Source organism: Acinetobacter sp. YH12041, assembly GCF_013419975.1.
Lineage (GTDB): Bacteria > Pseudomonadota > Gammaproteobacteria > Pseudomonadales > Moraxellaceae > Acinetobacter.
The window spans coordinates 173,014-229,235 of record NZ_VOZC01000004.1; the positions used below are offsets into that span (position 1 = coordinate 173,014).

The window sequence follows — 56,222 nt, forward strand, 5'->3', positions numbered from 1 at the left end:
GAAATCTCCCCCGGCCCCTCTTTTTCAAAGAGGGGAGAAAAAAGTCTCCCTTAACAAAGGGAGATTTAGAGGGATTAAAAGAAACCGATTTCAATGTATTTGTGGAGCTATGAGCGATGTCTCACCAATCAGAACTTATTAGCCAAGACATTTTGGCTTATTTGAAACAGCACGAAAATAAAGACTTATTGCGTTTCCTGACTTGCGGTAATGTGGATGATGGTAAATCAACCCTGATCGGCCGTCTGCTTTATGATTCAAAACTGATTTATGAAGATCAGCTGCAAGCGGTTACCCGTGACTCTAAAAAAGTAGGTACCACAGGCGATGCACCTGACTTGGCGCTGCTTGTCGATGGTCTGCAAGCTGAACGTGAGCAAGGTATTACCATTGACGTAGCTTACCGTTATTTCTCTACTGAAAAACGTAAGTTCATCATTGCCGACACCCCAGGGCACGAACAGTACACTCGTAACATGGCCACTGGTGCGTCTACTGCGGATCTTGCAATTATCCTGATCGATGCGCGTTACGGTGTTCAGACTCAAACACGTCGTCACTCATTTATTGCGAGCCTTCTAGGTATTCGTAATATTGTGGTTGCAGTGAACAAAATGGACTTGGTTGAATTCTCTGAAGCACGCTTCAATGAAATTCAGGCTGAGTACAACAAGTTCGTGGATCAGCTGAGCGATCGTAAACCTGAAAATATTGTATTCACGCCAATTTCTGCATTGAACGGTGATAATGTTGTAAACAAATCACCAAATACGCCGTGGTACCAAGGTCAGACCTTAATGGAGACTTTGGAAACTGTAGAAATTACACGTAATACCAGCAAAGACGAATTCCGGTTCCCAGTTCAGTACGTTAACCGTCCTAACCTCGACTTCCGTGGTTTCTGCGGAACGATCGCACTGGGTGAAGTGAAAGTTGGCGATGAAATTGTTGCGCTGCCATCTGGCAAGAAATCAACAGTAAAAGAAATTGTCACTTTTGACGGTAATCTGGATCATGCTGTTGCAGGTCAGGCGATTACATTAACACTGAACGATGAAATTGATATTTCACGCGGTAACGTGTTGGTGAAAGCAGGCGAACAACCACTGATTTCACGTTCTGCTCGTGCATCTGTGGTATGGATGAACGATCAGCCATTAGTGGTTGGCAAACTTTATAACGTGAAGCTTGGTACTCAAACCATCCCAGCGAAAGTTGCGAAAATTAACTATCGTACCAATGTCAATACATTGGAAAAACTACAAGTAGAGCAGCTTGATCTGAATGCGATTGCTGACGTCACTATCGAATTTGATGCGCCAGTGGTATTCGACCGTTATCAAGACAGCCGTTATACAGGTTCATTCATCTTCATCGACCGTTTAAGCAACGTGACTGTTGGTGCTGGTATGGTTGAAGCTGCAGTAGAATGGACTGCACACAACGAGCCTGTGACTGCTGAAGCGCGTGCTGCACGTTTAGGTCAAAAACCTGCTGCGGTCACTATAACTGCAAAAGCACTGGAAAATGCTCAAGCACTTGAAAGCCTGTTGATCCAACAAGGTGTAGTTGCGATTGCGAAAGCGGGTCTGACTGCTGAACAGGTTGCACTTGTTCGTGAAACTGGTGTGGTGGTGATTACTGACCTTGCAGAAGGTACAGATGTGACTTACACAGCCGATGCAGTTGAAGAACTGGCTGAGAAAATTGTGGAATTGGTTCGCCTATAAGACTGGACTGATTTTAAGAAAAACCCGCTGTAAGGCGGGTTTTTTATTGCCTGAATTTTGAATGTTTGAAAATCATTCGGTTATTCAAAATGTGATCTTTCAATTTATATGTAGCTTTATACAATGCTCCGTAGATGGGGGGAATGTATGAAAAAATTATTATTACTAGTTGGACTATGTGTAGCTTTTGGAGCAGAAGCCAAGCAGAGCAGCCAAAGTACGGAAGCAATTAAACAGAAGATTATTCAACAGTCGATTGAAAGCTATCCGGGAAATTGTCCTTGTCCATACAATACAGCGCGTAATGGTAGTCGTTGCGGCAAGCGTAGTGCTTATAACCGTGCTGGTGGTTATGCACCGTTTTGCTATCCGGAAGATGTCAGTGATCGGATGGTAAGGGAATATAGAAGGTGAATTTAAAGTAAAATTTTTTATTTATACATAAATCAAGTGAACTATTTTTGTTAAATAAATGATAAATTAATCAATATTATAGGTGAAAAAAATAGTATTTTAAAATGAAAACTAATTTCGAAAATATTCATATTGCTGCTAAGATTTTAATTGATTTTCATTCATCATATTTTAATGCAAAAGATGTTTTATCTAGTGAGGCGAAAGAAAATAGATTTCATAATCTTGTTGTATTATTTCAGTATTTTGAGAATGAAGTAAATCTTAATGTAGCAAATATAAATATTTTTTTGCGGAATAATGCGAGAGCAAAAGATAAGTCTCAAAATGTTAAAGCTAGAGAGTTACGACATAGTTTAATTGCTTTAAAACATTTAATCACTTTCTTAATAGCTAAATGTAGCCTAGCTGAGGATTTAAATTATTCTAAAGTTTTACTAAGTGGTATACCTGCCGATTGGGAGAGGGCATATGCAGCAAAGCTGCTTTCTTTTATAGTCGATAATAGTGTCTATATTTTTTGTAGAAATAATAATATTGATAAGTTGCTAACTGATGAATGTACAAAAGTTATTGAAAAATTCACTAACTGTTTTAATGATTTCAACTTAATAAAATTAATTAGTAAGCAAAAGTCTAAAAACTTACAGTGTTTATTATATTTACTGGTCCGAACAGTAGATAATATTCTTTCACTATTGCAAGTTGACTTTAATGAAGATGAGAGAAAAGTAGCACATTACACATCATTATTTGGCTTTAATAAAATTATATGTGAAAAAAGTCCTCTAAGATTGGCTTCGGGTGATTTAATGAATGATCCGAGTGAAGGGAAGCTTTTATATGAATACTTTAATATTCAGAATGAATTAAGTGATGATACATTTTTAACTTCATTTACTTTTAATCATAATTCTTTAAACCAATTCAGATTATATGGTTGTACTGATAATAAAGAGGGAACAGGAATTAGTTTAGTTGTTGATGGCAATTTCTTTTCTTCTGAAAGGAATGGTTTTATATCAAGTGAAATTGTTGGAGACTTAGATATTTTTAAAGTATCTATTGATAAGAATAGTGAACTTTTACCTTTGTTTAGATGTGTATATTTTGATAAAAATACTGGGTTTATTCAGGTTGCTAAAAGAAGTCGTGCTTCTTTTTATCAAGAATATTATAGCGAGCTAAATTTGGATGAAATCCATAGTAAGTATGAACAATATGAATCTAACATATTGAACTTAGAGAGCAATTTGTATAAGCAAATTCAAAATTTAAAAGATCTAATTTCTTTGACTAGAAAATATTTTAGCAAAAATAAGGATAATGAAGAGTTAATAAAAGCAACTCTAAGACCATTATGTTTTCTATTTAAGCACATTGCATTTCAAGAAGAACAAGAATGTAGAATTTTTTATATTACTGAAATTAGTAATCCTATTCTTCAAGAAGATCAAAGTTCTATGATGGTATTTTTCCCATATAAAACAGATATTAAGGCTTCATTAAAAAATGTGTATTTAGGACCTGCTTTACAAAATAAATTTACTTTTGTACGTAAGTCCGTTGCATTTAATAAGGGTGTAAAGGTAAAAGTTTGTGATAGCCCATTTGTGCCTAAATAATTTTTTCAGAATGTGTAATAAAAAAACCTTAGTAAGTACTACAATATAGATGATAAGATATATCTTAATTAAATTTAAGATATATCTTTTGTATGTCTAGAACTTCTGATTCTGCATTAAAAGAAGAACGAGAAAGCTCTCCAAAACCTCGTAGACGGCTCTTTGAAGCAGGTGAAATGAAACTGCTCGTGCTGCATTTTATTGCTCAAGCGCCCAAGTTTAGCTATGACATTATTAAAGATGTAGCTGCGCTGGTTGGAGGTAACTATAAGCCGAGTACAGGTACGATCTGCCCAACAATTAACTATCTTGAAGAACAGCAATATACCCAAGTGATCATGAGTGTGGATGAACGTAAGCAATATCACATTACTGATAAAGGTCGTGAGCATCTGAAAGATAATCAGGAAACTCTACAAAGAGTTCTTAGCCGTTTTGAAACCCGTCGCCGCATTCAAGAAGATGAGCGCTATATCGATATCCATAATTCAATGGAAAGCCTGAAAGCTTCACTACGATTCAAACTGCAAAATGAACTTCGTCCAGAGCAGATCAGTGATATTGCTGCCCAGATTGAACAGGCTGCAATTAATATCCGTCAACTGTAGGAGCAGGACATGAAACAACATCTCTATGAAGTGACTGTTCAACATCTGGCTGATGCCCAAGGTAATCCATCAACCTATACTGAGGAGCTACAGTTTCAGGTGGGTAATCACGATGACATCTTTAAAATACTGGAAAAACTTCAAGCCAGTCAGTTGCTAGATGAGGAAAGTACCAAAGCATTTGTTATCGGCTTAAAACTGTTTAGTGAAGTCATGCTGGAAAATAAAGAGTTGCCACTCTTCAAGGAATTCATGCCGCAATTTGCCCAGTTTATGAAATCCTTAAAACAGACAGTGAAAGCCCAAAGTGAAGAACAGTAAGTACTCTAAAGGTCATTTATGAAAAAGAATCTCCCCAAATTTCACCCAAAACATCTGAACTGGTTAATGCCCTTAATCCTTTCCGGCATTATGAGCGGTGCGATTTCCTGCTTTAATATGCTGCTGAATAAAGGCTGGAGCGATGCGTTTATCTCGCTATGGTTACATGCCTGGAGCATGTCATGGCTGATGGCATTTCCACTGATTCTGCTTGTATTGCCGCTGGTACGCAAATTCCTGATGCAGTTTGTGCAGATGTCAGATCAATCTGCTAAATAAGAAATTGCTTATTCGAATCAGTCGGAATCGGATGATTCATTTAGAACTTGAAACAAAATAGATTTCATTTCAGTTAGGCTTTTCACACCAGCAATGCGTTGAATGATCTGCCCATTTTTAAAGATGAGGGTAGAGGGCAAGCCATAGACGTTATAGCGTAAGGTCAGAATCGGTGATTGATCGACATTGATTTTACCGAACTTAATTTCTGGGTTATGCCCAGCATATTGTGCTGCCAGTTCCTCAAAAACCGGAAAATTCTGTACACAGGGCTTGCACCAGTCAGCATAGAACCGGATCACAGCAAGGCCTTCAAACCATTCGAAGTCACTGTAATTATCTTCATTGTAGGTGATGACTGCTGACATGAATTTGCTCTCATCATTTCAAAATTAAGATTTAAACCAGCTCATAGTGAGTTCAGCCTGACCGGTATTCTCATCGATTCCTTGATTGATCATCTTAAAACCCTGCTTTTGGTAAAAATGAACTGCTGATGTATTTGCAGCATAGACATTTAAATGCAGCTGATTACATTGCTGTTTTAAGAAGTCAACTAAACGGCGACCATAGCCAGCACCTTGCTGCTCAGGATCAATGAAAAGTGCAGCTAATACATTTTCTGATTTTAATAATGAAACAAAGCCAAGTACCGTATGATTTTCTTTAAGGACATAGTTTTCTGCTAAGGGTAAATATACATCTCGCATTGGAAGTAGCTGATTTTCCCAATAACTAGCAGGAATAAAATCATGCGCCTTTAAAGAAGCCTGGAACCAGATTTCAAGAATAGCGTCGATATCCTCGGTTTTCGCTTTTGTAATTATTGTCATCAGTGGTCTTATATCAATTTACTAAATAGGCAGCTGATTATACATAAGTCCATGCTGCTTCAATCCATAGCATTTCTATGTTCAAATAAGTTCGAAAAATATGAAACGTGAATATTAGGGAAAGAATCCATGACGCAACAAAGCATGCAACAAGTCATCATTACAGAACCGGGTGGTGTAGAGAAACTCGCTTATGAAACGGTTGCCATCCCTGAACCTAAAGCAGACGAAGTGCTGGTTAAGGTACATGCTTTCGGGATTAACCGTCCGGATATCTTGCAGCGTCAGGGCTTGTATCCAATGCCTAAGGGCGTGACTCCTGTACCGGGTCTGGAAGTTGCCGGTGAAGTTGTTGCAGTCGGGAGTGAAGTAAGCCAGTTTAAAGTAGGTGACAAAGTCTGTGGTCTGACCAATGGCGGTGGTTATGCAGAATATTGCGTCATGCCTGAAAGCCAGACTTTAAACATTCCTGAAGGTGTGAGTTTTGTACAGGCTGCGGCGATTCCTGAAACTTTTTTCACTGTCTGGGCAAATGTGTTCCAGATGGGTAAGGCTAAGGCAGGAGAGACTGTACTGATTCATGGCGGTACCAGTGGGATTGGGACCACGGCCTTAATGCTATGTAAATCTCTAGGCATCAAAACCTTTGCGACAGCAGGTAGTGATGAAAAAATCCAGGCGATTTCACATCTGACCACAGGAATCAATTACAAGACCCAAGACTTTGAGCAGGTCATCAATGAAGCCACGGATAATGCTGGTGTAGATGTGATCTTGGATATGGTAGGTGCACCGTACCTGGAGAAAAACCTGAATCTGCTGCGTCGTGATGGTCGTCTGGTGTATATCGCATTCCTGGGCGGTGCTAAGGCTAAGGAGGTAAAATTGGGTCAAATTATGATGAAACGTTTGACCATTACTGGTTCTACCATGCGGGCACGCAATACGGCTGAGAAAGCTGAAATTGCCCAAGGCCTGAAAGAGCATGTGGCGCCACTCTGGGCAAAAGGTGAATGTTTACCGATGATTTATAAAACCTTCAAGTTTGACCAGATTCAGGATGCGCATGCAGCGATGGATACAGGTGAACATATCGGTAAGATTGTGGTGGAAATCATCTAATTATTCTTGTGATAGAAATACTAAAAGCCAACTTTTGTTGGCTTTTATTTTGCATAAAAAACGATAAATAATTTAAATTAATTGCTTGAAATAGGAGTATAAATTTTAAAAAACGGTAAAAAGTGTCGATTATTCGACACAACCTGTCAAAACTGAGGAGTAAATTAGCGCTTAAATATAATCTGACTAAATTGTTTGGTATTTGATGAAATGTCACGTATTAAAAGGAAGTATATTATGAAGATAGTGTCGGCCCCTTATACGCATGAACATGGCTTTCGTGCATTGAAGCGTTTGCATAAAGCGATTATCCGTAATCAGTTACTTCGTTCCGATTTACACAAGCTGTATCAAGCCATGTTGCATCTGGAACGCTATATGGAACGGCTGAGCCACTCAGCACCAAAACCTCACTACAAACGTCGTAAAAAATCTTAAAAAACATCTTGCCTATTAGCCTTAAGTTGAAGTGAATAACTCTAATCTTGTTTTTATTTGGCTGTATAATTTTCCCATAATTTAAAAATTCTAAGCAAATGATTCATTGTGCTGCACAAGCGGCACGAAGAGGGTATTTATGAAGGGCAATGCGTCAACGCATGAGCGCCTCGCAGACCGTTTGGCAAATATTTTAACCAAACTTAATATAGGGCATCAGTTAAGTGTACAGGAGCTGGCACGAGAATTTCAGGTCAGCACCCGTACCATTGAGCGTGATTTTGTTCGTCTGAATGCGTATTTACCGCTCATACAGGATCAAAATACCAAACGCTATTATCTTGAGCCTTCATATTTAGGGCGTTTCAAGTTACAGGATATCCAGAATTTTGCACAGTTGTCTGGAATCAGTGACTTGTATCCGGCACTGGATATGTCTTTTATTCGTGAATTGCTGGATGAGCGGGCAAATCAGGTATTTTCGGCAAAAGGTTATTATTTTGAAGATGCCAAACAGTTTGCCGAGCATTTCAAGCTGCTTGCAGGGGCGATCTATAAACGGCAGCAGATTGAGCTGCAATATTCCGAACAAACACGGATCATCCAGCCATACCGGTTGATTCATCATCATGGCATCTGGTATCTGGCCGGTGTCACTGAAGCTGAGCTCAAAACCTATCGTTTAAGTCAGTTGCAGGAAGTCAAACTGGTTTTTGAAAATGAAAGCTTTGAGCATGATCCTGAAGTTTTGAAAATGCTGGCAGATGAAGACAGCATCTGGTTTGGCCAGCAAAAACAGCAGGTTTTGATGAAGGTGCAACCTGAAGTCACGGTGTTTTTTAAAGAGCGCCATTTATTTCCGGAACAGCAGATCGAACAGGAATCAGAGTCTGGAGAATTGTTAATTAGTTGTCAGATTCGTCATGAAATGCAGTTATTGCCACTGGTACGTTACTGGCTACCGTATGTAAAGATCATTGAGCCGATTCATTTTCAGGAAAAACTGGAACAGGATCTGGAAGGTTATTTACGCTCTGCTGGATAATATTTTGAAAGCAGAGCAGGTTGGCGAATGCTTATAGAATTCTATTGAGAATTAGATTTAGCAAATTACAGGCATAAAAAAACCAGCTTTCGCTGGGTTCTTTATTTGCACCATCTTCAGTAGTAGAAAAATGGTGCCCGAGGCCAGACTCGAACTGGCACGCTTTGTGGGCGGGGGATTTTAAATCCCCTGTGTCTACCGATTTCACCACTCGGGCTTTAACAAGATTGGAGGCGGAGGTCGGAATCGAACCGGCGTCCACGGAGTTGCAGTCCGCTGCATGACCACTCTGCCACCCCGCCGCGTCTTGTTGATGCGTATATTATCAAGCTCTGAAAAAAAAACAATAGGATATTCATTTGTATGCGCATAAAAACAGCATATGGCGGAAAATATTCAGAATTATCATGTAGAATGTGCAAAATTGATTCATATCAACACTTGGGAGAAGTGCCGTGGCATTAGTTCTAGACGGTCGTGCATTAGCGAAGCAAATTGAAGCTGACTTGTTAACTCGCGTAGAAGCGCTGAAAGCAAAGTCAGGTCGTACTCCAATTCTTGCGACTATTTTGGTGGGTGACGATGGCGCATCTGCAACTTATGTACGTATGAAAGGTAATGCTTGCCGCCGTGTTGGTATGGATTCACTAAAAGTTGAGCTTCCAAAAGAAACGACTACTGAAGAATTGCTTGCTGAAATTGAAAAACTGAATGCAAATCCGGATGTTCACGGTATTCTTTTACAACACCCAGTACCTGCGCAAATTGATGAACGTGCTTGTTTTGATGCTATCTCGCTTGAAAAAGACGTAGATGGTGTGACTTGTCTGGGCTACGGTCGTATGGCGATGGGTGAAGCAGCTTACGGTTCTGCTACTCCTGCAGGTATCATGACCATCCTGAAAGAAAACGATATTGAAATCGCAGGTAAACATGCGGTAGTGGTTGGTCGTTCTGCGATTCTAGGTAAACCAATGGCAGCAATGTTGCTTGAAGCGAATGCTACAGTGACTATTTGCCATTCACGTACTCAAAACCTTCCAGAATTTGTAAAACAAGCTGACATTATCGTGGGTGCGGTGGGTAAAGCTGAACTGATCCAGAAAGACTGGATTAAACCAGGTGCAGTGGTTGTTGATGCTGGCTTCCACCCACGTGATGGCGGTGGTGTGGGTGATATTCAATTAGTCGGTATCGAAGAAATCGCTTCTGCTTATACCCCAGTTCCGGGTGGTGTAGGTCCTATGACAATCACTACGCTGATTCGTCAAACTGTAGAAGCTGCTGAGAAGGCTTTGGGTTAATTGAAATTTTAATTAGTTACGGCGGAGTTGTATCGTTGTGACTATAGATGTAAGAAGCTCATTCGTTACTTTTGTTTCGGCAAAAGTAACCAAAACCATTTGTCATTCGCAGAACTCGTCATATTTCTTTTGCGTGGTTGATGTGTCGCAAAAACAGGACGAATTAGATTTCAGTCTGCCTCGAACAGCTGCGAATGACGTGGTCATGTATCCGATTAATGTATAAATTCCAATAAAGATATTTTCGCATCAAGGCTTTCTTCATGAGCTGTACTTTCCAATTTCCTAAAGCCCCTGAGCATTTACTTCAAGCCTTACACCAAGTTATTCCTAATTGTGAACTGATGGCACAGCAGCTACCAGAAACACCGATTTCACTCTGGCTGATTCCACCAGTCTTTCCGACAGACAAACTAGATGATGAAGTGATTCGTCGTATCTGGAATGATACGCCGTACTGGATCTTCTGCTGGGCATCAGGATTGGCCATGGCACAGTGGTTGCTGGCTGAACCGCATCATGTCAAAGACAAAGTGGTACTAGATTTTGGTGCAGGATCAGGTGTTGTTGCTATTGCAGCGAAAATGGCAGGAGCCAAACGTGTGATCTGTTGTGATATCGATCAGGTCAGTCTGAATGCCTGTCGTGCCAATGCTGAGTTAAATGATGTTGAGCTGGAATATCTGGATGATCTCTATAAAGCAGAACAGGTGGATATACTGCTAGCGGCAGATGTGCTTTATGATCAGTGTAACCGTTTCTTCCTGGATGAATTCCTGAAATTTGCACCCGAGGTCTGGGTTGCAGACAGCCGGGTTAAAAACTTTAGTCATCCACAATATCTTAAACTGGATGAACGCAGTGCGACCACCTGGCCAGATCTGGATGAATCACCAGAATTCCGCAATGTCAGCTTCTATCGAACTAAATAACATCCAAGAATTGAAAAAGAAAAAGGGCATTATGCCCTTTTTTTATGCTCTGTTTTTATGAGCAGGTATAACGAATCACACGTACAGTGGTAGGACGAGCTTCTAATGCCTCTCGGGCACCCGGATTTTCACTGTTATATAAATCAGGTGTATTACTCAGGCTGATCTGGGTGCGGCTATCCCCGAGTTGACGGCCATACTGAACCTGTTCTGGAGTTGGGTTAACTATTTCCTGACTATTGATAATCTGGATATTATAGTTTTTAGAGGTTCCAAGAACTTGTCTACAAGCAGCCTGTAACCTGTTTTCATCCTGACTTGGTCGTCCTGCTAATGTATAGCTTAAGGTCGCAGTATTTTCTGAACGTTCCAGAATTTCATAACCGGTCTGACCGTTAAATTGTTGAGGTGCCGTCTGACATGCTGTCAGGCCTAAAGTGCCGATAGTTAAGCCGAGTAAAAAAACTGTTTTTTTCATCATGATGATTTCCCGTATTTTTATCAGACAAGTATGCCATAGCAACGAAATAGCGGAATGGCAGTAAACATAAAATTCCAATAAAAAAGCTTTCCGAATGTTTCCATCCGGAAAGCTCCTAAAGCAATACAGTTACTTAGTCATCAGTAATCATGCTGTGCTTTTTAGTGTCTTTCATAAAGACATAAGTGAGCAGCGACAGGCCAATCATAAAAGTAATGTAATAGAAGAAGTAGTTTTCATGGCCGGCATTTTTAAAGCTTAAAGCCACCAGTTCTGCTGTACCCCCAAATAGTGTATTGGCAATCGCATAAGGCAAAGCTACGCCTAAGGCACGGATATGGGCAGGGAATAGCTCAGCTTTCACTACGGCATTAATCGCTGTGTAACCAGTCACAATCACCATACCACTCATACACAGCATGAATGCTGTAGTTGGGTTGGTAGTTGAGCCTAAGCCATTAAAGATAGGAATGGTAAATAGTACACCAAGCACACCAAAAGCAATCATGATTGGCTTACGGCCGATCTTGTCAGAAAGTGCACCAATCACAGGTTGCAAGAGCATGAATACAAAGATCGCAAGAGTCGTGATTTCAGTCGCTGTGGTTTTTTCAAATCCTGAGGTGTTCACCAGATATTTCTGCAAATAAGTAGTGAAAGTATTGAAAGCTAAAGTACCACCTGCAGTTAGCATGATCACGGTAAATGCCTGTTTAGGATATTTAGTGAATAAAGCTAAGGCACCGGATTTAGGGCCACCTTTTTTCGCCTGTTCAACAGCCTGTTTTGAAGATTGTGTTTCTACCAGACCGCGACGGATCCAGAACACCACAATCGCTAAGAATGCACCAATCAGGAAGGGAATACGCCAGCCCCATTCAGTGAGTTGTGCTTCAGTCAAAGTGCGTTGTAGGAAGATCAAGACACAGAGTGCCAATAGTTGACCTGAGATCAGGGTCACATACTGGAAGCTTGAGTAGAAACCACGATGATTTTTACCTGCCATTTCAGTCAAGTAAGTGGCACTTGAACCGTATTCACCACCTACACTCAAACCTTGTAATAAACGAGCAAATAACAGCAGCGCAGGGGCGAGCATGCCCACTGAATCATAGGTGGGTGCACAGGCAATAATCAAGGAACCTACACACATTAGAGAAACGGATAGGGTCAAACCTGCTTTACGACCTTTGCGGTCAGCGTAAATTCCCATAATCCATGCGCCAATCGGACGCATCAAGAAACCAAGTGCGAATACAGCAGCAGCCTGAAGAAGTTTGACGGTATTGTCGCCATCAGGGAAGAACTGTGAAGCGAAATATAAGGTAAAGGCTGCATAAACATACCAGTCGTACCATTCGACCAGGTTACCTGCAGAACCACCGAGAATAGATTTAACCCGTGTTTTACGATCAAGCTGCGGTGTAGCAGCTTCAGGAAGTGGCTGATTCACAACATTGCTCCAAAGGAATGCTGTAAAACACATCTTTTTTAAATTTTCATTGCTATAAAATCTAAAAAGTTATGTTTTAGTGAGAGAGAAAGTGAGGAGATTTCATATACTTATACGCCTCCAAGTTTTCTCTTTTTATAGGACTTTAGTCTTAATAAATAATGTAGTTTTCAAATATTTTTATAAAACATAAATTTACCATTTGTTTAGAGTAATTGCTTGATTTTTATATTGGATTAACTGGTTAAATGCTGTTCTTTAAGGGGATTAATGAATGGTAAAGGTAGTTTTTATTTAGATGTAAAATAGATTAAAAAATTGGCTTTAACCTTATCTTAAGATAATAAAAAAGGCCGCTTACGCGACCTTTTTAAAATTAAATCAGCAATTAAGCAGATTTAACCGCTTCAAGAAGTTCAGCTTGGCGTTTTTTCAACGCTTCTGGCAGACGATCACCTAATTTGTTGAACAATTCAGTGTGGCTTTCAAGTTCTTTGATCCATTGATCTTTGTCTTGAGAAGTTACCAGGTCAAATTGTTCTTTAGTGAAATCAGAACCAGTCCAGTTTAGCTGTTCGTAAGTAGGTACACGGCCGATTGGAGTTTCAACAGCATCAGCACGACCTTCACAACGATCGATGATCCACTCAAGAACACGCATGTTTTGACCGAAACCAGGCCATACGAAGTTACCTTCAGCATCACGACGGAACCAGTTCACGTTGTAGATACCAGGAAGCTTGTTACCAGCAGCAGCAGCTTTCTCGCCAACTTTCTCACCCATTTCTAACCAGTGAGTGAAGTAGTCAGCCATGTTGTAGCCAGCAAATGGAAGCATCGCAAATGGGTCGCGACGAACGATACCTTGTTGACCAACAGCAGCAGCAGTTGTTTCAGAACCCATGGTTGCAGCTTTATAAACACCATCAACCCAGTCAAATGCTTCTGAAATCAGAGGCACTGTGTCTGCACGGCGACCACCGAAGATGAACGCAGAAATTGGAACACCTGCTGGATTTTCCCAATCCGCATCGATAGAAGGGCATTGACCAGCAGAAACTGTGAAACGAGCGTTCGGATGAGCCGCTTTTTCTTCGCCAGTGTGTGGTTGACCTTTCCAGTTAGTCAGATTCGCAGGTGCTTCTTTAGTCAGACCTTCCCACCAAACTTCACCGTTGTCAGTCACAGCAACGTTTGTATAGATTACGTCTTTATGAAGAGTTGCCATACAGTTCGGGTTAGTTTTGGTATTTGTACCAGGAGCTACACCGAAGAAACCAGCTTCAGGGTTGATTGCATATAAGCGACCATCTTCACCTGGTTTGATCCAGGCAATATCGTCACCTACAGTTTCAATTTTCCAACCTTCATAACCTGCTGGTGGAATCAGCATCGCGAAGTTTGTTTTACCACAAGCAGATGGGAATGCAGCTGCGATGTAGTGTTTTTCGCCTTTAGGGCTAGTCACGCCAAGGATTAGCATATGTTCAGCTAACCAGCCTTGTTGACGACCCATATAAGATGCAATACGTAAAGCCAGGCATTTTTTACCTAACAATGCGTTACCGCCGTAACCAGAACCAAATGACCAGATTTCACGAGTTTCTGGGTAGTGCACGATGTATTTTTCTTTGTTGCAAGGCCAAGCAACATCTTTTTGACCTTCTTCAAGTGGTGCACCCACAGTGTGTACGCAAGGGACAAATTCGCCATCTGTACCTAGAACGTCATAAACAGCTTTACCCATACGAGCCATTTTAGACATGCTGACTGCCACATAAGGAGAGTCAGTTAATTCGATACCGATGTGCGCAATGTGTGAACCCAAAGGACCCATAGAGAATGGAACCACATACAGGGTACGACCTTTCATTGAACCGTCAAACAGACCATTCAATTTTTCGCGCATAACTGCTGGATCTTCCCAGTTATTGGTCGCGCCAGCATCTTCTTTATTTGCAGAACAGATAAAAGTACGGTCTTCAACACGAGCAACGTCAGAAGGATCAGAATTTGCAAGATAAGAACCAGGATGTTTCTCTTGGTTAAGCGCTTGCATTGTGCCGTTAGCGATCATCAAGTCGATATAACGTTGATATTCTTCTGCGCTACCGTCACACCATTCAATTTTTGCTGGTTTTGTTAATTTAGCAATTTCTTCCACCCATGCAATAAGCTTAGGGTGACGAACGAATTCTGGTGCGTTCACTTGGGTCATGGTGAGGCCTATCTCAAATGTGTACAAAATTTTGTACAAAGTACAATCTGGTCAATAAAATACTGGCCAGATGAAATATGAAAAAAAGTGGCTGTATTAAAGCATAAAATCATCAAAAAAATAAGACTAAAGAAGTGCTGGATTTTATTTGGAATATTATGCTATTTTCTGTTTAAATTTATATAAAACAATAAGATATAAATAAATTCAAAATCTTAAATATATATTTATTAACTTTATGTGTGGTATTTATTTTAATTATTTTTATTTAAATCAAGTACTTAATTAAAATTGTTCAGTTATATTTGTTATTGATTAAATAAATGGTCGCCATTCGAATTTTACATAAAGCAACTATTAATTGTTTATGAATTGGACAAAATGCCAATAGGTGTGCATCAATCTGTGTAAAAAATGTCTAATCAATCTAAACCCTTATCCATTATTTATAATCATAATTCTGGTTTCCGTCTATTCGACCAACAAGAAAAATATGAGCAATTACTAGATATTTTTGCAGCGCATGATTTTGAGACTAAAGCCTTTGAAATCAACGATCCAGAACAGTTCAAAAAAGTCATTGCTGAAGTGCTGCAACGGCATCAACAATCGCCGGATCATGGTGTGGTCGTGGCAGCAGGAGGAGATGGAACGCTCAATTCAGTCGCCAAACACCTGCTTGAAACTGATATTCCAGTCGGAATATTGCCTCTAGGTACTTTTAACTATGCGGCAAGATTGCTGGATATTCCCTTAGATTTGGTTGAAGCCGCACAAGTCATTGCAACGGGTCAAACCAAACGTATCCATGTGGCACGCATCAATCAGGAAATCTACCTGAACAATGCTAGTCTGGGCTTATATCCCTTATTTATTAAAAAACGTGAAGACTATAATCGCATATTTGGCCGTTTCCCTTTACATGCCTATACCTCAGCACTCGATGTTTTGATTCGTGACCGTAAAGAATTAAAACTGGAAATTTGGGTAGGTCAGAAGAAATATCCGGTCAAAACTCCACTGATTTTCTTTGGTAATAATCCACTTCAACTGGCAGACATGAAAATGCGGATTGCCCAAGCTGCTGAGCAAGGGAAGGTGGCTGGGGTTGTGGTCTCCAAAAGTGACAAGCTGACGTTATTCAAGCTGGTATATCAGTTAATTCGGGGCAAGATTGATCAAGCCTCTGATGTCTATAGTTTTGCTGCAGAACAGGTGCGAATTGAGTCTAAACGTAAGAAATTAATGGTGGCTATAGATGGAGAAACGGTAGAAATGATACCACCTTTAAATATTTCAGTTTTAAAAAATAGTTTAAGTGTAATGGTGCCGCATGATTCTACATCTCTCTGATCTGCATTTTGGTACAGAAAGACCTGAATGTTTAGAGGCTATTCAGCAATTTTGTAAGGATCATCCATTGGAAGCGGTGGTAGTCAGCGGTGATCTGACCCAGCGAGCACGTTTGGGACAGTTCTTTGCCTGTAAACGGTTTTTAGATCAGTTGAATACGCCTTATATGGTGATACCAGGGAATCATGACATTCCGCTTTATCATTTATGGAATCGGCTATTTACTCCATTTACCCGTTATCAATTATTTTTCGGTGAACTCGAGCCTGTTTTAGAAACTGAACATTTTTATCTGATCGGGGTAAATTCGATTAGACGTCGATATCATACCAAAGGCCATTTATCCCTTGAGCAGATTCAAAGGATTGACCTAAAACTACAGCAGGCACCTGCTTCCAAAATTAAGATTATTGTCAGTCATCAACCTTTTTATGTGCCATTTCAGAATAGGCGGGGGTTTAAGGATATTCCCCTGATGGCCAAAATTGCATTGGAGTCTTGGTCGCAACATGGTCTGTTTGCTGTATTGCATGGGCATTTGCATCGTATCGCAGTCTATGATTTGAACCGTATATTCGAATTGGGAGGAGATCATCCAGTTTATGATGTACATGCTGGGACTTCTGCGTCGCATCGACTCCATAAGAATCAGCCGAATAGCTTTAATGCAATTGATGCAACAGGAAAAATTACGCAATATTGTTTTGATGAACAGTTAAAAACCTTTGTTCAACAGCCTGATCCCGTAAATAAATAGACAAAAAATACGCAATCCACCAAAAAATTAAAAAAAAACCAATTTTTTTTCATTTTTGCCCTTGAAGCGTTTTATTCCATCTCCATAAAAAGGACATCAAAAAATTTTGATGATGACCAATGGAATAAATAAGTCGTCATCGGTGATCTAAAAAAGACTTAGTCTGATGGAGTTATTTATGAGCAACATTCGTCCATTACATGACCGCGTTGTTATTCGTCGTGTTGAAGAAGAAACAAAAACAGCTGGGGGCATCTTACTTCCAGGTTCTGCTGCTGAAAAACCTGCACAAGGTGAAATCATTGCAGTTGGTAATGGTCAAATCACTGACAATGGCGTACGCGCGTTAGACGTAAAAGTTGGCGACAAAGTATTGTTCGGTACTTATGCAGGTACAACTGTAAAAGTAAACGGCGAAGAACTTTTAATCATGAAAGAGTCTGACATTCTGGCAGTATTAGAAGCTTAATCTGCGCCAGATCGTTTTACTCATTCCAATTCAGATTTTGTAAAGATATAACAATATTCGGAGTCAAATATGTCAGCTAAAGACGTAAAATTTGGTGATTCAGCTCGTTCAAAAATGATCGCTGGTGTGAACATCCTTGCAGATGCGGTGAAAGTGACTTTAGGTCCTAAAGGCCGTAACGTTGTAATCGACCGTTCTTTCGGTGCACCGCACATCACTAAAGATGGTGTATCTGTTGCGAAAGAAATCACCCTAAAAGACAAATTCGAAAACATGGGTGCGCAACTGGTTCGTGAAGTTTCTTCAAAAACCAATGATATCGCAGGTGACGGTACAACAACTGCAACTGTATTGGCTCAAGCAATACTGAACGAAGGTATTAAGTCAGTAACTGCGGGTATGAACCCAATGGATCTGAAACGTGGTATCGACCTTGCAGTTAAAACTGTTGTTGAAAATATTAAACAAACTGCAAAACCAGCTTCTGATTCTAAAGCGATTGAGCAAGTCGGTTCGATTTCTGCAAACTCTGACACCACTGTTGGTTCTCTGATTGCACAAGCAATGGAGAAAGTGGGCAAAGAAGGCGTAATCACTGTTGAAGAAGGTTCAGGCTTCGAAGATTCGCTTGATGTTGTAGAAGGTATGCAGTTTGACCGTGGTTATATCTCTCCATACTTCGCAAACAAACAAGATACGTTGACTGCTGAACTTGAAAACCCATACATCTTGTTGGTTGACAAGAAAATCAGCAACATCCGTGAATTGATCACTGTTCTAGAAGCTGTTGCGAAAACTGGTAAGCCTCTTCTTATCATTGCTGAAGATGTTGAAGGCGAAGCGTTGGCTACACTTGTAGTAAACAACATGCGCGGCATTATCAAAGTATGTGCTGTTAAAGCACCTGGTTTTGGTGATCGTCGTAAAGCAATGCTTCAAGATATCGCGATCCTGACTGGCGGTACTGTAATTTCTGAAGAAATCGGTATGCAGTTAGATCAAACTTCACTAGAACATTTAGGTACTGCCCACAAAGTAACTGTATCTAAAGAAAATACAGTGATTGTTGATGGTGCTGGTGATGCAAATCAGATTTCTGAACGTGTACAACAAATCCGTGCACAAATCGAAGAATCTACTTCTGAATATGACAAAGAAAAACTTCAAGAACGCGTTGCTAAACTAGCAGGCGGTGTAGCAGTGATTAAAATCGGTGCTGCAACTGAAGTTGAAATGAAAGAGAAGAAAGACCGTGTGGATGATGCGCTTCACGCAACTCGTGCTGCGGTTGAAGAAGGTGTTGTTGCGGGTGGTGGTGTTGCACTGGTACGTGCTGCATCTGCACTTGATGGTCTGACTGGTGCTAACGATGACCAAAACGTAGGTATCAACATTCTTCGTCGTGCAATCGAAGCTCCTCTTCGTCAAATCGTAGCCAATGCTGGTGATGAGCCATCTGTAGTGATCAATGCTGTGAAGAACGGTGAAGGTAACTATGGCTATAACGCTGCGACAGGCGAATACGGTGACATGCTGGAAATGGGTATTCTTGACCCTGCTAAAGTAACCCGTTCTGCACTTGAGCATGCAGCTTCTGTTGCTGGCTTGATGTTAACAACAGAATGTATGATTACTGAAATTCCAGAAGAAAAACCAGCTATGCCTGATATGGGCGGCATGGGTGGTATGGGCGGTATGATGTAATTCATCGTTCGATCATATGATGTAAAAAATCCCCGCATTTGCGGGGATTTTTTATTAAGTTAGAAAATAATTAAGGTGATTTTTTAACTAATTTATAATTCAGATTACTCTGTATTTCCCTACCTGTTTCTATATCACGAGCTTCAACGAAATTATCACCTACATAAAACTTCCGGTTTTCAGCTTTTCCATCTAGGACGATAATAGAAGGTTGTTGAGGATCGAAAGTGAAGCTACCTTTGGTTTCAGTTTCATTATTTCCAGTTTTACCTAAATATTCCTCACTCAATTCATAAGTTTTGTCAGGATTAAGATCTAGTTCAACTTTAATGCCTTCGCAGTCAGCACACGGGAAAACACCTTCATATTCACCTGCCCAGTTTGAGTTGGCAGTGGCATTACTGCTCATCTCAGTACTCATATTGCTTTGACTATTTGTAGTCTCTGTAGTAACAGGAGCATTTGTGGTATTAGATTGAGTATCTGCACTGGCCATATCGCGGTCATTCTGTTTAGAACATGCACTTAAACTAGTAACTGTTACTACCAATAAAGCAGGCCATAATATTTTTTTCATTGAAGATCATCCTCTTGTTCTTCTGTATTAGGATTTACATTAAAAGTATGAGCTATCAATATACAGAGAGATCTTGTTAAAAATTGATTCGTTAAGTGAAACGGATTAAATATATGTAGATGAGAAACTAAGATAATTAAAATACAAAATAAGCGATAGGTTTTCTTTAGTTTTATTTTATAAACCTTAAGGTTATGATTTGATAGAAATAATTATTAATAAGAGCGGTCATGAAAGCAGAACAGGAAAATAATATCATCGCGAAAATATATGATGCTGCTTTATTGCCTGCTTTATGGCTAGAAGTCATTCAGGATATTGTGCAATATACCCAGAGTCATAGTGCAATTTTTACCGGCCTTGATCAATTCAATCCAGCCTATGACTTTGTTTATACTTACAATATCCCGGAAGAAAGTCTGGCTGCTTATCAGGAGGAACGGATTCGGGTCATTGACATGAAGCTGCATATGTCTTTATGGAATAAAATTGATATGGGGGAGGCACTTAATCAGGACTGCCGTCATTATGCAGATCAACCTGGAACAGAGCAGTATATCTTTTATGAAAAATGCCTTAAGCCTACAGGGATAGGATATATGGCGGGAGTATTACTGGACAGAGGAAATTATCGCTGGGCAGTCATGGGACTACATCGTGCTCCGCACACTCAAGGTTTTGAAGTAGCTGAACTGAATTTTCTCAAACGGATCGGCATACATTTACGTCGCTCTTTACAGATTCATCGGCAAATCAGTTTAGTACAACAAGACAATATCAGCTTATATACCGTATTAGACTGTTTAAAAATCGGTATTATTTTGTTGGATCAGGATCTCAAGTTATCTTATTCAAATCCACTAGCACAAAGCATGATTGAAGCTTCAACATGTCTGGAAATGGATATGCATAACCGGCTGAAAACACCGGTAGGTGATCAGGAACGTCTGGAAAGATTGCTATCGAGTGCTTTGCTGGAAGATACCAGTATGTCGAGTGAAATAGGCGGGGTCTTGGCTTTGCAGGATTCTAAAGGACAGCAATTGATGCTCACTGTTGTGCCTTTTAAAAGGTTGAGAAAAATGCAGCAATTTTCTGAAGCTCAGCATCAGATTGCTGTATTTATGACAGACAAAAACCGGCATTATTCATTATCTAGAGCTTATTTACAGCAAGCATATCAACTGTCAAAACGTGAATTTGATTTGTGTGAACTTTTAATCAATGGCTATAAATTAGAAGAAATTGCAGTGAAATGTGGGATCACTTTAAGTTCAGTACGCACTTATTTTAAGAATATTTATGAAAAAACTGACTGCACTTCACAAATTGAGCTGATGCACTTATTGATGGGATGTACGATTCATTTTGAACATATTAATTAAACCTACCTAAAGATAATTCTTTAGGTAGGCAGTGCTCATTATCTAACGCGCTGTAATGTTACAGGACCTTCACCTTGTGGATGCAAAATCAGAGTTTCAGCCGATACATTGATGTTTGCAATGGTCTTGCTGCCATCGGAACTGTCTTGTAATCCGCCACATTCATTAGTATCGAATAAAACTTTAGTGGTCGTAAGTGTATTACCTGAGAGGATAAATTTGCCATATTCAATACCAGGCCAGCCACAATCATCTCCGCCTTCAGTGTCCAGGAAGAAATAATAGTTTGTGTCAAAGAAGGCAAATAAATGGGTGTCACTAAATCTCCATGCACCTACCAGACCATTAGCAGACTGTTTGACGCGGCTTAAACGGTATTCGGTATTGATCCCCGGTTCTGTCAGAATTAAGGTCGTTCCATCATAGTTTAACGTATAAGGTTTGCCTCCTGCAGGATGTGAGAGTCCCCATTCACCATTACTGTCTTGAATAATACGCGGTGAAATTACACTGGTAGTTGCATTCCAGTTTAACTCTCCAGTTTCAATGCCAGGCGTTCCATCACCATCAGCAGCTTCTGCTTGACCTAAGGCATAACGGCCATCTTCTAAAATATGGATTAGAACAGCGCTGTTTGCATTACGGCCAATTTCCCAAGTACCGGCAATATCTTTATAGAAAGTTGACTGGAAGTTTTCTGCAGCTTTTTCAGGTGTAATCAATTTTTCTGTGGTAACTACGCCTGTTGATACCACGTCTGTAGCAAATGCTGTAGGGGCCTTAGAAAAATCTAAACTTTTATTAAGAAGGGCATTAGCAGCTTCAGTACTGATGCTAATCCCATTGTCATGATTACTATCTGTATCTAAAGACTGTAAAAGCACCATCAGATTGGTACGTGCATTTTCAGTTTGTGCTAAATCTAACGGAGTAACACGTTCTTTCGCTTCAATTTCTTGACCTAGTTGTACGTCACCAATCAGGAATTTAACCTTTTCTCCATCATTAAATTTAAATTCACCTTTTTCATTAGTAACCCCTTCCGCACCGCTGCTGGTGATATATGTTACCCCTGAGATAATTCCATCTGTCAGTACACCAGTTTCGGTCCCGACCGGAGCTGTAGGTGGAACAGGTGATGAACCCTCTGTACGATCATTATCTGAACCGCCACATGCTGTAAGTAACCCCGCTAAGGCAAGACAAATTAAAGTCTTTTTCATGAAAATCTTCCTGAAATTTATTATGTCAGCGAAGTATAGAAAGAAAGCTAAAATCGACATATCCTAAAATTAGGATGGAAAAATATATAAATCAGTAAAATAAATTGAACTCACTATTTGCTTAAAAGAGTGAGCTTGCAATAGGTAGTGAAAGAAGAAATATTAAAATAACAATAAATTGAAAATTCTTCCTAAAATTTAAAAATACAAATATATATTAATTGGTGCTTTATTGATCAGGATGCACTATCTATATTCTGCTGCATTGTTAGACTGTGGCGAAATTTTGATAATGATTGTGATGTAGCTGTGTTTGAAAATTTAGCTGAGAAAACTTTAAATTTAATGGGCTGGAAAACCGATGACCAATGGCCCGAAGACCTTGATCAATGTGTGATGATTGCAGCGCCACATACCAGTAACTGGGATGCACTATATGCACGTTTGGCCTTAAAGGCATTAAAAGTGAATGTGCGTCTGACCATTAAAGACAGCTATATGAAATTTCCATTTGGGCCTTTTGTACGTGCGATGGGTGGAATTGGTATTGACCGTCGTCCTAAACAACCGGGTGAGCCACGTCCAAGCATGGTTCAGGTCATGACAGATCTATTTAAAGAGCATCCTAAACTAGTCATGCTGGTTACGCCGGAAGGTACACGTGCCCGTCAGGAACAATGGAAAACTGGTTTTTATCATGTGGCGATCAATGCGGGTGTGCCAATTGCGCTGGCTTATATGGATTATGCAAAAAAAGAAGCGGGCGTAGGTAAAATCATTTATCCAACAGGAAATTATGAACAGGATATGGCTGAGATCATGACGTTCTATGCCAATATTGAACCTAAATTTCCTGAAAAATTCAGTATTGATCAACGCTATTTTTAATTTCAGGAAAAATAAAAGCAGAGGGATGGACTCTGCTTTTCTGTACGATATATAAATACCGAATTTAATTTTGATTCTCTTCAGATAAAATTCCCCCCAGATTCTGGCAGGCATCTTTATAAAGATTGTATTGCTGTTCTACCACTTCATATAAAGGCAGGTCAAAAAGCTCTTCTCCTTGATGATATTGCTCAATATAAGATTCGACCTTGGTTTTGCTGTTGTATAGCATGTGTTGATAATAATCCGTCATACTACTGTGTGGCATTTGCGCTGTATCAATCTTGGCACAATTGAAGTTTCGCAGAAGCTGTTCTGACTTTTTAAGATCATTGGACATACAACCTGCCAGTAACATGCTACTGAGCAATGCCGTTAGGAGTTTCATAGAAAATAGATGAACTTTGATGGGGAGCGCACTATTGTAGAAGTAAATGCGCTATGCAAAAGTAGTTTTATTCAACAACTGGTCAAAAAATAGAAGAATAAAATTCAGAATCTCATTCTTCCTTGGCGATCTTTAACCTTTAACTAGTCCGCCATCGACAATCAGGTTTTGACCTGTCACTGCACGTGAATAAGGTGACAGGAACATCAGAATAGCAGACGCAAATTCTTCAGGTGTAATCACGCGACGTAAAGGAGTGGATTGAGCAATCAGGTCAAAGACAAAGTCAGGCGTTGCTTTACTTGCATCTGTAGTTTGCAGTAATCCGCCTGAAAGCATGTTCACGTTAATCCCATACTGACCCAGGTCTTGCGCAGTAGTTCGGGTAAAGGCCAATAGCGCCGCTTTCCCAGTCGTATAATCATGATAAGGAACGACAGGGTTTTGAACCAGGTTAGTCCCAATATTCACGATACGACCAAAATGTGCCTGTTTCATATCTTCTAATGCAGCTTGTGTTGTATTTAAACAGGCCTGAACTGCTCCACTAAACTGACGGGACATACTTTCCCAGGTCAGATCTTCAACTTTAGGTCGCTCATCACCATTAAACTCAAACTGCACCAGCGCATTATTAACGACGGAATGGATGGCTTCTCCAAAATGGGCCTTGCTGGCAGTGAATAAAGCTTTTACTTGATCAGCTTGTGTTACATCTGCCTGACAGGCAAAGATCTGATCAGGATACTGATTTTGCAAAGCTTCAGCTTGGGTTTTGCTGCTATGGTAATTTACTACCACACGTGCACCTTCCTGAATCAGGAGCTGGGTAATGGCTAGTCCCAATCCACGAGCACCACCAGTCACAAGGATAATTTGATCACGAATTTGCATTGCTTATATCCGCCTGAGAATCATTCGGGCTAACATAACAGCAATAGGGCTGAAAGCAAAGTGATGTAAGGTTTTAGAGCTGCTCTATCGCGCAAATGAGTCAATGCCTTCCTTGATCAGGAGAAAGCAGCCTGAGCTGAAGAGCAAGCCTAAGACAATCTGTTTAAAACGTAATTCTGAAATTTGATGAAACAGACGTGCGCCTAAAATAGCGGGAATACTTACAGCCAGAATGAGTACCGCCATATAGGGGAGGTGAGTCTGATTTAAGGTCCCTTGCAGTAAATAGGCGGCTAAGGTAAACACCTGTATGGCAAAATTAAAATGACGCAATATATAGCGCTGCTGTTCTTTCGGCAGCTGCTTCAGCACTAACCACGCAGAGGGTACAGAACCACAGAATCCCCCTAAACCTCCTAAGATGCCGCCAACCAAACCAATGCCTACGTCCGCAGTTTTACCTGAATGCTGAATCAATTTAATCTGTGGATTAAGCAACATCAGTGGACACCAGATCACGAGAAATATACCAAGCAAAATACGAAAAGTACTCGCTTCAACGATATTCAGTAACCAGGTGCCGAGTGGGACACCGATCAGACCAGCGATTAAATAAGGTAGATATAAGGTTCGGTGCAGATGAGGAAGTCTAGGTTCATTGGATAATGAAATGAGGTGACTCCACACCGAGGCAAAAACTACTAAGGGCGCAGCAAGTTGAGGACTTAATCCCCATACCCAGAATGACATGGCAATTAATGCAAAAGCAAAACCGGTAAGTCCCTGTACAAATCCTGCGATAATTGCACCAAGAATAAAGAGTAGCCAGGTCATAAAAATCAGGATATTGGAAAAGTTTGTAGTATTCAAAATATGGCTAGAAAAACCAAGCAGATCCTTAGCTGTATTTATGCGGATCTAAGTGTAAATATGCATAAATGATTTTTATTAAATCCGAGACAAATCCTTTAATTAAGTATGGAAAATGAACAAAATCATACAAGAGTGCAACAATGGCTCCGCGTACTCTTCATGAAATCACTTGATACTAATTGAGTGCGGTATAGAGGTGATGAACATGAAAAAAATGATATTACTGTCATCTGTATTGGCAGTAGCGCTAACAGGCTGTGTGGTTGATCCTTGGGATGAAGGTTATCGCGGTCATCATGATCGTAATGGACATTATGATCGGGATCGTGGTGATAAGGACTGGAAAAAACATAAAGATCATCGTGACTGGAAACGTGACAGAGGCGATCGGGACTGGCGTCGTAATCGTTAACCGTTACCTTCCATTTATAAAAAAGGATTCCTTTAAGGATTCCTTTTTTATTTAAGTATTTAATATAAGTAGGTCTTAAGCTGCTTTTTTTGATACAGCCCTGCGCGTACTGTACCGGCTTTGGTATTTTTAACTAAACGCCATGAACTTGGTAACTTCAATGTACTCAGTTCACGATCGGCTTCTACATAAATAAAACCATCTTCTTTAATCAGTGGATCAGCCTGAGTAGCCAGAGTTTCCCATAGATCCAAACTATAAGGCGGGTCTAGAAAGACCAGATCAAACTGCTGTTTCAGGCTGGTTAATGCTTGTTGTGCTGTCGCAACTTTAAGTTGCGCACGTGCTTTGGTGACTTTGAGTAATTCCAGATTTTGGGTGAGGAATTGTGCCTGAGTACGATCCGGCTCAATCATCACCACTGAAGCTGCACCACGTGATAATGCCTCAAAAGATAAAGCACCTGAACCGGTACACAGATCCAAGACACAGGCATTCTGGACATCCCACATTAGCCAGTTAAATAAAGTTTCACGCACACGGTCAGGTGTAGGACGTAATCCTTCGATATTGGCAAAAGCCAATTGACGGCGTTTCCAGTCACCACCAATAATTCTAAGTTGGTTTTTCATGAATTATTCCTGATCGTCATTGGCTGCAGGAGCAGAGCGAGAAGTTGCAGGTTGCGGATTGTTTGGCTGTGCATGGGTCGCCTGACTGCCTTCTTGAGTTGGGGTAGCATTCGGGTCTGCACTTAACAGATTCGGTCCACTTGGCAATTCGCCCGGTTTAATACCTGCTGTCATGAGACCGCCACTAATTTGATGGCCGGCAGGGTGAATCGGATTTTTATCGCGAGACAGTAACCAGTAGTCAAATAACGGTTTAGCCAGTTGCGCAGCAGAACCCCCATGTCGGCCATTTTCCCAGACAACGACTACTGCAATTTCAGGGGCTTCAGCAGGTGCAAAACCAACAAACAGACCATGATCCAGCTGGCGTTCAGTCAGCAGGGCTTCATTATAGCGCTTACCTTGGGCAATACTTTTTACCTGTGCCGTACCGGTTTTACCTGCGATTTGATACATCGGCGTGCGGATTCCGCGACCTGTCCCTGACTGAACCACATCGATCATCGCATCACGCATTTTGATCCAGTCATCTGGTTGACCATTAAAGTCGATTTTACCATTAGGGGCATTATGTACGGTGAAAGGTTTGGCACCTTTACTTTCACGCAGTACGTGAGGCGTAACATGTGAGCCTTGATTTGCTGTAATAGCAGTTGCCATGGCGAGCTGTAATGGTGTGGCGGTAAAGGCACCCTGACCAATACTCACCGAGATGGTTTCACCACGTGACCATTTGGATTTACGGGTACGCATTTTCCATTCCGGACTTGGGTAAAGTCCTGAGCTTTCACTTGGTAAATCCACACCAGTTTTTTCGCCAAAGCCGAACTGGCGCATCCAGCTATTCATTTTTTCAATGCCCATGCGGTAGGACATGACATAGAAATAAGTATCGCAGGATACCACTTGCGCCTTATGCAGGTTCACAGCACCATGACCTGTTTTTTTATGGTCACGGAAGCGGTGACTATCGCCCGGTAAGGTAAAGTAGCCCGGGTCAGAAATCGCTGTACTCCAGTCGACCAGTCCATAATGCAGACCGCCCATACCAAACATCGGTTTGATCGTTGAACCTGGAGGATAAGCCCCTTGAACCGCACGGTTATAAAGTGGCTGATCCAAACTGTCACGAAGGCCTGAATAGTCTTTGCTACTAATCCCGGTGACAAATAAATTAGGGTTAAAACTTGGACTGGAAACCAGCGCCAGAATTTCACCTGTACGTGGGTCAATCGCGACAATAGCACCACGACGACCGGCCAGTTGTTCAGTGGCAATGGTTTGTAGACCATAATCCAGTGATAAATACAGATCATTACCGCGTACCGGCTCTTTACGGCCTAAGTGACGCAGAACATTACCGAAAGCATCAGCCTCAACAGATTCATTACCCGGCACACCATGTAAGAGATCTTCATAGTATTTTTCTACCCCGATTTTCCCAATCAGGTTAGATCCGGCATAGAGGTCCTTATCAATTTCTTTGAGTTCTTTGTCATTAATACGGCCAACATAACCAATCACATGCGCGAAGAGTTCACCATGCGGATAATAACGGGTCATCTGCGTTTCAATATTGACGCCCGGAAATAGATATTTCACCTCACTAAAACGGGCAATATCATTTTCATTCAGATTCAGCTTGATTGATACCCGCTCAGTTTTACGCGCCGTCTTGATTCGTGCCTGAAAACGTTCAATATCTTCTTCGGTTAATTCCAGAATCGGTGTAAGACGTTTCAGCGTATCATCAATATCCTGCACATCGGCGCGGCTTAAGGTAGCTGTGAAAACAGGATAATTATCGGCAAGTAAAATACCGTTACGATCGTAAATATAACCGCGTGCTGGCGCTAAAGGCTGCAGACGAATACGGTTCTGGTCAGAAGCCGTAGAGAAGGTTTCAAAATTAAAAATTTGCAAATAGGCATAGCGGCTGACCAGCAGCAGCATAAAGAAAACCACAATACCGACAGAGATCCAGACCCGACTGCTATAGATGCGCTTTTCTTGTTGTGCATTTTTTAAAGGAAAGTGCTGCTTCATACGCGATCGACTTAAGACCAGAGGGAAAGGAATCAAAGTGGAGTATTCTAGCGCAACTGTACGGGATTTGATAATGGAAAACTGGCTGTAGCAATTCCTGTGTTTAAACTTTGACTTTGCAGACATGAAAATTGTAAAGTGCTGTGTACAAGAGTTTTAATAATTCTGATAAAGTCAAAATTAAATAAAAATAGGACTCTACCAAAAACTATAATTAAGGAAGATGGTGAAGGAATGAACAAAGTTTACCCTTTGTTGGCATTTGCATTCTTTGCAAATGGGGTATATGCACATGATCAAGTGAATAATACGACAAACAGAACTGAGGATCGTGAGCCTAAAGCATTTAATGTTGGGGTCGGTTTTACCCAGAAACTTATCCATCTAAACACTGAATGGGTGAATCCTTATGGGATTGCTTATGTGAAAGGCGGTGCTTTTCTCAACGATGATCGTACAGTTGGAGCACAAGTCGGCTTTCGTTATCCCGCACACCTCACCGGCAAGGACAAAAATGGTTATTATGTAGGGGCTTATGCCGGTCATATCGATAGCAAACAGGTTGATGGCAAATACGAAAGCCGTTTAGGTGGGGGCATTGATCTGGCGTATGTTTTGCTTAGTTCAGAACGGATCAGCAGTTTTAGTATCGGTATTGGGGCGGGGGAGAAATTACAGGACAGTAATGGTCGCGTTGTAGCCAAAACTGAACCCAGACTACAATTCTCCTATACTTTAAGTATCGGTTTATAGACAAAATATTCAACTTTATTAATACCTGTATTCTGTGAACAAAAAATTAAATATGGAATTTATGCATGCTTGAGTACGTCAATGAATTGTGGCAAGCCTTCTTGAATCGCCCAGATTTTTGGGCAGTGCTCAGCATTATCCCGGTGACCGCATTCGTAACATGGGCTCACGTGTGGATGGCGCTAAAAATGGTGTTTTATCCAATTAATTTTTGGGGTTTTCATGTCGGGCCTGTTCCTGTTGGCTGGCAAGGTATTGTGCCGCGTAAAGCTGGAAGAATCTCAGGAATTATCACGGATAATACCTTGTCTAAATTGGGTTCTATCCAAGAGTTCTTGCAGGCAATGGATCCGGATGATATGGCACGTATTATCGGGGAACAGGTCGGTTTTGAACTGGAACATCTGATTGATGAAGTCATGATGGACCGAAATGCGGTGTTATGGGAAAACTTGCCTTATTCAATCAAGCGCCGTATTTATGCCCAAGCCCATAAACAGCTGCCACAGGTATTAAAAGAATTGGTGACTGAACTGACCATGAACGTCGAGTCACTAGTGGATATGCGCGACATGGTGGTCAGTCAAATGGAAGGTGATCGCCGTTTAATGGTGCGCATGTTCCTGAAAGTCGGACAGAAAGAAATCAACTTTATCTGGCATATCAGTGCCCTGATCGGGATGTTCTTTGGCCTGTTCCAGATGGTGGTCTGGTTTGTGGTGCCATGGCACTGGACCGTACCGTTCTGGGCTGCTATCTGGGGCTTCCTGACTAACTGGATTGCGATCTGGATGGTATTTAATCCGGTAGAACCGCATTATATTAAATACCCGCAATTCTTTAAGCGTACAGCCGATCACAGATTCCCTTGGATTAAGCCGGTGATTCCAAGAATTGGCACCTATAACATACAAGGCGCATTTATGAAACGTCAGGAGGAAGTTTCTGACGTATTTGCAAGTGTGGTCACAGAAGATCTGATTACGCTAAAATCGATCATGACAGAAATGATGTATGGTGGTAAAAAAGATAAAACCCGCCGTATTGTCAAACGTCATATTAACGAAATTATGGAAACACCGCTGGTTCGGACCTCTTTACAGTTGTCTTTAGGACCAAAAGAGTATGCAAAACTCAAGACAGACTTGATCGATCGCTCGATTGAAATTACGATGGTGCCTGTAAGCGACCCTGCGTTTAATGCGAGCCGTGCACAGAAGATCTACCAAATGTTTAGAGACCGCATACGTGATTTGACGCCTAACGAGTTTCAGAATCTATTACGTCCTGCTTTTCAGGAAGATGAATGGATCTTGATTGTCCTGGGGGGAGTTACCGGTTTTGTTGCGGGTTTAATCCATTTGTTTGTGGCTTTCTTATAATTAGATGCCAAAGAGCAGCACACGTTTTGGTCGTGTGAAGCTGGGTATCTTATACATAGTTAAAAAATGAGGATGTTTATATATGCGCATTATCTTACTCGGACCACCTGGAGCAGGTAAAGGTACACAAGCTCAGTTGATCTGTAAGCGCTACAATATCCCACAAATTTCAACCGGTGATATGCTCCGTGCTGCAATTCGTGAAGGAACTGAATTAGGTCTACAAGCTAAAAGCGTCATGGATAATGGCGGTTTGGTTTCTGATGAATTGATCATTGGTCTGGTCAAAGAGCGTATTGCACAACCTGACTGTGCAAATGGCTGCATCTTTGATGGTTTCCCACGTACGATTCCTCAAGCTGAAGCGCTGGAAAAAGAAGGCATTGCAATTGATCATGTAATTGAAATTGATGTGCCGGATGAAGAAATCGTTCAACGTCTATCTGGTCGTCGTCAACACCCGGCGTCTGGTCGCGTTTATCACATCGTTTACAACCCGCCAAAAGTGGAAGGTAAAGATGATGAAACTGGTGAAGATCTGGTACAACGTCCAGATGACCAGGAAGAAACTATTCGTCGCCGTTTAGGTTCATACCACACTGAAACTGAACAGCTGGTTGGCTTCTATCAAGGCCGTGCAGCTTCAGGCGAAAATGCACCGACTTATGACAAGTTAAACGGTCTACGTCCAATCGAAGAAGTTCAAAAAGATCTTTTCGCGATTCTGGATCAAGCAAAATAATCGGTTTCCGATCATTTTGACTTTCAAAGAGCCCTAAGTCATATTAGGGCTCTTTTTATTGTATTGTTCAAAAGGATCTGCTGTGAAATTTGCTGTATTGGGATTGATGATTGTATTTCTGGCAGTACTGTTTGCGCTGTTCTATGTGAGCTTTAAGATGTTAAAAAAAGTACGCCAGGAAGAACGTGCTGAAAATGCGGGTAAGGTGCCTGAGCGTCAGCTGCATCCTAAATTACAGGCAGAGCTTGAGCAAAAGCGCAAGCAAGAACAGGCTAAGCAAAATAAAAAATAAAAACTTTTCGAGTACTTAAATTAAAAAGCTGAACCTAGCGTTCAGCTTCAATATTTTTCACCGGAATTGCGCGACCTGCGCCAAATTCAAAACGGTCTGGCCAGTTACAGACATCGGCGACTACACACTCGTGACACTTCGGTTTACGTGCAATGCAGCAATAGCGACCATGTAAAATCAACCAGTGATGTGAATCAATAATAAATTCTTTTGGAATCACTTTGACCAGACGATGCTCGACCTCAAGCACGTTTTTACCCACCGCCAACCCAGTACGGTTACCAACACGAAAGATATGCGTGTCTACAGCCATGGTGGACTGGCCAAAGGCGGTATTTAGTACCACATTCGCCGTTTTGCGTCCTACACCCGGTAAAGCTTCCAGATCTGCACGATTGTCCGGTACTACGCTGTTATGCTTCTTGATTAACATTTCACAGGCTTTAATGACGTTCACAGCTTTGGAATTATACAGGCCAATCGTTTTGATATATTCCTTCAGCCCATCCACGCCGAGTGCATAAATCGCTTCCGGTGTATTGGCGACCGGAAACAGTTTATCGGTGGCTTTATTCACGCTCACATCCGTAGCTTGGGCAGACAGGGTCACTGCAACCAGTAATTCAAATGGACTGGAATAATTCAATTCAGTTTTTGGATTCGGACGCTGCTCGCGCAGGCGCTCAAAGAAAGTCTGAATCTGTTTTTTAGTCATGTTTTTTACAGGCTTAGCTGTTACTGTAGTCATGATCTTATCCCTGTAAAGCCTGTAATTGCTGGGTCAGTTCTTCAAGTTGCAGACGTTTGCGTACATCCTCACGGACCGAAAGCTGTTTTTCTAACTTTTTGATTTGTGTACGTAATTTTGCAAGTTCAATCGTGGTTTTGGCATCAAGTGTAACCACTTCATCTGCTGGTTTTTTCACGATTTCAATGGCTGGAACCTGATCGACCTGAGCAGAGAACTGGGCAAATAGGGTAGTATTAATCTCGGCACGAACGACAGGTCCCTTACGGTCGATGCGACGTTTTTCTTCGCGTTGAATATGCGCGTAGTAACGTTTGCGCAAGTCATCCTGTTCAGCAATACGCTGAGTTTCGTTTGGCAAAGGCTGAAGGTCTTCGACCAGATCAATACAGTCTACCGGGCAAGGCGGAATGCAGAGTTCACAGCCGGTACACAGGTCAGTGAGCACAGTATGCATCAATTTGCCTGAGCCAATAATCGCATCGACCGGACAGGCACTGATGCATTTGGTACAACCAATACATTCATCTTCACGAATGATGGCTTTCATGCGCTGAGGACGACCATTCGTCTGAATGGGCCAGACACTTTCTTCAGCGGGCAGTTTAGAACGATTTAACAATGTTGCCAGAGCATCAGCGACGGGCTGTCCACCCGGTACACATTTATTGGCATCTTCGCCCTCAGCAATGGATTGAGCATAGGGCAAGCAGCCATCACGATGACCACATAAACCGCACTGGGTTTGGGGCAATAAAGCATCAATAGACTGGACTAGAGAGATCTGCGAATTCATGAATAACCTAGGCTGCTCGGGCTGAGCCTTAGAGTGAATGAAACAAAATATGTCAATTTAACAATTTTAACATGTTTTTAAGGAACTAAGTTATGCACGATTAAAGGTCACTTTGTGCATTATTATCAGGCATAAATTAACAATTAAGCATTGATTCAATTGGCATTTAAGCACACAGAAAAAATATTCATAATCAATATAAATAATTGTTATCAAATTAAATTTAAACTATTTTTAAAAAAAGTATTGTAGATTAGTTACAAAAGATATTTAATATTTTGCGCCAAAATTTAACATTGATTGTAAATTTGACCAATTTTGATCCATTTTCTGCTGAGGATTAAGCGTTGAAATACAACACACTTAATGAGTTCCTAGATTACGTAAAATCACGTGATGCACATCAACCCGAATTTCTTCAAGCTGTAGAAGAAGTGATGACCAGTTTGTGGCCATTCATTGAAAAGAATCCACAATACGCAGCACATGGTTTACTAGAACGTCTAGTTGAACCTGAGCGTGCGATCCAGTTCCGTGTTGCTTGGGTAGATGACCAAGGTCAAACACAGGTTAACCGTGCGTTCCGCGTACAGTACAACTCAGCGATTGGTCCATTCAAAGGTGGTATGCGTTTCCACCCGTCAGTGAACCTTTCTATTTTGAAATTCCTCGGTTTCGAGCAAACTTTCAAAAATGCCCTGACTACATTGCCTATGGGTGGTGGTAAAGGCGGTTCTGATTTTGACCCTAAAGGCAAATCAGAAGGCGAAATCATGCGTTTCTGCCAAGCGTTAATCATCGAGCTTTATCGTCATCTTGGTTCTAATACAGATATCCCAGCGGGTGATATCGGTGTGGGTGGCCGTGAAGTTGGTTACATGGCTGGTATGATGAAAAAACTCAGCAATGACACTTCATGTGTATTCACTGGTAAAGGCCTGACTTTCGGTGGTTCTCTGGCTCGTCCAGAAGCAACTGGTTACGGTACAGTGTATTTCGCTGAAGAGATGCTGAAAACTCGTGGCGAAAGCTTCAAAGATAAAGTGGTAACAATCTCTGGTTCTGGTAACGTTGCCCAGTATGCTGCTGAAAAAGCAATGTTCCTGGGTGCTAAAGTTGTTTCTCTATCTGACTCTGCGGGTACTGTTCACGTTAAAGACGGTTTCACTGAAGAGCTTCTTGCTGAAGTGATGGAACTGAAAAACATTAAACGTGGCCGTATCTCTGAATTTGCATCTAAACACGGTTTTGAATACCTTGAAGGTCAACGTCCTTGGGGTATCAAATGTGATATCGCGCTTCCATGTGCGACTCAAAACGAACTTGATGCGAATGATGCAGCAGCGCTTCTTGCAAACGGCGTAATTTGTGTTGCTGAAGGCGCGAACATGCCTTCTACACTTGAAGCAGTTGAGAAATTCGTTGAAGCGAAAATCCTTTATGCTCCAGGTAAAGCATCTAACGCCGGTGGTGTGGCAACTTCTGGTCTTGAAATGTCTCAAAACGCATTGCGTTTAGGCTGGACTTTCGAAGAAGTTGACGAACGTCTGCATGCGATCATGAAAGAAATTCACCGCAACTGTGTGAAATACGGTACTAAAGAAGACGGTACTGTAAACTATGTAGACGGCGCAAACATCGCTGGCTTCGTAAAAGTTGCTGATGCAATGCTTTCTCAAGGCGTATTCTAAGTCTGACTGAGTTTAAGCTTAAAAAAAACCGAGGTGAATGCCTCGGTTTTTTTATGTTCAGATTTTATCTTTAAAGAGTGCCTTTGACTGTTTCACGCTCTACAGCCATGTCGAATATATAGGCATATTTAGACTGGTCAGCTGCCGGATTTTTGATTTCATAACGTTTGACCCGAATAATCTGACGCTCATTCGGTGTATGCTGAAAACCTTCAATCTGATCGTAAAATAAAGTCCAGTCTTTATCTACTTGAGTCTTTAAACCTTTTTCATCATATTTGATTTCTTTCACCTGTAAGCAGGTTTGCTGAGCTACACCCGTACAGGCTTTAGTCTGTGGCGAAACTTCCAGGAAAATGGTTTCTGCCTGACCTTGGTATTTGGTTTCCGGTGTCATTTTTCCGGTAAAGACATATTTTTGACCATCAGCTGTAGTAATACTCAGTTTTGGCTGATTGGCATCACTTAGATTCAGACTAAACGGAATATCACGCTTTTGCAGAAGCTGGCTGATAAAACGTTCCTGTTCCATTAATGGTGCATCACACGCCATCATGGTACCCATCATGTCACCAGTACTCAGGGTATTATCTTTAACAGTCCAGCTCGTGCCAAGGCCATTACAGCCAGAAGCTACACTCAGTCTGCCTTGCTGATCAAAGCTCAGAACAATCGGGCGTTGCAGCCCACGATCAAGTTCCCAGGTATAAGCGGGCAAAATTTGTGTAGGCGTTTTTAATGTGGTGGATAGAGTAGAAATAGCCGGATCTTCTGAAGTGGCAGGAAGATGTGAAGATTGACATGCAGTTAAAGCCAAAGGGAGCAGGGCAAGCGCAAAAATACTGAATTTCATTGGTTTATATTCTATGTGCTAAAGTTTCAACGTGATTATAATCAAGAGATTAACAAAAAATATGGATACAAAACGTAGCTTTTGCTAACAAAATGTATCCAAATTAAAAAGTCAGATTTTAAATAAGCGGAGCTATCGGTTAGTCAAAACGGTAAATATCCATTCCCAAAGCGCCCATCGTAAAGCTGCTATGCACGATACTGAAACGGTTTCCAGTGCCCATGGCAAAGAACAGTGGAGCAAAGTGTTCCAGCGTTGGGTGATTACGTTTTAACTGAGGAATAGACTGCCAGTCCAGAACGGCATCAAAATCGCTATGGGTTAATTTATTGGCCACATAGTTGCGGAAGGTCGATGCCCATTCCGGAACTTCATCGCTATTTCCCTGCCAAGACAATTCACGCAAATTATGGGTAATGCTCCCTGACCCGATCAGAAAAACCTGCTGCTCACGAAGTGGCGCCAAGGTCTGGCCAATCTTGTAAATCTCTTCTGCACTCATCGACATTGGTAAAGAAATTTCAACCACCGGGATGTCTGCTTCTGGATACATATGTAAGAGCGGCATCCAGACGCCATGATCACGTGGACGGGTGCTGTTGGCATGTGCAGAGAACCCGGCATTGGCCAATAAGCCCAAGACTTGCTCAGCCAGCTCTGGATTGCCGGGAGCAGGGTAGCGTAACTCATATAACTCAGGTGGAAAGCCACGGAAGTCATGCCAGGTTTCAGGACGAATACCTGTATTGACTTCCAGAGCTTCACTTTCCCAGTGTGCCGACATAACAATAATGGCAGTTGGACGTGGCAGATTCAGGCTTAAACGGTGCAATGCCGGGCCAACCTGCTCAGGATTGAGCGCGAGCATGGGAGAACCATGGGAAATAAATAAGCCGGGCAAAGTCTGTAAGTTCATAAGTCAAACCACATTAATTCAATGTTTTAATCATGCAATAAAAAGGGAAGCAAAGGCAGGGGGAATTGTTCAACAAAACGTTGCATAATCAGAACGCATCAACGGATCAGCCTGCACGGTGATAAGGATGATTATGATTGATGCTCATGGCACGATACAGTTGTTCAATCAGCATTACACGGACTAGCGGATGTGGCAAGGTGAGTTTAGACAGAGACCAATGCCAGGCTGCTGCTTTTCGGACTGCTTCAGAATGGCCATCTGGCCCACCAATCGCCAAGGCAATATCATGACCTTCCAGCATCCAGCCTTTCATGGTTTCAGCCAGTTTTTCTGTACTAAACTCACGGCCACCGACTTCTAGTGCAATCAGGACTTCATTCTGTTTTAAGGCATTTAAAATACTGTCACCTTCAATATTCCGGTATTTCAGAATATCGGCTTCAGAATCATTCTTGCCCCGTTTCGCCATCGGCAATTCAATCACCTGAGTCTGTACAAAAGGCTGGATACGTTTGAAATAGTCTTCAAAGCCTGTCAGCACCCAAGCCGGCATTTTCTGGCCAATGGTTAAGATACGGATTTTCATAGAACTGGATCAATAATTAGATACTTCATTATAACGATCAAACAACACGAAGTTGAGCTAGGGAAACAAATTGAAATTGAAATCATGAATTTAATGTTGCTTTAATATACATGATTCAAGTATCCGCTTGATAATAAAGGAATGGATAATAAGAAATGCGGACCAGTTTCATTATTAAAAGATATTGTACTTTTCTACTAATTATTCTCGGTTTAACCAGTTCAGGCATGAGCTTTGCTGCGCCTGCAAATTTTTCCTCCAAACAGGCACAGCCAGAATATCTGGAACTGTTTATCAAACAGATTATCAGTGTAGATGAATACCGGAATTTTAAAAATACCAGTGAATTAAACCGGGTCTCAGCATGGCTCAAGGAACAGATGCGTCTGCTTGGCATTCCTTGCCAATTTCAAAACTATATTGTAAATAGCCTAAGCTATAGAAATGTGGTGTGTCAACTGAATGCCAAAGCCAAAACCAAACTGGTTATTGGTGCGCATTATGATGTCTTTAGTGATCTGTATGGAGCAGATAACAATGCTTCCGGTGTAGCAGGGGTACTGGAAACAGCTCGATTATTGGCCTTACAAAAGTCAAAACTCAAACATAATATCGAGTTTGCTTTCTATACACTGGAGGAGCCACCCTATTTCAAGACTGAACATATGGGAAGTTATTTGCATGCCAAAGCATTAAAGGCCCAGAAACAAAAAGTGAAAGGTGTCATTATTCTGGATTCTATTGGTTATTATGATGAAAATCTGGTGCAGACCTATCCGACAGGATTGAAATGGATCTATCCCCGACATGGAAACTTTATTGCTGCGATTGGACATTTGGCATCGGCCGGTTTGACAGGAGATTACTGTGCGTCCATGCAACGTTTCAAGCGTCTGGACTGTCAGCGTTTTGTCAGTCCGGCATTCGCTCAGGACATGAATTTTTCTGGTTATCTGAATTATGCCAAGTTTAACTATTCAACTATGCTGATTACAGACACAGCGCATTATCGTAATCCTTACTACAATGCCGAGCAGGATACCTTAGATAAACTGGATCTGACCAAGATGGCTCAGGTCGTGAATGGCTTGGTCGATATGGTGATTCGTCTTTAAAATTATCCTCGCCTAAATACAAAAACACCCTGCCAGAGCAGGGTGTTTTTCAAAGCCTTTAGGTCTTAATGACGTGCAGCTTTAGCTTCTTCACTTGCTTTCACAATTGGTGGTTTCACCAGTGCTTTCGGCATATCGATCAAAGCCAGAGGTAAAATCTCATCAATCGATTTCACAGCTTTGATTTCTAAGCCTTCTTTTACATTTTCAGGAATTTCCGCAAGGTCGCGAACGTTTTCCTGTGGAATGAACACCAGTTTAATGCCACCACGGTGCGCAGCAAGCAGTTTCTCTTTCAGGCCACCGATACGCATTGCACGGCCACTTAAGCTGGTTTCACCTGTCATCGCAATATCTGGACGAATCGCAATACCGGTGAATGCAGAAACTAGAGCAGTGGTCAGTGCCAAACCTGCAGATGGACCATCTTTCGGAGTCGCACCTTCTGGTAAATGCACGTGCACATCAGTTTCTTCAAAGCGAGACGCTTCGATACCTAGCTCAGCCGCACGGGTACGAACGACAGTCATGGCAGCGGTAATCGATTCTTTCATTACATCACCAAGTGAACCGGTGGTAATGAATTTACCTTTACCAGGTACTGCTGCAACTTCAATAGTCAGTAACTCACCACCCACTGAAGTCCAAGCCAAGCCATTTACACGGCCGATTTGAGCCTCTTCTTCCGCCATACCGTAGTCAAATTTGTGTGGACCTAAGTAATCTGGAAGATTACCCGCATTCACTTCAACCTGAAGATTCTTAGCTTTCTTGCTAACTGCTTCTTTCACTACCTTACGTGCAATTTTAGACACTTCACGTTCAAGGTTACGAACACCGGCTTCACGAGTATAACGACGCACGATGTCACGAATCGCTTCTTCATGCACAGTCAACTCTTTAGCACGTAAACCATTGTTCTTGATTGCTTTAGGAACAAGGTAACGGTCAGCAATGTTAACTTTCTCTTCTTCGGTATAGCCAGGCAGACGAATCACTTCCATACGGTCCAAGAGGGCTTCAGGAATATTCATGCTGTTGGCAGTACAGATGAACATCACTTCTGACAGGTCAAGGTCCAAATCAAGATAGTGATCATTGAACTTGTTGTTCTGTGATGGATCAAGTACTTCAAGCATCGCAGAAGCTGGATCACCGCGGTAGTCTTGAGCCATCTTGTCAATCTCATCGAGCAAGAACAGCGGGTTTTTCACGCCAACTTTGGTCAATGACTGCACGATCTTACCTGGCATCGCACCAATGTAGGTACGACGGTGACCACGAATTTCTGCTTCGTCACGTACACCACCTAGGGCCATACGGACAAACTCACGGCCAGTCGCTTTGGCAATCGATTCACCCAAGGAAGTTTTACCTACACCTGGAGGACCAACCAGACACAGGATTGGACCGCGTAATTTTTTCACGCGAGACTGAACCGCCAGATATTCCACAATACGGTCTTTGACATCGTCCAGACCATAGTGATCGGCATCCAGGATTTCCTGAGCTTTATTCAAGTTAATGCTAACTTTGCTGGCTTTGTTCCATGGCGTATCTAGAATCACTTCTAGATAGTTGCGAACTACCGCAGCTTCGCTAGAGGCTGGTTGCATTGCTTTGAGTTTACGGAACTCAGATTCCGCTTTTTTACGCACATGCTCAGGCAGATCAGCTTCAGCCAGACGTTTTTCGATTTCCGCAACGTCATCTTCCGCACCGCCATTCATATCGGAAAGCTCGCGCTGAATGACTTTCATTTTTTCATTCAGGAAGTATTCACGCTGGTTTTTTTCCATCTGGCGTTTAACAGAGTCATGCAAAGTCTGTTCGATCTGCTGTTCTTCAGACTGTTGCAGTAGATAAGTCATCAACTCAGTTAAATGTGCATCGAACTCGTCATATTCCAGGAATTTCTGTTTCACTTCGATATTCAAAGGAACACGGGTCGCTACGAAGAATAACAGTTGCAACAAGTCTTCGATTTTATTCGCAGCTGCAATCAGCTCACGAGCATTACGAAGTTTTGCTTCAGCATACTGAGCGAACAGGGCACGCAGCTCCTGCAAGCGCGTAGCTTGAGTTGTTTCATCGACTGACACAGTCATTGGGCTAAGTTCATGCTCAGCAGTCAAATACTCATTTTCATCAATGATGGTTTTGAGCTTGGCACGATACAGTCCTTCAATCAGGACTTTAATACAGTTTTCATCATTTTCGTGATTCACAACTTGCACAATCTTCGCGACAGTACCGTATTGATATAAGTTGTCGTGATCAATTTCTTCTGTAAGCGAATCTTTTTGCGCAACTACAAATACTAGATTGTCACTGTTACGAGCCACATCAACTGCATTGATCGATTTTTCACGACCGACAAATAGCGCAATTTGCATGTGTGGGTACACCACCACATCACGTAGCGCCAAAAGTGGTAATACACTTGGAACCTGAGGCTCTAAGGTTTCTTGATTCATAATAATTTCAGACATGGGCACTCCTAATGAGTGACAACGGTGTTGCCATGTTTTTAATAGTGATGGGTAATTTAAAAATTACAAGGGCTATAGCGACTAAATTGTATAAAAAATGACTAATTATGTGATTTTAAAGTACTTATGTATTTGGAAATACATTGTTTAACGCTTAAAACGTTGTAAAAGTGTAGGCGTAAGCAGGGCATCTAGAGGCTGGTCCCAAACTTCTCGGGTTAAAGGCTGTGGGATCAGCTGAAAGTCATGTGCTAACCCCAGACGAAAAGGACGGTGCGGTGCTGTTGCCAGCGTACGATCATAATAGCCACCACCCATACCAATTCGGGTGCCATATTGATCACAGGCTAATAGTGGCATAACTAAAAGATCTAGTTTTGAGACATGCAGACCACGTGTAGCCATGGGTTCACGCATTCCCAACCGATGATGAGCAAAACGCTGGGAACGATATTGATTCTGGCTGATTTCTACCCAAGTGAGTTGCTGGTTCATATTGCAAATATTGGGGAGATAAACCCGTTTATGGTGCTTAAAGCAGTATTCAATCAGTGCCTGAGTCCGAACCTCACCGAAAGCATCCAGATAAACCCCCACAGATTTGCTTGCATGAAATTCTGGCAAAGTCCGAATCATATTCAGGATACGTTGTTGAGTCTGTTTCTGGGTAAAACGAGAGAGTTGACGGCGCTGTTTACGTAGCTGTTTGCGAAGTTCGGAAAGATTCATCGTCGTCATAAATATGGTCTTCAGGAATTTAGGGCATTGGCTTAATAAAATGCCATAACTTAAATAGAGGGTAACAACATAACGAGTATTATAGGCATCTGTATGAATTTTTAATTGAATTTTAAAAATAATGAAACATTTATGATGAGTTAATCGATCTATGTTTAGACTAGTCAATTTTTTAAAAGACGAAAAAAGGTACGGGTATAGGACGCTAAACCAGGAAAAATGCAATAAATTTAAGAATTAGAAAAGAAGATAAATGATGAAATATTTTGAGAAAAATAGAAGCACTCCGAGGATGCCGCTGCATGTCATTACCCTTGAACCCTAAAGTTCAAGGTGGACGAGACGCATACTTGCTGGGTTTCCCATACCGGATGGGCATACACTCTAAATATGCAGAACTCAATCCTAAGATTTAAATATCGGCTCAGGGGAATCTGACCCGCTGGCGAACATCTCAGAGTTAGACTAAGTATAAACGATAATGTTGATGTGGCAACTCTATGCTGTTCGTGAACTGTAAACAGTTTAGTCGAACGACCGAAGTTTAAACAAAAAACTCGATTATTCAGTTAGTTCTTCAACTTCTTCCAAAATAGTTTGTAACAAACGTTCGCAGTGAGCATATTGTTGCAGGGATTTATTCATCGTCAATACTTCCTGCATCAGTTCCAGTGCCACCATAATGATCAGTTTACTTGGTTCCATACGAGGGGCTTTACGGCGAAATTCATCGTATTTTTCATTGAGTAATTGCGCTGCACGTTGTAGTTCATCCTGCTGATCCGCAGTGGAGGCCAGACGGAAACTATGACCCAATACCTTTAAGTCGATTGCGATTTGTTCACTCATGATGAAGCTTCCTCAGTCACTTCAGTAGGATGGGCCAATTGCTGAATTTCCTGTGCATTTTGATCCTGGGCTGTTCCCAAAATTGCCAGACGTTGAATAATGGCTTCAACTTTAGCTTTGGCATTTTCATTTTTCTGGGTAAGACGTTCAGATTCCTGATTCAGCCGCTGAATTTCCTGCTGGGCATGACGCTGTTCCAGCAATAACTTTTCTTTCAGCACGCGTAACTCATTGCGTTCAGCCAGAATTTCCTGAAAACGGTTCTTTAGATCAGTACAACTTTTTTCCAGACGGCTATAACGATCTGCCAGTGCTGTAGCATCCTGGTTTAAATGCTGAAACTGGTTACGTGATTCTGTCAGTTGCTGATTGAGATTCTGGATTTCTTGTTGTTTTTGCGCAATAAAGCTATTTTTTTGTTCAATTTGAGTTTCATGTTGCACGCTTGAAGCCTCTTGCTTCTCCCGTAAACTGGTATTCTCACTTTCAAGTTGTGCAAGTCGCGTTTTTAAAACGCCAATATGCACTTGTAGACGCTGTAATTCTTCTAACATATCGAGGTCGCACAGTGTTGCAAACAAAGGTAATATATAAAGCAGTATAGAGATTGGATAAACGAATGCAAGACGATATTTCAGGTTGGTCAGAATGGTACCGCAATTTTTCCTCAATTGAAGAAATTTCTAGCCCAAGCGAACTGCATGGTTTGCTTACCGGAATTGTCTGTGTCACTCAGGCACCTTCAAATGATGAATGGGTACAGATTCTAGAAACGCTAGATGTTCCTGAACTGAACCCTGAAGCATTAGAATTGTTAACGGGTGAGGCAGAAGACATATTTCATGCGCTGTCTGAAGATGAGCTGGATTATCTGCCATTACTACCAGATGATGAGCATAGCTTGGCTGAACGCGTTCAGGCACTGGCTGACTGGTGTGCAGGCGTAGTGCTTGGTTTCGGTCTGGCTTCAGGTCATATCCGTAATGATGAAATGGAACTGATTGAACATTTACAAGATGTTGCAGCTGTTGAGTTTGAAGATTCTGATGACGATGCCGAAGGCGAAGAAAGCTATCAGGAGCTGTATGAGTTTGTTCGTCTGATTCCGGTAAGCCTGTCCGTCGGCCGTAAGAAATTAGAAGTTGAAGAAACACCTTTATTGCAGAAATTCACGCAAAAAGCACCTACTCCAGCTTCTGCAACTGAAGCGCAATCTGTAGTTGAAATTTTCTCGCCGAAACGTCCGAGTTAAGTTCAAGCGGTTCTAAACACAAATTAAAAAACGGTTCTGAAAACCGGCATATTTTTTGCTGATCCTTCTCATGATGATAGTAAATTAATCTGACCTGTTTTCAGGAACAAATTTTAAATAACAGTAGCAATTGATAAGAAGTAAGGTGTAATGAAGAAACTGACTCAAGCCGATTTTCAGGAACGTCGTGACATCCTCGCAGGGGAAATGGGATTACGTAGTATCGCGATTATTGCCACCAGCCCGGTTGCCCTGCGTAACCGTGATGCAGATTATAAATACCGCGCGGACAGCAGTTTCTTTTACCTGACCGGATTTGCTGAGCCTGAAGCAGTTGCAGTCATTGAAACTTTCGATACTGAAGAAGAAGGCTATACCTATAGTCTGTTCTGCCGTGAACGTGATCGTGAAATGGAAATCTGGAACGGCTACCGTGCCGGAGTAGATGGCGCCGTTGATGATTATGAAGCAGACGAAGCTTATGCGATTGATCTACTGGATGAGGAAATCCTCACCAAGCTTCAGAACAAAGACAAGCTTTTCTACCGGATTGGACACAATGCCGAATTTGATGCACGTGTAGCCAAATGGATCGTAACAGCCAGTGGTGAAAGCCGCCGTGGTACTTCTGCACCGGCACAGATCATGCAGCTGGATCGTATCATTGATGAAATGCGTCTGCATAAAGATGAAAATGAAATTGAACTGATGCAGCTTGCATCAGATATTTCTGCAGAAGCGCATACACTGGCTATGCAGAAAGTTCGTCCAGGCATGATGGAATATGCTTTAGAAGCAGAATTAAATTATGTTTTTGGTAAAAATGGCTGTGTACCATCGTACAACAGTATTGTTGGTGGCGGTGAAAATGCCTGTATTCTGCATTATGTAGAGAATGACAAAGAACTGAAAGATGGTGATCTGGTTCTGATTGATGCTGCATGTGAATATCAGTTTTATGCTTCGGACATTACCCGTACTTTCCCGGTGAATGGTAAATTCAGTCCGGAACAAAAAGCTTTATATAATGTCGTACTGGATGCACAGATTGCTGCCATCAATGCAGTTCAAATCGGGAACTCTTATAAAGAGCCGCATAATGTGGCGGTTCGCATTCTGGTTCAAGGTTTACTTGATCTGGGGATTATGCAGGGAGATCTTGAAGAAATTATCCAGACGGAAAGTTTCCGCCAGTTCTATATGCACGGTACTGGACATTGGCTGGGTATGGATGTACATGATGTAGGTACTTATAAAACCAACGGTGAATGGCGTGCATATGAAGAAGGTATGGTCGTGACAGTTGAGCCGGGTCTTTATATTGCACCAGATGATGAAACTGTAGATGTTAAATGGCGTGGTATCGGAATCCGGATTGAAGATGATGTGGTTGCTACCAAAAATGGCCCACTAGTGCTAACTGCAAAAGTTGTGAAAACCGTGGAAGATATTGAAGCCTTAATGGCCAAAGCCCATGCTGCTTAAATGAAAGATATAAAAAAGCCGGTGATCTCACCGGCTTTTTTATATAGTAGAAAGTTAAAAATGTATTCGTGAATGATAGTAATTTTTTAATTTATTGATATTAAAATGAATATTTATAAAATTTTAAGAAAAAATGGATTAATTTCTTAGGCAATAAGTTATCCAATGGCTACATAAAACAAAGATACTATCAAGAAACATGCAAGACTTTTACTTACGTTAATCGCGACTTATTCAAATAAAATTAACTTTGTTAAAATTGAGAATTATAAGATGACAGGAATTCAACACAGCAATTGAGTTTTTAGCATCAAAGCAACATATTAATTCCGATTTCGTTCTCATACTTGACCTGTTCCTTAAATAAACTCAAAGAAGAGCAGGAGAAAAATGATGAGACTAAATACGCTTGACTGGATTGCTTATGCTTTAGCGATTATTGGTGGCATCAACTGGGGTCTGGTTGGTGCATTTAACTTTGATTTAGTCGCTGCCATCTTTGGTGAAATGAGTGCACTATCTCGAATTATCTATGTATTGGTTGGTTTGTCTGCCTTGTATCTGATCTATACTGGTACAAAATTGGGTCGACGCGATGTACATCATGAGTCTCAAGCTCGAGTAGTACGTTAACTGACTAAAAATTAATTGAAGTCATTGATATTTTTTTAATTAACTGATTTCTATAACAGATTAGTTAATCTAAAAGATATAAAGGACATTTAACAGAAACGGAGCTTAAGCTCCGTTTTTAGTATTTAAATTTTTGATAATGCCTAAAGAGATCAAAAAATATCTATAAGTTTTTTCTATCGACCGGATAAAAATACCTAAAGAAGTTAAATGGTTCTTTGCCTAATTTAATTAACCTTTTTTCTAAAACTAGATACGTAATAGAGCCTGCCAAGATCGAAGAGGTAATAAGTATAGAGCTAAATAGGTAAGGGTTTAATATATTGAGTTTATTTAAAACCATAGCAACTGGGCTTAAAGTAAAAGGATGAATCAAATATAAAGAGTAAGATGAATCTCCAAGATGATTAAAGAATCTTAAAATTAGTGATTTAGTTTCTGTGATTAAGTCTTCTAAAGCTACGCATCCAACAAAAATGAAAAACATTGGGATCCCGATTTTTAATGATCTCAAGGTGATGAAATCAGGTAGTTTATAAAAGTTTTGATAGGCTAATAGGGAAGCACCGACAAGAATCATAAATAAAGACATTAATCGGGAAAGACTAGTATTTTTTATAATGATAAATGCCAGAACGCCTAAAGCGAATTCAAGCAAAAGATTATGGGTTAAAAATATCAGAAATTCAGATTTTGGTTGGAGTATTAAACCTATAGCCACAACAACTGAAAAATATAGAATGATAAAAAGATATTTATATAAGTCTTTTAATAAAAAGATTAGGAAAAAAGAAAATATAAAATAATAATAAAATTCGTAGCTTAAAGTCCATCCATTATTAATTAAAAATTTACTGCCATTCGGAATTAAAAAGAAAGATTCGAAAATTCCTGTTTCACCACCGGATGAATTTATAAGATTTGGAGAAATCAGAAATACGATTAAAGCAAAAAAACTGAGAACCCAATAAAGAGGAATGATTCGGATGAATCGGTTTCTCATGAAATTTAGAAAATTAACTTTTTTATTATATGTTGTATAACACATAATAAAGCCAGATATTATGAAAAATAAATCAACGCCAGAACCACCTATGTGATACCACTGAAGCGTATCAACACTGTATTGTTGTCCTTTAAAGGAGGTATGACTTATAACTACCATTAAGGCAGCAATCCCCCTAAGAAATTGCACTGAATAAAGCATAGTTATTATTTTATTAAAGTATTTAATTTAAACTACCATACTCAATGTTTGTCTAACAAATATACCTAGTGAAAGACCGTGAATATTACTAATTATTTAATCTAAAATCATTACGGTTGGTTTTATATAAAAGTAGCCGTATTTTATGGGAACTCAAATATTCACTAGAGTTTAGAAACTGGTAAAAAATGAATTTTTTATTAATTATTATTATTTATTAACCGGCTTAAAATATGTTTCAAAATTTTAATAAAAAGTAAAAGTACTCAGCTTAATAAAAGAAATTCCAGAAACCATTGATGAATTAATTCAAAGATCACGTATACATTATTAACTTCACACCAAAATTTGGGAATTTTCTATAAGTAGATGAAAGATATAGGTAGTAGTGATTGCTAAGATTTCTGTTTAGAAACTTCAGTATCATCTTCAAATTTTTAATCATTAAATAATAAAAAACCCCGGCATCCTGCCGGGGTTTTTCGTATTGGTTAGCTTGGTATAACTCCTGTCGTACCTTACTGTCCTTGTGCTTATCTATTGTTATTCTTATGTGGAACTCCCTGTTCCTGATGTAATCATCATATGAAAATTCATTTAACTAAAATAGGGGTAAAGGACTTGAATAGCTGTAAGTCAAAGAGTACAAGATTGATTATTAAATAAGCATGTTTTTGTATCATTTAGAAATTAAAAACAATTACCTTTTAAAAATATTATAAGAAGAGAGGTGTAAGAAAGTACATACTTAATAAGTTGCTTGAGCTCGACTTAGACTGTCGTTTCTAAATTAAACATCGCGACTTTAATCCGTTCCTTCATCTTTGCTATCGTATTCGTAGCACTTGCACTATTGATTGAGAACAAATCGCTGATTTACATTTTTGCTGGCTTGCTGATGTTCTGGCAAAGATAACTGGTGCTCAAATTACATGAGCATTTAGAAAGTAAAAAACTGATACTTGATGGCAGATCTCAAATAGCAAAATTTTGAAGCTTTTTAATATAGAAATATTTGGAAAATGCGTGTTAAAAGCAAGTAGCTGAATTTATATAAAAATTTATTTTATTTTTCAAGTTATTTTACTATTCGATAAATTATTTTGTATCTAATCATAGAAAATTTTTATAAAATCAGTTATATATATTAAACAGAAAAATATTGAGTAATGTACATAATCTAAAATATTGAGGTAGACAATGAGCGACGCAAGACTTTTATATGTTAGTAAGTTGTATGATTGCGAAGATCCAATGAATGATCTATTCAATATTCTGACAGAAGCGTTGAATTTCAATTCACGTAATGCGATTTTTGGGGCTCTGTATTATGGAAATGGTTACTTTGTTCAATGTCTGGAAGGAGATAGGAACAAGATTGAAGATCTGTTCTATAAAAAAATCTTGAAAGATCCTCGACATAAAAATTGTGAAGTTCTGTATTTTGAAGATGTGAATGACCGTCTCTTCTCAGACTGGCATATGAAATATGCCAATATCCATCAGGATATTCTTGGATTCTTTGCCGAACATAATCTGGATGAATTCAATCCTTATACCTTGAATGCCGAGACCATTCCTCAATTTATACAGATATTGGCAAGTTTGAATGACCATGCCTATACATTGAAAGCAAGTTAATCCTTACATCATCATGCGATATAAGCTAAAGCTACGTATCGCATGATTTTTTAAAATGAGTATTTACTTTAAATAAGTTAAATAAAAAATATTATATAAATTCAAAAACATAAATATTGTTAATTCAAAAAATTATATCCAGATCCCATCTTCATCATTTCATACCAAGCCAAGCTTTTAAACCTAACAATCAGTGCCAAAATTCTTCTGCTTTTTATCAGGCAGATGATACTTCTGTATTTTGAAAAATTTAAGTAGGACGTTGAGGTGAGCTATAAATTAACCACAAGCAGACTTCGCTTCGAAACCGCAACCTAATTTATTATAAAAAAGAAATTTTTTAGGCTAATATAAAATTCATCATGATTATAAGTATCTATATATAGGTACGCCATTGAAAGGATTACAGCATGCAACAAGAAGTCATCATTGTCGGTGGTGGTATGGTCGGCTTGAGTCTCGCGCTGATGTTGGCCAAAACCAATATTGCAGTCAAACTTTTGGAAGCGATCAAATATCCAGATTATGATGATGTAAACCTTGCACCCTATCATTCCAGCTTTGATGCACGTAATAGTGCCTTGTCACGCCGTAGTGTACAGATTTATCAGGAACTTGGGCTTTGGGATGCCTTGCAGGAACATGCAACGCCGATTCTTGAAGTGAATATTACTGAGCAGGGCAGTTTTGGTAAGGCGCGCTTAATTGCAGAACAGGAAAAAGTCGAAAGCTTTGGCCAAGTGATTGAAAATGCCTGGCTAGGTCGTGTGCTATTAACTCAAGTCAAAAAAGAACCACTCATTGAACTGATTGATGGGGTTCAGGTCAGCTCTCTGACTCAAGATGCTGAGTTTGCTTATCTTGAAGCACAACGTGGTGATGCTTTATTGAAACTCCAATCCAAACTGGTGATTGCTGCTGATGGGCGTGATTCTTTCTGTCGTAAAGCGCTCGGCATTGGGGCTTCAGAACATGATTATGATCAGGTCGCTATTGTCACTACCGTTCAAACTTCTAAACCACATAATCATGTTGGCTTTGAACGCTTTAGCCACCTAGGACCTTTAGCCTTATTACCACTTCCAGGTGAATATCGTCGTTCTGTGGTCTGGCCTGTGAAAAAAGGAACGGAAGGAGAATGGCTGGGTGAAGAAAATGACCAGCATTTCCTGAACGCCTTACAAGAAACCTATGGCGATCGTGCCGGTAAATTCCAGAAAACAGGTAAGCGCTTCAGTTTTCCATTGTCCCAAGTATTAGCAGAAAAACAGGCTGTGGGCCGCGTGGTCTTGATGGGTAATGCTGCACATACAATTCATCCAGTAGCGGGTCAGGGTTTTAACCTGTGTATGCGAGATGCGCATGTATTGGTGCGCTACCTGAAAGAACAGCAGTCACAAGGTGCAGACTTAGGTGATGCAGCAGTATTACAGGATTATGAAAAATCCCGTTTGAATGACCAGCAAAGAGTGATTAAGTTCTGTGATTCAGTCGTACGTGGATTTAGTAACCAGAATCCATTCTTGAAACTGATCCGTAATACCGGACTGATTGCTTTTGATACCATTCCTGGTATCAAGCCACTAGTCGCTAACTATGCCATGGGGTTAAAAGCATGAGTCTGAATCCAAGTTCTGATGTATTAGATGTTGTCATTGTTGGTGGTGGACTAGTAGGTGGCTTGACCGCTTTATTACTTGCTCAAGGTGGTGTGCAAGCGACTGTTCTGGATGCTGCGCCTATTCTGGATGCAGACAAAACTTTAAGTGTAGCCAATCCGCGGGTTTTGGCGCTAAGTCAGGCGACTATTCATTTATTAAAAACTGTGGGTGTGTGGGACAAACTTGCACGCCAGCAGCCATATACTGGAATGCAGGTCTGGAATAAAAATGGCTACGGTGAAATTAACTTTGGTCATTCTTCAGAAAGAACACCTTCTGTAGAGCAGGCGCTAGGCTCAATGGTGGAACCGAGTATTCTGAATCTGGCCATCCAGCAAAAGATGCTTGAAGAGGTGCAAGATTACCGCACACAGGTCAAAGTTAACCGGGTTGAACGTGGAGTAGATGTTTGGATCATTCATCTGGCAGATGGTACCCAGCTCAAAACCAAGTTGGTCATTGGCGCAGATGGCGCGAACTCCTTTGTGCGCGAGCAAGCCTTTATCGATATCGATGTACTGGACTATAAACAGGCCGGAATCAGCTGCGCAATTAGAACAGCCCAGCCACATCAGCATGTCGCCCGTCAGATTTTTCTGGAAACTGGTCCTTTGGCTTATCTGCCAATGGCGAGTCTTAAAGAAGAAGAGCAAGGCCACTGGCAATCCATAGTCTGGACATTACCTGATGATTATGCCGATGAGTATGCAGCGCTATCAGATGCTGACTTCACTCAACTATTGACCTGTGAAAGCTATCATATGCTGGGCGAAGTGCTGGAAGCGACACCGCGAGCTAAATTCCCACTCAAAGCTCGTGCTGCACAGCAGTATGTACAAGATGGCTTGGCATTAATTGGTGACGCTGCGCATGTGATTCATCCGCTTGCTGGACAAGGGGTTAATATCGGCTGTCTGGATGCTGCTGTACTTTGTGAGGTGTTGCTACATGACAAAGCGCGTGGAGTGTGGGCCCATGTGCAGACCTTAAAACGTTATGAGCATCGTCGTAAAGGCCAGAATGATGCGATGATGCATAGCATGTCGGCGATTGGCTGGATGGAAACTACTGAGCTTTTCCCAGTGGTATGGGCACGTAATTTCGGGCTGAAACAGGTAGAGCAACAGGCAGTCCTGAAAGATGCATTTATGGCTCAGGCGAATGGTTTAAGTTTACTCAAAGATACACGTTATTCAGCCTAGCGGCCGAATGTAAATTTTTTAAACAAACATCTATAAAGAGTAACCATTTTGTTTAAAAAAGATACGATTTTTTGAAAATTAGGGCTAGGCGAAGACCAAAGAGATTGCTAAATTTCAGTTAATTTAAAGCTTGGTTCAATAGATAAAAGCGAAGCCATTTGTGGGGAGAGCAAAATGACAGACGTAAATGATTATGATGATGTAGAAGATCCTGTAATCGACGACGATGAAGCAAAAGCAGCAGAAAAAGGCGCTGCAAGTAGCGAAGAAGTTGTGAATGATACGGACGTATTAGAAGCTGAAACTTTGACTGTAACTGCTAAGCAGAAAAAACGTCAGGCACTTGAAGATGAAATTGCGGCTTTTCTGGCAAGCGGTGGCCGTATTACTGAAGTTCCAGCTGATGAATCCGTTGCAAGAGAATAATTGCACTCAATATTAGTAAATAAAAAAACACCACATTGATTGTGGTGTTTTTTATGGGTAAAGAAAAATTAATCGTTGGCAGAGGTTAGTTCCAAAGCACGTTGATAGGCGATTTTTTTCTTAATCCCGGTCAAATCGGCAGCCAGTTGTGAAGCTGCTTTGACAGACAGATCCTGCAATAAACGCAGTAACAATTTATCCAGTTTTTCCTGATCCAGATCTTTCTCTTCGATAGAACCACCAATCACCAGTACGATTTCACCTTTTTGCTGGTTATGGTCATTGGCAACAAATTCGACCAGTTCACCCAGTGTCATTTTCTTGATGGTTTCAAAGGTCTTGGTAATTTCACGGGCAAAACCGACAGGACGCTCTGCACCGAATACCGCTGCCAGATCTTTAACACATTCCAGAATGCGGTGTGGTGCTTCATAGAAAATTAAGGTCTGGGTTTCATCTTTCAGTTTTTCCAGAGTCAAGAGTCGCTGACTTTGTTTAGACGGTAAAAAGCCTTCAAAGCTGAAACGGTCACTCGGTAAACCTACTGCGCTTAAAGCGGCAATTGCAGCACATGCACCCGGTACAGGAACCACATGAATATTATGTTCTTGCGCAGCACGGACAAACTTGAATCCTGGATCGCTAATCAGTGGCGTGCCTGCATCACTGATCAATGCCATATCTTCACCATTGAGCAGGCGTTGAATCAGCTGATCAATCTTGTTGCTTTCATTATGTTCATGACAGGCTGTCAAAGGTGTTTGAATATTAAAATGTTTAAGTAATTGTGCAGAAGTTCGTGTATCCTCAGCTGCAATAAGACTCACCGATTTCAATACATTAATTGCACGATAACTAATATCATCTAAGTGCCCGATTGGAGTCGCAACAACAAATAACTGAGCACTCATAGGTTTCTCCATGTGGAATAAATCGAATAATAAAAAATGGAAGATTCAAAATAAAATTTTGGGCTTGGGGTTACTGGCCTGCGTCAGCAGCGTACAAGCAGAAGTGCTGATTATTCTACCTGAAAGCGGCCCCTTGGCGCGAGCCGCTTCGAGTATCAAGCAAGGATTTCTCAGTGCATATACAGCGTCCGGACAGAAAGTACCATTGAAATGGGTCAATTCAGATCAGAAAAAAATCTCTCAGTTACTCAAACAGCATGTCAGTAAAAAGACGCAAATGGTGATCGGCCCTCTGGCACGTCAGGATGTAGAGCAGCTGGTGCAAACTAAACCCAAGATTCGTACACTGAGTTTGAATGAAAGTAGTCTTACAGCGCCAAATATCTGGCAATTTAGCCTGTCGAAAAAAGAAGATGCGGCTGCCTTACAGAAGCAGATTGCGCAAGATGGGATTCAGCAACTGTTTGTGATGCGCCAACCGGGTAGTGAGTCAGAACATGAACTTCTGCTAATGTCACTACTTAGTCAGAGTGAGCTGCAACTGGAAATGATCCAGAAGCCACCATTTTTTCTGAAGAGCAAGCAGGGGATATTATTGCTTGGCAATGCGGACTGGCTGGCATCCTTACAGGGTTTGGGACATAAACGGATTTATACAGTCGCAAATGCAATTAATGAACAGCATGTTCCGCCACGAGGCATCAAGTTCTGCGATGTGCCGGTACTTTATTTTGCTAACTGGCCTGATGTGATGCAGGCTCATCAACAGGCACCGGTGAATATGTCCTATCAGCGCTTGATTGCTTTTGGTGGCGATGCCTGGCAAATCACCCAGTATTATTTAAACAATAAAAAAATACGCAATATTGAATTCCAGGGTCGTACTGGAATGATTCGGGTATCGGATCAGGGCATACAACGTACACCATCCTGTTTTCAGCAGAGTGCCAAAGGTCTCAAGGCACTATAAGAGTCAGCGATGCAGAAACAATTAGGTGTATGGGCAGAACAACAAGCTGCGCAACTGATGCAACAACAAGACTTTCAGCTCATTGCCAGAAACTGGCATAGCCGCTATGGTGAACTTGATCTGGTCATGCAGCGTGAGCAGGAACTGGTCTTTGTCGAAGTAAAAGCACGAGCTAAAACGGGTTATGCATTGGCTTATGAATCTGTTTCCTCTGCCAAGCAACGAAAAGTCCTACAAACGGCTGTATGTTTTATTCAAAAAAATCCACAGTTTGCACATTATTACTATCGTTTTGATGTGATTTGTTTTGATTTTAATCGGTATTTTGCAAAAACCATACAGCATGATTTTTCTCAATACCCTTATGATCTGCACTGGTTTGAAAATGCTTTTACTTTTGATCAAGAGTTTATTAATCTTTGAATAAAATAAGATCGGATGCGGTAGATAAAATTTGCAGCATCATGGGAAAGTTCAAGTATGATGAAGAATATCTGACCTTGAAAAACCAGATTATTATATTGAAATAAGACTGATTAAAATTAAGGAGTCTTGCTGAGTGGTTAAGCGTATTGCAATAACAATGCTGTGTGTCGCAAGTTTATCGGGTTGTGCCAGCTTTATTTCTAGCGGTACTGGTACGGCTCCTGTAGGTACCGAAAATGGAGCTCGGACGCTAGGACAGGTATTTATCGATTCTTCTATTGTACGTACTGCAAAAATTAATCTTTATAAACTGGATTCACGTTTTAAACAGTCAAGGGTCAATATTGAAAGCTTCCATGGTAATGTCCTGTTGACCGGGCAGGTGCCGGATGCGCATCTCAAGCAATTGGCAGAAGATAATGTCAAATCCATGAGTGATGTCAGAGCGGTGCATAACTTTATCACTGTGGGTAACCAGAGCAGCTACACTACGATCATGCAGGATACCGCCGTGACGGCGAATACCCGTGGTTTGATTATGAAAGCACCGGTGGTGTCTGACAGCAAAGTGCATGTGCATACTGAAGATGGTGTACTGTATGTGATGGGACGTCTGAACAGTGCTGAAATCGATGACCTGAATCAGGTGCTGCAACAAGTGGGGAATATCACGAAAATTGTCACGCTCATCGACAACGTGGATCAGCGCTCTGGTTATAGTACTAACCAGAATTTTGCAGCGCCTGCATCTTATGCACAGTCGGGTGTTGAACAGACTCCAGTCGCCATCGATCCTGATACAGTTGAACCGACCGATGTTCCATAAGGTCAGTCAATTTAAAACGCAGCTGTCAGATCAGATCCTTGAAGTCCAACAACGTTATAAAGATTTCCGGATCTATGATTTTGGCAGTTATGCGCTGAACCGGTTAACCCCCAAACAGGGTTATAGTGTTGAAACCCAGTTAGCCTATGGCTTAAAAGCCCGTCAACGTTTTGATCTGTTTTTAAGCCATCAGCCATTAGCACATCGCCCCCTGATTATCTTTGTCCATGGTGGTGCATGGCTGCATGGTGATAAAAAGGATTACCACTTCATCGGCGAGGCCTTTGCCAAAGAAGGTTATGATGTGGTGGTGATGAATTATCATCTAGCGCCTGAACATATTTTCCCGATTTATATTAATGACCTGCATTTATTGCTAAATCATTTGCAGCAGCATGCAGACCAGTTAAATGTTTCTACGGAAAATCTGGTCTTAATGGGGCATTCAGCCGGGGCATTTAATGTCATGTCAGCGCTATACCATCCACAAAAGGCCATGATTGAGCGGGAACAGATCCGCGCCATTATTGGACTGGCAGGTCCTTATCATTTTGACTATAAAGATGATCCGATCTGTGCCGATGCTTTTGACCAGTCGATTCCGTATCAGCAGGTCATGCCATATTATTTTGTGGAAAATACCTCCACCAAACATTATCTGTTCATGGCAGAGCGGGACAATATTGTCGGTCATTTCAACAGTCAGGATCTGGACCGGGTTTTAAAAGACCATGGCAATCATAGTGAGCTGATTACCATTCCGAAACTGGGTCATATTACGATGATCGGTTCATTGTCCAGTTTGTTTAGCCGGTTCTTTGAAACCAAGCCGCGTGTGATGTGGGCGCTAGAAGATGCTTTTAAATGAAGATCTGTGATCATGGTAATTCCCACAAAAAAGCCCGGTATAAAAACCGGGCTTTTTTAATTAAAAACCTTAGAGCCATTCACGGGTATCATCTGCGACTGGCGTGCCTTGAGTCACATGCATGATCATGGCATGGGCAATACTGCCTTTAAATGGAATTTCAGGCAGCTGATCAAACTTGAAGAATTTCGCATCGCTAATTTCTTCTTCCTGCAATTGCAGCTCACCGCCAGCATATTCTGCTTTGAAGGCAATCATCAGGTTACTTGGGAAGGGCCACGGCTGACTGGCAAGATACTGGATATTTTTCACTTTCAAGCCGACTTCTTCCAGCGTCTCGCGACGTACCGCTTC

Annotated in this window: 59 protein-coding genes, 2 tRNA genes and 1 other RNA gene (1 of these 62 running past the window's edge); 35 read left to right on the forward strand and 27 right to left on the reverse strand. The window is 41.0% G+C overall.

Going from position 1 to position 56,222, the window contains the following annotated elements; all coding sequences use genetic code 11:
* The first annotated feature begins 116 nt into the window (after window positions 1-116).
* The 6 genes from cysN (at window position 117) to FTU00_RS04695 (ending at window position 4,977) form a co-directional block, all read left to right on the forward strand.
* Entirely contained in the window at window positions 117-1,730 is a 1,614-nt protein-coding gene (gene cysN, locus FTU00_RS04670; RefSeq protein ID WP_180179205.1) for a sulfate adenylyltransferase subunit CysN, read from the forward strand.
* Between the two features lie 147 nt (window positions 1,731-1,877).
* Window positions 1,878-2,144 (forward strand): hypothetical protein, encoded by a 267-nt coding sequence (locus tag FTU00_RS04675; protein ID WP_180179243.1) that lies wholly within the window; start codon window positions 1,878-1,880, stop codon window positions 2,142-2,144.
* 104 nt (window positions 2,145-2,248) lie between these two features.
* Entirely contained in the window at window positions 2,249-3,769 is a 1,521-nt protein-coding gene (locus FTU00_RS04680; RefSeq protein WP_180179206.1) for a DUF2971 domain-containing protein, read from the forward strand.
* 92 nt (window positions 3,770-3,861) lie between these two features.
* A complete protein-coding gene (locus FTU00_RS04685; protein WP_180179207.1) occupies window positions 3,862-4,377 on the forward strand; it encodes a PadR family transcriptional regulator in 516 nt (171 codons plus the stop codon).
* A gap of 9 nt (window positions 4,378-4,386) precedes the next feature.
* On the forward strand, window positions 4,387-4,698 hold the full coding sequence (locus FTU00_RS04690) for a DUF3861 domain-containing protein (protein WP_180002281.1): 312 nt from the start codon (window positions 4,387-4,389) through the stop codon (window positions 4,696-4,698).
* Window positions 4,699-4,716: 18 nt separating this feature from the next.
* The gene (locus FTU00_RS04695; RefSeq protein WP_180179208.1) at window positions 4,717-4,977 is read left to right on the forward strand and encodes a DUF2798 domain-containing protein; all 261 of its coding nucleotides are present in this window, start codon (window positions 4,717-4,719) and stop codon (window positions 4,975-4,977) included.
* Between the two features lie 17 nt (window positions 4,978-4,994).
* On the opposite strand, the gene FTU00_RS04700 is transcribed toward FTU00_RS04695, so the two are convergent.
* On the reverse strand, window positions 4,995-5,345 hold the full coding sequence (locus tag FTU00_RS04700; protein ID WP_180179209.1) for a co-chaperone YbbN: 351 nt from the start codon (window positions 5,343-5,345) through the stop codon (window positions 4,995-4,997).
* Between the two features lie 24 nt (window positions 5,346-5,369).
* On the reverse strand, window positions 5,370-5,810 hold the full coding sequence (locus FTU00_RS04705) for an N-acetyltransferase (RefSeq protein ID WP_179992103.1): 441 nt from the start codon (window positions 5,808-5,810) through the stop codon (window positions 5,370-5,372).
* A gap of 129 nt (window positions 5,811-5,939) precedes the next feature.
* Between FTU00_RS04705 and FTU00_RS04710 the strand changes: the two genes are divergently transcribed.
* The 3 genes from FTU00_RS04710 (at window position 5,940) to FTU00_RS04720 (ending at window position 8,415) form a co-directional block, all read left to right on the forward strand.
* On the forward strand, window positions 5,940-6,932 hold the full coding sequence (locus FTU00_RS04710; RefSeq protein ID WP_180179210.1) for an NAD(P)H-quinone oxidoreductase: 993 nt from the start codon (window positions 5,940-5,942) through the stop codon (window positions 6,930-6,932).
* A 237-nt stretch (window positions 6,933-7,169) separates the two neighbouring features.
* Entirely contained in the window at window positions 7,170-7,370 is a 201-nt protein-coding gene (locus FTU00_RS04715) for a hypothetical protein (protein WP_159123322.1), read from the forward strand.
* A gap of 139 nt (window positions 7,371-7,509) precedes the next feature.
* On the forward strand, window positions 7,510-8,415 hold the full coding sequence (locus FTU00_RS04720) for a YafY family protein (RefSeq protein WP_180179211.1): 906 nt from the start codon (window positions 7,510-7,512) through the stop codon (window positions 8,413-8,415).
* 131 nt (window positions 8,416-8,546) lie between these two features.
* On the opposite strand, the gene FTU00_RS04725 is transcribed toward FTU00_RS04720, so the two are convergent.
* A tRNA-Leu gene (locus tag FTU00_RS04725) sits at window positions 8,547-8,632 on the reverse strand.
* 11 nt (window positions 8,633-8,643) lie between these two features.
* Window positions 8,644-8,717 (reverse strand) — tRNA-Cys (locus FTU00_RS04730).
* A gap of 153 nt (window positions 8,718-8,870) precedes the next feature.
* Here FTU00_RS04730 and folD point away from each other — a divergent pair.
* Together folD and FTU00_RS04740 are read left to right on the forward strand one after the other, a co-directional pair.
* A complete protein-coding gene (gene folD / locus FTU00_RS04735) occupies window positions 8,871-9,719 on the forward strand; it encodes a bifunctional methylenetetrahydrofolate dehydrogenase/methenyltetrahydrofolate cyclohydrolase FolD (protein ID WP_180048172.1) in 849 nt (282 codons plus the stop codon).
* Between the two features lie 263 nt (window positions 9,720-9,982).
* The gene (locus tag FTU00_RS04740) at window positions 9,983-10,651 is read left to right on the forward strand and encodes a methyltransferase (RefSeq protein ID WP_034704932.1); all 669 of its coding nucleotides are present in this window, start codon (window positions 9,983-9,985) and stop codon (window positions 10,649-10,651) included.
* A gap of 55 nt (window positions 10,652-10,706) precedes the next feature.
* Here FTU00_RS04740 and FTU00_RS04745 read toward each other — a convergent pair whose 3' ends face one another.
* From FTU00_RS04745 to FTU00_RS04755, 3 genes are all read right to left on the reverse strand, one after another.
* Entirely contained in the window at window positions 10,707-11,129 is a 423-nt protein-coding gene (locus tag FTU00_RS04745; protein ID WP_218947519.1) for a hypothetical protein, read from the reverse strand.
* Window positions 11,130-11,265: 136 nt separating this feature from the next.
* A complete protein-coding gene (locus FTU00_RS04750; RefSeq protein WP_171523054.1) occupies window positions 11,266-12,618 on the reverse strand; it encodes an MFS transporter in 1,353 nt (450 codons plus the stop codon).
* A 355-nt stretch (window positions 12,619-12,973) separates the two neighbouring features.
* Window positions 12,974-14,803 (reverse strand): phosphoenolpyruvate carboxykinase (GTP), encoded by a 1,830-nt coding sequence (locus FTU00_RS04755; protein ID WP_034706283.1) that lies wholly within the window; start codon window positions 14,801-14,803, stop codon window positions 12,974-12,976.
* Window positions 14,804-15,217: 414 nt separating this feature from the next.
* Between FTU00_RS04755 and FTU00_RS04760 the strand changes: the two genes are divergently transcribed.
* From FTU00_RS04760 to groL, 4 genes are all read left to right on the forward strand, one after another.
* The gene (locus FTU00_RS04760; RefSeq protein WP_180104515.1) at window positions 15,218-16,156 is read left to right on the forward strand and encodes a diacylglycerol kinase family protein; all 939 of its coding nucleotides are present in this window, start codon (window positions 15,218-15,220) and stop codon (window positions 16,154-16,156) included.
* Complete coding sequence (locus tag FTU00_RS04765) at window positions 16,137-16,913, forward strand: metallophosphoesterase (RefSeq protein WP_180179212.1); 777 nt, start codon at window positions 16,137-16,139, stop codon at window positions 16,911-16,913. The genes FTU00_RS04760 and FTU00_RS04765 overlap by 20 nt, the downstream gene beginning before the upstream one ends.
* A gap of 178 nt (window positions 16,914-17,091) precedes the next feature.
* Window positions 17,092-17,382: a co-chaperone GroES gene (gene groES, locus FTU00_RS04770; RefSeq protein WP_004646315.1), complete on the forward strand. Its 291-nt coding sequence runs from the start codon at window positions 17,092-17,094 to the stop codon at window positions 17,380-17,382.
* Between the two features lie 69 nt (window positions 17,383-17,451).
* Window positions 17,452-19,086 carry a chaperonin GroEL gene (gene groL / locus FTU00_RS04775; protein WP_005234685.1) on the forward strand — a complete coding sequence of 545 codons (1,635 nt, stop codon included), beginning with the start codon at window positions 17,452-17,454 and terminating at the stop codon, window positions 19,084-19,086.
* Between the two features lie 70 nt (window positions 19,087-19,156).
* Here groL and FTU00_RS04780 read toward each other — a convergent pair whose 3' ends face one another.
* Window positions 19,157-19,663, reverse strand: a complete 507-nt coding sequence (locus FTU00_RS04780) for a copper resistance protein NlpE (RefSeq protein ID WP_180179213.1) — start codon at window positions 19,661-19,663, stop codon at window positions 19,157-19,159.
* Between the two features lie 230 nt (window positions 19,664-19,893).
* On the opposite strand from FTU00_RS04780, the gene FTU00_RS04785 reads away from it, so the two are divergent.
* Window positions 19,894-21,048, forward strand: coding sequence for a helix-turn-helix transcriptional regulator (locus tag FTU00_RS04785; RefSeq protein ID WP_180179214.1), 1,155 nt, complete (start codon window positions 19,894-19,896; stop codon window positions 21,046-21,048).
* A 38-nt stretch (window positions 21,049-21,086) separates the two neighbouring features.
* Here the strand turns inward: FTU00_RS04785 and FTU00_RS04790 are convergent, their stop codons facing one another.
* On the reverse strand, window positions 21,087-22,271 hold the full coding sequence (locus FTU00_RS04790; RefSeq protein ID WP_180179215.1) for a hypothetical protein: 1,185 nt from the start codon (window positions 22,269-22,271) through the stop codon (window positions 21,087-21,089).
* Window positions 22,272-22,580: 309 nt separating this feature from the next.
* Here FTU00_RS04790 and FTU00_RS04795 point away from each other — a divergent pair, with 309 nt between their 5' ends.
* Window positions 22,581-23,159 carry a 1-acyl-sn-glycerol-3-phosphate acyltransferase gene (locus tag FTU00_RS04795; protein WP_373686167.1) on the forward strand — a complete coding sequence of 193 codons (579 nt, stop codon included), beginning with the start codon at window positions 22,581-22,583 and terminating at the stop codon, window positions 23,157-23,159.
* A 64-nt stretch (window positions 23,160-23,223) separates the two neighbouring features.
* Here the strand turns inward: FTU00_RS04795 and FTU00_RS04800 are convergent, their stop codons facing one another.
* The 3 genes from FTU00_RS04800 to FTU00_RS04810 form a co-directional block, all read right to left on the reverse strand.
* The gene (locus FTU00_RS04800) at window positions 23,224-23,547 is read right to left on the reverse strand and encodes a hypothetical protein (RefSeq protein WP_180179216.1); all 324 of its coding nucleotides are present in this window, start codon (window positions 23,545-23,547) and stop codon (window positions 23,224-23,226) included.
* A 132-nt stretch (window positions 23,548-23,679) separates the two neighbouring features.
* Window positions 23,680-24,441, reverse strand: coding sequence for a 3-oxoacyl-ACP reductase (locus FTU00_RS04805; protein ID WP_180179217.1), 762 nt, complete (start codon window positions 24,439-24,441; stop codon window positions 23,680-23,682).
* Between the two features lie 84 nt (window positions 24,442-24,525).
* The gene (locus FTU00_RS04810) at window positions 24,526-25,275 is read right to left on the reverse strand and encodes a sulfite exporter TauE/SafE family protein (RefSeq protein WP_180179218.1); all 750 of its coding nucleotides are present in this window, start codon (window positions 25,273-25,275) and stop codon (window positions 24,526-24,528) included.
* A 244-nt stretch (window positions 25,276-25,519) separates the two neighbouring features.
* Here FTU00_RS04810 and FTU00_RS04815 point away from each other — a divergent pair, with 244 nt between their 5' ends.
* Window positions 25,520-25,726, forward strand: a complete 207-nt coding sequence (locus FTU00_RS04815; protein ID WP_004782913.1) for a hypothetical protein — start codon at window positions 25,520-25,522, stop codon at window positions 25,724-25,726.
* Window positions 25,727-25,785: 59 nt separating this feature from the next.
* On the opposite strand, the gene rsmD is transcribed toward FTU00_RS04815, so the two are convergent.
* Window positions 25,786-26,358, reverse strand: a complete 573-nt coding sequence (gene rsmD / locus FTU00_RS04820) for a 16S rRNA (guanine(966)-N(2))-methyltransferase RsmD (RefSeq protein ID WP_180179219.1) — start codon at window positions 26,356-26,358, stop codon at window positions 25,786-25,788.
* Between the two features lie 3 nt (window positions 26,359-26,361).
* The gene (gene mrdA, locus FTU00_RS04825; RefSeq protein ID WP_180053171.1) at window positions 26,362-28,404 is read right to left on the reverse strand and encodes a penicillin-binding protein 2; all 2,043 of its coding nucleotides are present in this window, start codon (window positions 28,402-28,404) and stop codon (window positions 26,362-26,364) included.
* A gap of 234 nt (window positions 28,405-28,638) precedes the next feature.
* Here mrdA and FTU00_RS04830 point away from each other — a divergent pair, with 234 nt between their 5' ends.
* The 4 genes from FTU00_RS04830 to FTU00_RS04845 all read left to right on the forward strand — a co-directional run bounded on the left by FTU00_RS04830 (window position 28,639) and on the right by FTU00_RS04845 (window position 31,573).
* The gene (locus FTU00_RS04830; protein ID WP_034170492.1) at window positions 28,639-29,157 is read left to right on the forward strand and encodes a hypothetical protein; all 519 of its coding nucleotides are present in this window, start codon (window positions 28,639-28,641) and stop codon (window positions 29,155-29,157) included.
* A 65-nt stretch (window positions 29,158-29,222) separates the two neighbouring features.
* Complete coding sequence (locus FTU00_RS04835) at window positions 29,223-30,539, forward strand: membrane protein (protein WP_034170491.1); 1,317 nt, start codon at window positions 29,223-29,225, stop codon at window positions 30,537-30,539.
* A gap of 82 nt (window positions 30,540-30,621) precedes the next feature.
* Window positions 30,622-31,281, forward strand: a complete 660-nt coding sequence (gene adk, locus FTU00_RS04840; protein WP_004782907.1) for an adenylate kinase — start codon at window positions 30,622-30,624, stop codon at window positions 31,279-31,281.
* 82 nt (window positions 31,282-31,363) lie between these two features.
* Window positions 31,364-31,573, forward strand: a complete 210-nt coding sequence (locus tag FTU00_RS04845) for a hypothetical protein (RefSeq protein WP_180179220.1) — start codon at window positions 31,364-31,366, stop codon at window positions 31,571-31,573.
* A 34-nt stretch (window positions 31,574-31,607) separates the two neighbouring features.
* Here FTU00_RS04845 and nth read toward each other — a convergent pair whose 3' ends face one another.
* Window positions 31,608-32,321 carry an endonuclease III gene (gene nth / locus FTU00_RS04850; RefSeq protein ID WP_180179221.1) on the reverse strand — a complete coding sequence of 238 codons (714 nt, stop codon included), beginning with the start codon at window positions 32,319-32,321 and terminating at the stop codon, window positions 31,608-31,610.
* A gap of 4 nt (window positions 32,322-32,325) precedes the next feature.
* Window positions 32,326-33,117, reverse strand: a complete 792-nt coding sequence (locus FTU00_RS04855; RefSeq protein ID WP_180179222.1) for an RnfABCDGE type electron transport complex subunit B — start codon at window positions 33,115-33,117, stop codon at window positions 32,326-32,328.
* 347 nt (window positions 33,118-33,464) lie between these two features.
* On the opposite strand from FTU00_RS04855, the gene gdhA reads away from it, so the two are divergent.
* Window positions 33,465-34,808 (forward strand): NADP-specific glutamate dehydrogenase, encoded by a 1,344-nt coding sequence (gene gdhA / locus FTU00_RS04860; RefSeq protein WP_004782901.1) that lies wholly within the window; start codon window positions 33,465-33,467, stop codon window positions 34,806-34,808.
* A gap of 70 nt (window positions 34,809-34,878) precedes the next feature.
* Here the strand turns inward: gdhA and FTU00_RS04865 are convergent, their stop codons facing one another.
* The 3 genes from FTU00_RS04865 to rlmH all read right to left on the reverse strand — a co-directional run bounded on the left by FTU00_RS04865 (window position 34,879) and on the right by rlmH (window position 37,166).
* Window positions 34,879-35,661, reverse strand: a complete 783-nt coding sequence (locus FTU00_RS04865) for an META and DUF4377 domain-containing protein (RefSeq protein ID WP_180179223.1) — start codon at window positions 35,659-35,661, stop codon at window positions 34,879-34,881.
* Between the two features lie 139 nt (window positions 35,662-35,800).
* Window positions 35,801-36,577 (reverse strand): dioxygenase, encoded by a 777-nt coding sequence (locus FTU00_RS04870; protein ID WP_004782897.1) that lies wholly within the window; start codon window positions 36,575-36,577, stop codon window positions 35,801-35,803.
* 106 nt (window positions 36,578-36,683) lie between these two features.
* Window positions 36,684-37,166 (reverse strand): 23S rRNA (pseudouridine(1915)-N(3))-methyltransferase RlmH, encoded by a 483-nt coding sequence (gene rlmH, locus FTU00_RS04875; RefSeq protein ID WP_180179224.1) that lies wholly within the window; start codon window positions 37,164-37,166, stop codon window positions 36,684-36,686.
* A 155-nt stretch (window positions 37,167-37,321) separates the two neighbouring features.
* Between rlmH and FTU00_RS04880 the strand changes: the two genes are divergently transcribed.
* Window positions 37,322-38,281: a M28 family peptidase gene (locus tag FTU00_RS04880; RefSeq protein WP_180002306.1), complete on the forward strand. Its 960-nt coding sequence runs from the start codon at window positions 37,322-37,324 to the stop codon at window positions 38,279-38,281.
* A gap of 65 nt (window positions 38,282-38,346) precedes the next feature.
* On the opposite strand, the gene lon is transcribed toward FTU00_RS04880, so the two are convergent.
* The 5 genes from lon to FTU00_RS04905 form a co-directional block, all read right to left on the reverse strand.
* Complete coding sequence (gene lon / locus FTU00_RS04885; protein ID WP_034703702.1) at window positions 38,347-40,773, reverse strand: endopeptidase La; 2,427 nt, start codon at window positions 40,771-40,773, stop codon at window positions 38,347-38,349.
* A 147-nt stretch (window positions 40,774-40,920) separates the two neighbouring features.
* Window positions 40,921-41,502 carry a 5-formyltetrahydrofolate cyclo-ligase gene (locus FTU00_RS04890; RefSeq protein WP_159123362.1) on the reverse strand — a complete coding sequence of 194 codons (582 nt, stop codon included), beginning with the start codon at window positions 41,500-41,502 and terminating at the stop codon, window positions 40,921-40,923.
* 288 nt (window positions 41,503-41,790) lie between these two features.
* A non-coding RNA gene (gene ssrS, locus FTU00_RS04895) (6S RNA) lies at window positions 41,791-41,975 on the reverse strand.
* Window positions 41,976-42,072: 97 nt separating this feature from the next.
* Window positions 42,073-42,360, reverse strand: coding sequence for a cell division protein ZapA (locus FTU00_RS04900; protein ID WP_005234746.1), 288 nt, complete (start codon window positions 42,358-42,360; stop codon window positions 42,073-42,075).
* The gene (locus FTU00_RS04905; protein WP_004782884.1) at window positions 42,357-42,914 is read right to left on the reverse strand and encodes a hypothetical protein; all 558 of its coding nucleotides are present in this window, start codon (window positions 42,912-42,914) and stop codon (window positions 42,357-42,359) included. Before FTU00_RS04905 ends, FTU00_RS04900 begins: the two co-directional genes overlap by 4 nt.
* 65 nt (window positions 42,915-42,979) lie before the next feature.
* On the opposite strand from FTU00_RS04905, the gene FTU00_RS04910 reads away from it, so the two are divergent.
* The 3 genes from FTU00_RS04910 (at window position 42,980) to FTU00_RS04920 (ending at window position 45,730) form a co-directional block, all read left to right on the forward strand.
* Window positions 42,980-43,612: a UPF0149 family protein gene (locus tag FTU00_RS04910; protein WP_180002308.1), complete on the forward strand. Its 633-nt coding sequence runs from the start codon at window positions 42,980-42,982 to the stop codon at window positions 43,610-43,612.
* Window positions 43,613-43,762: 150 nt separating this feature from the next.
* Window positions 43,763-45,097, forward strand: coding sequence for a Xaa-Pro aminopeptidase (pepP, locus tag FTU00_RS04915; protein ID WP_180179225.1), 1,335 nt, complete (start codon window positions 43,763-43,765; stop codon window positions 45,095-45,097).
* Window positions 45,098-45,490: 393 nt separating this feature from the next.
* Window positions 45,491-45,730 (forward strand): DUF378 domain-containing protein, encoded by a 240-nt coding sequence (locus FTU00_RS04920; RefSeq protein WP_034703714.1) that lies wholly within the window; start codon window positions 45,491-45,493, stop codon window positions 45,728-45,730.
* Window positions 45,731-45,893: 163 nt separating this feature from the next.
* Here FTU00_RS04920 and FTU00_RS04925 read toward each other — a convergent pair whose 3' ends face one another.
* Window positions 45,894-46,937 carry an acyltransferase gene (locus tag FTU00_RS04925; RefSeq protein WP_257229783.1) on the reverse strand — a complete coding sequence of 348 codons (1,044 nt, stop codon included), beginning with the start codon at window positions 46,935-46,937 and terminating at the stop codon, window positions 45,894-45,896.
* Between the two features lie 1,200 nt (window positions 46,938-48,137).
* Here FTU00_RS04925 and FTU00_RS04930 point away from each other — a divergent pair.
* From FTU00_RS04930 to FTU00_RS04945, 4 genes are all read left to right on the forward strand, one after another.
* Window positions 48,138-48,578, forward strand: a complete 441-nt coding sequence (locus FTU00_RS04930) for a BLUF domain-containing protein (protein ID WP_004782875.1) — start codon at window positions 48,138-48,140, stop codon at window positions 48,576-48,578.
* A 410-nt stretch (window positions 48,579-48,988) separates the two neighbouring features.
* A complete protein-coding gene (gene ubiH / locus FTU00_RS04935; protein WP_180069348.1) occupies window positions 48,989-50,197 on the forward strand; it encodes a 2-octaprenyl-6-methoxyphenyl hydroxylase in 1,209 nt (402 codons plus the stop codon).
* Window positions 50,194-51,441 (forward strand): FAD-dependent monooxygenase, encoded by a 1,248-nt coding sequence (locus FTU00_RS04940; RefSeq protein ID WP_180179227.1) that lies wholly within the window; start codon window positions 50,194-50,196, stop codon window positions 51,439-51,441. Before ubiH ends, FTU00_RS04940 begins: the two co-directional genes overlap by 4 nt.
* A gap of 174 nt (window positions 51,442-51,615) precedes the next feature.
* Complete coding sequence (locus FTU00_RS04945; protein WP_004782870.1) at window positions 51,616-51,867, forward strand: hypothetical protein; 252 nt, start codon at window positions 51,616-51,618, stop codon at window positions 51,865-51,867.
* 68 nt (window positions 51,868-51,935) lie between these two features.
* Here FTU00_RS04945 and rsmI read toward each other — a convergent pair whose 3' ends face one another.
* The gene (gene rsmI, locus FTU00_RS04950) at window positions 51,936-52,778 is read right to left on the reverse strand and encodes a 16S rRNA (cytidine(1402)-2'-O)-methyltransferase (RefSeq protein ID WP_180016844.1); all 843 of its coding nucleotides are present in this window, start codon (window positions 52,776-52,778) and stop codon (window positions 51,936-51,938) included.
* A gap of 10 nt (window positions 52,779-52,788) precedes the next feature.
* On the opposite strand from rsmI, the gene FTU00_RS04955 reads away from it, so the two are divergent.
* The 4 genes from FTU00_RS04955 to FTU00_RS04970 all read left to right on the forward strand — a co-directional run bounded on the left by FTU00_RS04955 (window position 52,789) and on the right by FTU00_RS04970 (window position 55,868).
* Entirely contained in the window at window positions 52,789-53,748 is a 960-nt protein-coding gene (locus tag FTU00_RS04955) for a penicillin-binding protein activator (RefSeq protein WP_166138268.1), read from the forward strand.
* Between the two features lie 9 nt (window positions 53,749-53,757).
* A complete protein-coding gene (locus FTU00_RS04960) occupies window positions 53,758-54,171 on the forward strand; it encodes a YraN family protein (RefSeq protein WP_159123344.1) in 414 nt (137 codons plus the stop codon).
* A 136-nt stretch (window positions 54,172-54,307) separates the two neighbouring features.
* Window positions 54,308-55,000, forward strand: coding sequence for a BON domain-containing protein (locus FTU00_RS04965; RefSeq protein ID WP_159123345.1), 693 nt, complete (start codon window positions 54,308-54,310; stop codon window positions 54,998-55,000).
* Window positions 54,990-55,868 (forward strand): alpha/beta hydrolase, encoded by an 879-nt coding sequence (locus FTU00_RS04970; protein ID WP_159123346.1) that lies wholly within the window; start codon window positions 54,990-54,992, stop codon window positions 55,866-55,868. The genes FTU00_RS04965 and FTU00_RS04970 overlap by 11 nt, the downstream gene beginning before the upstream one ends.
* Window positions 55,869-55,937: 69 nt before the next feature.
* Here FTU00_RS04970 and nudC read toward each other — a convergent pair whose 3' ends face one another.
* Window positions 55,938-56,222, reverse strand: partial view of an NAD(+) diphosphatase gene (nudC, locus tag FTU00_RS04975; RefSeq protein ID WP_180179228.1) — the 3' portion only. Its footprint extends 495 nt past the window's final position; 285 of the gene's 780 nt are visible here — the last part of the coding sequence; the start codon falls outside the window, past its right edge; its stop codon occupies window positions 55,938-55,940.

Excerpts from the sequence above, each read along its gene's own strand:
- FTU00_RS04790 (WP_180179215.1), bottom strand. The coding sequence starts at position 22,271 with ATGAAAAAGACTTTAATTTGTCTTGCCTTAGCGGGGTTACTTACAGCA.
- FTU00_RS04690 (WP_180002281.1), top strand. The coding sequence starts at position 4,387 with ATGAAACAACATCTCTATGAAGTGACTGTTCAACATCTGGCTGATGCC.
- FTU00_RS04705 (WP_179992103.1), bottom strand. The coding sequence starts at position 5,810 with ATGACAATAATTACAAAAGCGAAAACCGAGGATATCGACGCTATTCTT.
- FTU00_RS04710 (WP_180179210.1), top strand. The coding sequence starts at position 5,940 with ATGACGCAACAAAGCATGCAACAAGTCATCATTACAGAACCGGGTGGT.
- FTU00_RS04835 (WP_034170491.1), top strand. The coding sequence starts at position 29,223 with ATGCTTGAGTACGTCAATGAATTGTGGCAAGCCTTCTTGAATCGCCCA.
- FTU00_RS04855 (WP_180179222.1), bottom strand. The coding sequence starts at position 33,117 with ATGAATTCGCAGATCTCTCTAGTCCAGTCTATTGATGCTTTATTGCCC.
- FTU00_RS04745 (WP_218947519.1), bottom strand. The coding sequence starts at position 11,129 with ATGAAAAAAACAGTTTTTTTACTCGGCTTAACTATCGGCACTTTAGGC.
- ubiH (WP_180069348.1), top strand. The coding sequence starts at position 48,989 with ATGCAACAAGAAGTCATCATTGTCGGTGGTGGTATGGTCGGCTTGAGT.
- FTU00_RS04680 (WP_180179206.1), top strand. The coding sequence starts at position 2,249 with ATGAAAACTAATTTCGAAAATATTCATATTGCTGCTAAGATTTTAATT.
- FTU00_RS04830 (WP_034170492.1), top strand. The coding sequence starts at position 28,639 with ATGAACAAAGTTTACCCTTTGTTGGCATTTGCATTCTTTGCAAATGGG.
- FTU00_RS04870 (WP_004782897.1), bottom strand. The coding sequence starts at position 36,577 with ATGAACTTACAGACTTTGCCCGGCTTATTTATTTCCCATGGTTCTCCC.
- FTU00_RS04785 (WP_180179214.1), top strand. The coding sequence starts at position 19,894 with ATGAAAGCAGAACAGGAAAATAATATCATCGCGAAAATATATGATGCT.
- FTU00_RS04905 (WP_004782884.1), bottom strand. The coding sequence starts at position 42,914 with ATGTTAGAAGAATTACAGCGTCTACAAGTGCATATTGGCGTTTTAAAA.
- cysN (WP_180179205.1), top strand. The coding sequence starts at position 117 with ATGTCTCACCAATCAGAACTTATTAGCCAAGACATTTTGGCTTATTTG.
- FTU00_RS04900 (WP_005234746.1), bottom strand. The coding sequence starts at position 42,360 with ATGAGTGAACAAATCGCAATCGACTTAAAGGTATTGGGTCATAGTTTC.
- FTU00_RS04930 (WP_004782875.1), top strand. The coding sequence starts at position 48,138 with ATGAGCGACGCAAGACTTTTATATGTTAGTAAGTTGTATGATTGCGAA.
- rsmD (WP_180179219.1), bottom strand. The coding sequence starts at position 26,358 with ATGAAAAACCAACTTAGAATTATTGGTGGTGACTGGAAACGCCGTCAA.
- FTU00_RS04945 (WP_004782870.1), top strand. The coding sequence starts at position 51,616 with ATGACAGACGTAAATGATTATGATGATGTAGAAGATCCTGTAATCGAC.
- mrdA (WP_180053171.1), bottom strand. The coding sequence starts at position 28,404 with ATGAAGCAGCACTTTCCTTTAAAAAATGCACAACAAGAAAAGCGCATC.
- lon (WP_034703702.1), bottom strand. The coding sequence starts at position 40,773 with ATGTCTGAAATTATTATGAATCAAGAAACCTTAGAGCCTCAGGTTCCA.
- FTU00_RS04685 (WP_180179207.1), top strand. The coding sequence starts at position 3,862 with ATGTCTAGAACTTCTGATTCTGCATTAAAAGAAGAACGAGAAAGCTCT.
- groL (WP_005234685.1), top strand. The coding sequence starts at position 17,452 with ATGTCAGCTAAAGACGTAAAATTTGGTGATTCAGCTCGTTCAAAAATG.
- rlmH (WP_180179224.1), bottom strand. The coding sequence starts at position 37,166 with ATGAAAATCCGTATCTTAACCATTGGCCAGAAAATGCCGGCTTGGGTG.
- FTU00_RS04970 (WP_159123346.1), top strand. The coding sequence starts at position 54,990 with ATGTTCCATAAGGTCAGTCAATTTAAAACGCAGCTGTCAGATCAGATC.
- pepP (WP_180179225.1), top strand. The coding sequence starts at position 43,763 with ATGAAGAAACTGACTCAAGCCGATTTTCAGGAACGTCGTGACATCCTC.
- rsmI (WP_180016844.1), bottom strand. The coding sequence starts at position 52,778 with ATGAGTGCTCAGTTATTTGTTGTTGCGACTCCAATCGGGCACTTAGAT.
- FTU00_RS04700 (WP_180179209.1), bottom strand. The coding sequence starts at position 5,345 with ATGTCAGCAGTCATCACCTACAATGAAGATAATTACAGTGACTTCGAA.
- adk (WP_004782907.1), top strand. The coding sequence starts at position 30,622 with ATGCGCATTATCTTACTCGGACCACCTGGAGCAGGTAAAGGTACACAA.
- FTU00_RS04910 (WP_180002308.1), top strand. The coding sequence starts at position 42,980 with ATGCAAGACGATATTTCAGGTTGGTCAGAATGGTACCGCAATTTTTCC.
- FTU00_RS04880 (WP_180002306.1), top strand. The coding sequence starts at position 37,322 with ATGCGGACCAGTTTCATTATTAAAAGATATTGTACTTTTCTACTAATT.
- FTU00_RS04940 (WP_180179227.1), top strand. The coding sequence starts at position 50,194 with ATGAGTCTGAATCCAAGTTCTGATGTATTAGATGTTGTCATTGTTGGT.
- FTU00_RS04815 (WP_004782913.1), top strand. The coding sequence starts at position 25,520 with ATGAAAAAAATGATATTACTGTCATCTGTATTGGCAGTAGCGCTAACA.
- FTU00_RS04695 (WP_180179208.1), top strand. The coding sequence starts at position 4,717 with ATGAAAAAGAATCTCCCCAAATTTCACCCAAAACATCTGAACTGGTTA.
- nth (WP_180179221.1), bottom strand. The coding sequence starts at position 32,321 with ATGACTACAGTAACAGCTAAGCCTGTAAAAAACATGACTAAAAAACAG.
- FTU00_RS04780 (WP_180179213.1), bottom strand. The coding sequence starts at position 19,663 with ATGAAAAAAATATTATGGCCTGCTTTATTGGTAGTAACAGTTACTAGT.
- FTU00_RS04960 (WP_159123344.1), top strand. The coding sequence starts at position 53,758 with ATGCAGAAACAATTAGGTGTATGGGCAGAACAACAAGCTGCGCAACTG.
- FTU00_RS04715 (WP_159123322.1), top strand. The coding sequence starts at position 7,170 with ATGAAGATAGTGTCGGCCCCTTATACGCATGAACATGGCTTTCGTGCA.
- FTU00_RS04800 (WP_180179216.1), bottom strand. The coding sequence starts at position 23,547 with ATGAAACTCCTAACGGCATTGCTCAGTAGCATGTTACTGGCAGGTTGT.
- FTU00_RS04805 (WP_180179217.1), bottom strand. The coding sequence starts at position 24,441 with ATGCAAATTCGTGATCAAATTATCCTTGTGACTGGTGGTGCTCGTGGA.
- FTU00_RS04750 (WP_171523054.1), bottom strand. The coding sequence starts at position 12,618 with ATGTGTTTTACAGCATTCCTTTGGAGCAATGTTGTGAATCAGCCACTT.
- FTU00_RS04740 (WP_034704932.1), top strand. The coding sequence starts at position 9,983 with ATGAGCTGTACTTTCCAATTTCCTAAAGCCCCTGAGCATTTACTTCAA.
- FTU00_RS04675 (WP_180179243.1), top strand. The coding sequence starts at position 1,878 with ATGAAAAAATTATTATTACTAGTTGGACTATGTGTAGCTTTTGGAGCA.
- FTU00_RS04765 (WP_180179212.1), top strand. The coding sequence starts at position 16,137 with ATGATTCTACATCTCTCTGATCTGCATTTTGGTACAGAAAGACCTGAA.
- FTU00_RS04890 (WP_159123362.1), bottom strand. The coding sequence starts at position 41,502 with ATGAATCTTTCCGAACTTCGCAAACAGCTACGTAAACAGCGCCGTCAA.
- FTU00_RS04920 (WP_034703714.1), top strand. The coding sequence starts at position 45,491 with ATGAGACTAAATACGCTTGACTGGATTGCTTATGCTTTAGCGATTATT.
- FTU00_RS04720 (WP_180179211.1), top strand. The coding sequence starts at position 7,510 with ATGAAGGGCAATGCGTCAACGCATGAGCGCCTCGCAGACCGTTTGGCA.
- FTU00_RS04760 (WP_180104515.1), top strand. The coding sequence starts at position 15,218 with ATGTCTAATCAATCTAAACCCTTATCCATTATTTATAATCATAATTCT.
- FTU00_RS04925 (WP_257229783.1), bottom strand. The coding sequence starts at position 46,937 with ATGCTTTATTCAGTGCAATTTCTTAGGGGGATTGCTGCCTTAATGGTA.
- FTU00_RS04955 (WP_166138268.1), top strand. The coding sequence starts at position 52,789 with ATGTGGAATAAATCGAATAATAAAAAATGGAAGATTCAAAATAAAATT.
- groES (WP_004646315.1), top strand. The coding sequence starts at position 17,092 with ATGAGCAACATTCGTCCATTACATGACCGCGTTGTTATTCGTCGTGTT.
- FTU00_RS04755 (WP_034706283.1), bottom strand. The coding sequence starts at position 14,803 with ATGACCCAAGTGAACGCACCAGAATTCGTTCGTCACCCTAAGCTTATT.
- FTU00_RS04810 (WP_180179218.1), bottom strand. The coding sequence starts at position 25,275 with ATGACCTGGCTACTCTTTATTCTTGGTGCAATTATCGCAGGATTTGTA.
- FTU00_RS04865 (WP_180179223.1), bottom strand. The coding sequence starts at position 35,661 with ATGAAATTCAGTATTTTTGCGCTTGCCCTGCTCCCTTTGGCTTTAACT.